At 61.9% G+C, this 41,142-nt stretch carries 33 protein-coding genes and 1 tRNA gene (1 of these 34 cut by a window edge); 12 read left to right on the top strand and 22 right to left on the bottom strand.

Features of this window, described 5'->3' with window-relative positions:
- Window positions 1–34: 34 nt before the first annotated feature.
- The 10 genes from purN to VF629_RS10395 all read right to left on the bottom strand — a co-directional run bounded on the left by purN (window position 35) and on the right by VF629_RS10395 (window position 12,075).
- Window positions 35–742, bottom strand: a complete 708-nt coding sequence (purN, locus tag VF629_RS10440; protein ID WP_331058422.1) for a phosphoribosylglycinamide formyltransferase — start codon at window positions 740–742, stop codon at window positions 35–37.
- Window positions 743–752: 10 nt separating this feature from the next.
- Window positions 753–2,021: a phosphoribosylamine--glycine ligase gene (gene purD, locus VF629_RS10435; protein WP_331058421.1), complete on the bottom strand. Its 1,269-nt coding sequence runs from the start codon at window positions 2,019–2,021 to the stop codon at window positions 753–755.
- A 42-nt stretch (window positions 2,022–2,063) separates the two neighbouring features.
- Complete coding sequence (locus VF629_RS10430) at window positions 2,064–2,465, bottom strand: nuclear transport factor 2 family protein (RefSeq protein WP_331058420.1); 402 nt, start codon at window positions 2,463–2,465, stop codon at window positions 2,064–2,066.
- A 15-nt stretch (window positions 2,466–2,480) separates the two neighbouring features.
- Entirely contained in the window at window positions 2,481–3,899 is a 1,419-nt protein-coding gene (locus tag VF629_RS10425) for a phosphoribosylaminoimidazolesuccinocarboxamide synthase (RefSeq protein ID WP_331058419.1), read from the bottom strand.
- A 43-nt stretch (window positions 3,900–3,942) separates the two neighbouring features.
- Window positions 3,943–4,878, bottom strand: coding sequence for a phosphoribosylformylglycinamidine synthase subunit PurQ (locus tag VF629_RS10420; RefSeq protein WP_331058418.1), 936 nt, complete (start codon window positions 4,876–4,878; stop codon window positions 3,943–3,945).
- Between the two features lie 41 nt (window positions 4,879–4,919).
- Window positions 4,920–7,976: a phosphoribosylformylglycinamidine synthase subunit PurL gene (locus tag VF629_RS10415; RefSeq protein ID WP_331058417.1), complete on the bottom strand. Its 3,057-nt coding sequence runs from the start codon at window positions 7,974–7,976 to the stop codon at window positions 4,920–4,922.
- Between the two features lie 169 nt (window positions 7,977–8,145).
- Entirely contained in the window at window positions 8,146–8,775 is a 630-nt protein-coding gene (gene pyrE / locus VF629_RS10410) for an orotate phosphoribosyltransferase (protein ID WP_331058416.1), read from the bottom strand.
- Window positions 8,776–8,826: 51 nt separating this feature from the next.
- Window positions 8,827–9,606 carry an orotidine-5'-phosphate decarboxylase gene (pyrF, locus tag VF629_RS10405; protein ID WP_331058415.1) on the bottom strand — a complete coding sequence of 260 codons (780 nt, stop codon included), beginning with the start codon at window positions 9,604–9,606 and terminating at the stop codon, window positions 8,827–8,829.
- Window positions 9,607–9,655: 49 nt separating this feature from the next.
- The gene (locus VF629_RS10400; RefSeq protein WP_331058414.1) at window positions 9,656–10,471 is read right to left on the bottom strand and encodes a hypothetical protein; all 816 of its coding nucleotides are present in this window, start codon (window positions 10,469–10,471) and stop codon (window positions 9,656–9,658) included.
- A 722-nt stretch (window positions 10,472–11,193) separates the two neighbouring features.
- The gene (locus tag VF629_RS10395) at window positions 11,194–12,075 is read right to left on the bottom strand and encodes a DNA/RNA non-specific endonuclease (protein WP_331058413.1); all 882 of its coding nucleotides are present in this window, start codon (window positions 12,073–12,075) and stop codon (window positions 11,194–11,196) included.
- A 275-nt stretch (window positions 12,076–12,350) separates the two neighbouring features.
- On the opposite strand from VF629_RS10395, the gene VF629_RS10390 reads away from it, so the two are divergent.
- Window positions 12,351–13,958 (top strand): hypothetical protein, encoded by a 1,608-nt coding sequence (locus VF629_RS10390; RefSeq protein WP_331058412.1) that lies wholly within the window; start codon window positions 12,351–12,353, stop codon window positions 13,956–13,958.
- Window positions 13,959–14,052: 94 nt separating this feature from the next.
- Here VF629_RS10390 and VF629_RS10385 read toward each other — a convergent pair whose 3' ends face one another.
- Window positions 14,053–16,059, bottom strand: coding sequence for a T9SS type A sorting domain-containing protein (locus VF629_RS10385; RefSeq protein WP_331058411.1), 2,007 nt, complete (start codon window positions 16,057–16,059; stop codon window positions 14,053–14,055).
- Between the two features lie 632 nt (window positions 16,060–16,691).
- Between VF629_RS10385 and VF629_RS10380 the strand changes: the two genes are divergently transcribed.
- The 3 genes from VF629_RS10380 (at window position 16,692) to VF629_RS10370 (ending at window position 22,080) form a co-directional block, all read left to right on the top strand.
- Entirely contained in the window at window positions 16,692–18,050 is a 1,359-nt protein-coding gene (locus tag VF629_RS10380) for a sigma-54 dependent transcriptional regulator (protein ID WP_331058410.1), read from the top strand.
- Window positions 18,051–18,124: 74 nt separating this feature from the next.
- On the top strand, window positions 18,125–20,995 hold the full coding sequence (locus tag VF629_RS10375; RefSeq protein WP_331058409.1) for a PAS domain S-box protein: 2,871 nt from the start codon (window positions 18,125–18,127) through the stop codon (window positions 20,993–20,995).
- A gap of 11 nt (window positions 20,996–21,006) precedes the next feature.
- Window positions 21,007–22,080 carry an NAD(P)/FAD-dependent oxidoreductase gene (locus tag VF629_RS10370; protein ID WP_331058408.1) on the top strand — a complete coding sequence of 358 codons (1,074 nt, stop codon included), beginning with the start codon at window positions 21,007–21,009 and terminating at the stop codon, window positions 22,078–22,080.
- Window positions 22,081–22,359: 279 nt separating this feature from the next.
- On the opposite strand, the gene VF629_RS10365 is transcribed toward VF629_RS10370, so the two are convergent.
- Window positions 22,360–22,746: a T9SS type A sorting domain-containing protein gene (locus VF629_RS10365; RefSeq protein ID WP_331058407.1), complete on the bottom strand. Its 387-nt coding sequence runs from the start codon at window positions 22,744–22,746 to the stop codon at window positions 22,360–22,362.
- Between the two features lie 174 nt (window positions 22,747–22,920).
- On the opposite strand from VF629_RS10365, the gene VF629_RS10360 reads away from it, so the two are divergent.
- The 3 genes from VF629_RS10360 (at window position 22,921) to VF629_RS10350 (ending at window position 26,163) form a co-directional block, all read left to right on the top strand.
- On the top strand, window positions 22,921–24,039 hold the full coding sequence (locus VF629_RS10360) for an NAD(P)/FAD-dependent oxidoreductase (protein WP_331058406.1): 1,119 nt from the start codon (window positions 22,921–22,923) through the stop codon (window positions 24,037–24,039).
- 236 nt (window positions 24,040–24,275) lie between these two features.
- Window positions 24,276–25,445 carry a type III polyketide synthase gene (locus VF629_RS10355; RefSeq protein ID WP_331058405.1) on the top strand — a complete coding sequence of 390 codons (1,170 nt, stop codon included), beginning with the start codon at window positions 24,276–24,278 and terminating at the stop codon, window positions 25,443–25,445.
- A gap of 10 nt (window positions 25,446–25,455) precedes the next feature.
- Complete coding sequence (locus VF629_RS10350) at window positions 25,456–26,163, top strand: methyltransferase domain-containing protein (protein WP_331058404.1); 708 nt, start codon at window positions 25,456–25,458, stop codon at window positions 26,161–26,163.
- Here VF629_RS10350 and VF629_RS10345 read toward each other — a convergent pair.
- Complete coding sequence (locus tag VF629_RS10345; protein WP_331058423.1) at window positions 26,160–27,065, bottom strand: histone deacetylase; 906 nt, start codon at window positions 27,063–27,065, stop codon at window positions 26,160–26,162. The two genes, VF629_RS10350 and VF629_RS10345, sit on opposite strands and share 4 nt — an antisense overlap.
- A 668-nt stretch (window positions 27,066–27,733) precedes the next feature.
- Here VF629_RS10345 and VF629_RS10340 point away from each other — a divergent pair.
- Window positions 27,734–28,999, top strand: coding sequence for an MFS transporter (locus VF629_RS10340; protein WP_331058403.1), 1,266 nt, complete (start codon window positions 27,734–27,736; stop codon window positions 28,997–28,999).
- Window positions 29,000–29,124: 125 nt separating this feature from the next.
- Here VF629_RS10340 and VF629_RS10335 read toward each other — a convergent pair.
- Window positions 29,125–29,199, bottom strand: a tRNA-Val gene (locus VF629_RS10335).
- Window positions 29,200–29,388: 189 nt separating this feature from the next.
- Here VF629_RS10335 and VF629_RS10330 point away from each other — a divergent pair.
- From VF629_RS10330 to VF629_RS10315, 4 genes are all read left to right on the top strand, one after another.
- Entirely contained in the window at window positions 29,389–30,087 is a 699-nt protein-coding gene (locus VF629_RS10330; protein ID WP_331058402.1) for a porin family protein, read from the top strand.
- Window positions 30,088–30,282: 195 nt separating this feature from the next.
- Window positions 30,283–30,996, top strand: coding sequence for a porin family protein (locus VF629_RS10325; RefSeq protein ID WP_331058401.1), 714 nt, complete (start codon window positions 30,283–30,285; stop codon window positions 30,994–30,996).
- A 22-nt stretch (window positions 30,997–31,018) separates the two neighbouring features.
- On the top strand, window positions 31,019–31,528 hold the full coding sequence (locus tag VF629_RS10320) for a DUF6992 family protein (RefSeq protein WP_331058400.1): 510 nt from the start codon (window positions 31,019–31,021) through the stop codon (window positions 31,526–31,528).
- Between the two features lie 217 nt (window positions 31,529–31,745).
- Window positions 31,746–32,906 (top strand): alpha/beta hydrolase, encoded by a 1,161-nt coding sequence (locus VF629_RS10315; protein WP_331058399.1) that lies wholly within the window; start codon window positions 31,746–31,748, stop codon window positions 32,904–32,906.
- A gap of 261 nt (window positions 32,907–33,167) precedes the next feature.
- Here the strand turns inward: VF629_RS10315 and VF629_RS10310 are convergent, their stop codons facing one another.
- The 8 genes from VF629_RS10310 to VF629_RS10275 form a co-directional block, all read right to left on the bottom strand.
- On the bottom strand, window positions 33,168–33,746 hold the full coding sequence (locus tag VF629_RS10310) for a type 1 glutamine amidotransferase domain-containing protein (protein WP_331058398.1): 579 nt from the start codon (window positions 33,744–33,746) through the stop codon (window positions 33,168–33,170).
- Window positions 33,747–33,832: 86 nt separating this feature from the next.
- Window positions 33,833–35,698 carry a PAS domain-containing sensor histidine kinase gene (locus VF629_RS10305; RefSeq protein WP_331058397.1) on the bottom strand — a complete coding sequence of 622 codons (1,866 nt, stop codon included), beginning with the start codon at window positions 35,696–35,698 and terminating at the stop codon, window positions 33,833–33,835.
- An 89-nt stretch (window positions 35,699–35,787) separates the two neighbouring features.
- On the bottom strand, window positions 35,788–36,240 hold the full coding sequence (locus tag VF629_RS10300) for a BLUF domain-containing protein (protein WP_331058396.1): 453 nt from the start codon (window positions 36,238–36,240) through the stop codon (window positions 35,788–35,790).
- A gap of 260 nt (window positions 36,241–36,500) precedes the next feature.
- Window positions 36,501–37,451, bottom strand: a complete 951-nt coding sequence (locus VF629_RS10295; RefSeq protein WP_331058395.1) for a DUF6792 domain-containing protein — start codon at window positions 37,449–37,451, stop codon at window positions 36,501–36,503.
- 166 nt (window positions 37,452–37,617) lie between these two features.
- Complete coding sequence (locus VF629_RS10290; RefSeq protein ID WP_331058394.1) at window positions 37,618–38,253, bottom strand: hypothetical protein; 636 nt, start codon at window positions 38,251–38,253, stop codon at window positions 37,618–37,620.
- On the bottom strand, window positions 38,246–39,316 hold the full coding sequence (locus VF629_RS10285; protein ID WP_331058393.1) for a DUF262 domain-containing protein: 1,071 nt from the start codon (window positions 39,314–39,316) through the stop codon (window positions 38,246–38,248). The genes VF629_RS10290 and VF629_RS10285 overlap by 8 nt, the downstream gene beginning before the upstream one ends.
- Before the next feature lie 42 nt (window positions 39,317–39,358).
- Window positions 39,359–40,288, bottom strand: coding sequence for a carboxypeptidase-like regulatory domain-containing protein (locus tag VF629_RS10280; protein WP_331058392.1), 930 nt, complete (start codon window positions 40,286–40,288; stop codon window positions 39,359–39,361).
- 745 nt (window positions 40,289–41,033) lie between these two features.
- Window positions 41,034–41,142: the 3' end of a mechanosensitive ion channel domain-containing protein gene (locus VF629_RS10275; RefSeq protein WP_331058391.1), read on the bottom strand. Its footprint extends 2,303 nt past the window's final position; only the last 109 of its 2,412 coding nucleotides appear in the window; the start codon falls outside the window, past its right edge — the gene reads right to left on this strand; it ends in the stop codon at window positions 41,034–41,036.

The raw sequence follows: 41,142 nt of genomic DNA, 5'->3' as shown, positions 1-41,142 counted from the left end.
GAGACATCTCGCTCGCGTCGATGTAACGATTGCTTTACTTCGGCACGCGAGATGTCTCGGCTGCGCTCGACATGACGTTTTGCTTATTTTTAATTAGTTCTGCCAAGGTTTGGGCATAAAGGCGGTGCTCCACGGCCAGGCCGCGGCGTTCGACTTCGGCCAAGGTGCCGGCCCCGCGCAAATCCACGGGTTCCTGGGCCAGGATGGGCCCAGTGTCGAGACCTTCGTCAACCACATGCACGGTGATTTTGGTTTCAGCCAACTGATTATCAAAGGCCCATTCGTAGGCGTGCAGGCCCTGGTGCTGGTGCGTATCGGCGGGGTGAATGTTGAGAATACGGCCCGCAAACGGATGGATGAAGGCCGGCGACAGGATGCGCATGTACCCCGCCAACACCACAAAATCGGGCTGATACTGCTGCAACAGGGTGGCAGCTTCGGCATCAAACGCTTCCCGCTTGCGGCCTTGGCTGGGCAGAGAAGCTATTGGACACCCGTGCGCGGCGGCAAGTTCCAGGCCGGGCGCATCGGGCTTGTTACTGAACACCACCGCTACTTCGGCGAGGTCCTGCAGCACGCCGGTTTTGGTGGCCTGCACCAGCGACAGCATGTTGGAGCCGCGGCCCGATAGCAAAATGGCCAGGCGCGCTTTGCGGGGCCCATCGCCGGGCGCCCCCGCGCTCGCGCCTCCCAAGGGCTGGGAGGCCGGACGAAGCTGCTCTGCGGAAGTGGGGCTGCTCATGGTTGAGTTTTCAATTTACGGCGCTCGCGGCTAATACCGGTGCCGGGCGCTGGGCAATGTCGGTGCGGAAATAGGCATCCTGAAACGTGACCTTGGCGCAGGCTTCGTAGGCGCGGGCCGTGGCTTCTTCCAAATCATTGCCGTGGGCCGTGAGCACCAGCACCCGGCCACCGTTGGTGACGAGCTCGCCGGCCTCGTTGCGCTTGGTGGCGCCGTGGTAGGCGCGGGTATGCATGGGCAGCGTGTCCAGGCCGGTGATGGGGAAGCCCGTCGGGAACTTGGGTGCTGGGTAGCCGCCCGAGGCCAGCACCACGCCCACAAATGCCCCTGGGCGTTGCTTCACGCCTTGTTGTGCCAGCGTGCCGTTCAGGGTAGCTTCAATCAGTTTCAGCAAGCTGCTGTCTAGCGCGGGCAGCAGGACTTCGGCTTCGGGGTCGCCGAGGCGCACGTTGTACTCCAGCAGCTTAGGACCGCTGGGCGTGAGCATAATGCCGAAATATAGAAAGCCGTGAAAGGCGAATTGCTCGTTTTGCAGGCCGCGCAGCGTGGGGTCCACAATGTCGCGGCGGATGGCGGCCAGCACGTTGTCGTTGGCGAAAGGCACGGGGCAATAGGCGCCCATGCCGCCGGTGTTGGGGCCTTGGTCGCCGGCCAGCAGTTGCTTGTGGTCCTGCGAAGTCGCCAGCATCTTGATTTCGCGGCCGTCGGTGAGGCCAATGATGCTGATTTCGGGCCCGGTCAGCTTCTCTTCCAGCAGGAAGGAAAACCAGCCGGTATAGCTAGTCTGCAAGTCGTCAAAAGCCGCTTCGGCCTCTTCTACCGACGAGCACACGTACACGCCTTTGCCGGCGGCCAGGCCGTCGTACTTCACCACCACGTGCCCGCCTAGCTCCGCCGCTTTGGCGCGAGCCGCCGCAAAGTTGTCGCTGCGAAATGGCCAGGCCTTGGCCGTGGCCACGCCGTGGCGGCGCATGAAATCCTTGCTCCACACCTTGGAGCTTTCCAGCCGCGCCGCCGAGCGAGTAGGGCCAAAAACCTTGATATCTGAACCGGCAAAGAAGTCGGAAATGCCAGCGGCCAAGGGCGCCTCGGGGCCCACCACAATCAGCTTGGAATCGTGCGCTTGCGCGTAAGCTTTCACGGCCTCAAAATCCAGCGGGTTGAAGCCCAATTGGCTATTGGGAATGCCCGCGTTGCCGGGCAGCACGTGCACCGTGGCCCCGTCGCGGGTCAGCTTTTCGGCCAGGGCGTGCTCGCGGGCGCCGGAACCGAGGAGCAAAACGTTTTGGGAGTTGGTCAAAATTGGGAAGCCCGTAGCGGCTTAACTGATGTCTTGGATGGAAATAATTTGGCCGTCGGCAAAGCGAAACACCGACTTGCCTTGCAGGCGCAAGGTGTCGCCGGGCTTCAACCCATTCGGAAATGGGATGGCCGCCACGCCGGTGTAATCAATGGCTACTTCTACTTGGCCATCGGTCACCTGCCAATCGGTTACGCGCTGTTCCCGCTGGGAAAAAAATGGCAGAACCTGCTCGGCCTGCTGCCGAAAGCTCTCCTTCCCGTTGGTGGTCAGGTTCACGGCGCCGTCGGCAATATTGGCGCCGTCGGCAATATTCTGGAATACCACCTCGTCGTGCAGCGGCACGAGCATGCCTGCTACATCAAAGCGGTTGTACGCTTCGATGTAGGCTTCGACTAGCTGCTTCGGCTCGGTGGAATTCATCAGAATTATGGTTGCTTAGAGCACCCGGAGTTCTTCGTCGGCGGCTTTCAGCTGGGCTTTGGTGGCGATGATGTCCTTGCTCAGGCGCTCACGTAAGCGAGGAATATTCAGGGCGCGCAGAGCGGCTTGGGCGGCGTTGTCGGGGCGCACAACGGTGAGGTTGGGCGTGCCGCTGGGCGTGATGGCCGACGAGTTTAGGTTCATGGCCAACTCCGCATAATCGTTATAGGGCAGGCACGAAATCACGGGCACGTTCACATTGGATGCCAACGCGCCGCCTAGGCCGTTGCCCAAGCTGGTCACAGCAATGATGACGCCTGGCTCTAGGCTGTTGTTCCAGGTTTCGGCCATGTCGGCAATGGCTTCGCCGTTTGTGTGGGCCGAGGTCACGCGCAGTTGCGTGAAAATGTCGTAGCCTTCAAACTGCTGACGAATTTTCTCACCGTGTTCCTTATCGGCCGGCGAGCCCAGTACGATGTTCACCCAAGCATCTTTCACCAAGCCGGCCTGCACGAGGTTGGCCAGCAAGCGGGCGCGCGCATCGTGTCGCCCCGAGCCGGGGGTACCGGCCGCGGCGGTGTCAGCGGTGGGCAGGGCCTCGCCGGTGATGCGCTGGTAGATGTCGAGGTAGCGGCGGCTGGCTTCCTGGGCCACTTCCGGCGTAAGGGCGCGGGGGTACTGGCCGTCCTTTTTGTTGGCGATGAGCCACTGGCGCACGTACTCCTTGTCCATCTGCTCGACGGTCTCGGGGTTCTTGGCGAAGTCCTCGGCCGCCCAGAAACGGGAAGAATCAGGAGTGTGCATCTCGTCAATGAGAATGAGCTTGCCGTTCAGCAGGCCAAATTCATACTTGGTATCAACCAGAATAATGTCCTTTTCGGCCAGCAGCTGCGAGCCCACGGCAAACAGCATCTGGCTTTTCACGACCATCTGTTCGTACAACTCTTTCGTCACCCAGCCTTCGCTCACCAGGTTTTCGGGGGTGATTTCACGGTCCGATTCCTCTTTGGTGGTCGGCGTCACGATGGCCTGGGGGAAGGACTCGTGCTTGGTCATGCCATCCGGCACCGTCACGCCCGAGAAGGTGCGCTGGCCGGTCTGGTAGCCGCGCCACATTGAGCCAGTCAGGTACTGCCGCACCACCATCTCCACCTTGATGGGCTGGGCTTCCTTCACCAACATGGCATTGGCATCCACGAGCTTGAGGACGTGGTTGGGGATGATGTGGGCCGTCTTATCGAACCAAAAATTGGCCAAGCCGTTCAGCACCGCGCCTTTGTGCGGGATGGCCGTTTCAAGCACCGAATCAAACGCCGAGAGGCGGTCCGTCACAATGATGAGGCGGTCGCCGCTGGGCGCGCGTAAGCTGTCGCGCACTTTGCCGCGATGCAGCAATGGAAGTTGGGGAGAAGCGAAGTGGGTGAGGGTGTTCATTTAACTACGTTTCTGAAAGGCTGGCTTTGGTGGTAAATGAATACTAATTCTGAGTGGCTAGCTCTGCGGCGGGGGCTGCGGCAGCACGCGAGTGGGCGATGTGCTCCACGATATTCTTGAAAATCTTAAGCCCATCTCCTTCCTCAGAAGCGGAAGGATTCTGGCGACGGCGACGGGCCCAGTCTGGGTGGTTGTAGGCCGACAAAAACGCCTCGGGGTGCGGCATGAGGCCGAACACCTGGCCGGTAGGGTCAGTGAGGCCGGCGCAGTTCAGGGCCGCGCCGTTGGGGTTGAAGGGGTACACGTTGGTGCCGTCGCCGCTGGCGTCGAGGTAGCTCAGGCAGTTGAGGCCGCCGGCTTCGATGCGCTGCTGAATGGCGGCATCCGGAATCACGAGGCGGCCTTCGCCGTGGCGCACGGGCACTTCCAGCGTGTCGATGCCTTTGAGAAAGGGCGTGCTGGCTTTGGGGTTCACGCGGAGCGTCACCCACCGGTCTTCGTAGCGGCCGCTGGCGTTGTGGGTCAGGGTCACTTCGGGCGTCACTTCGCCGCTGAGGTTGGGCAGCAAACCCAGCTTCACCAGCACCTGGAAGCCGTTGCAGATGCCGAGCACAAACTTGCCGTCGGCAATGAATTGCTTGATGTCGTCGAGCAGCGTGCGGCCGCCCTGGCCGGTCTGGCGGTAGCGCAGCTTGTTGGCCAGCACCACGCCCGAGCCCAGGTCGTCGCCGAAGGAAAAGCCGCCGGGGAAGTTCAGGGTATCGAAATCGTGGATGCTCACCTGCCCGTGTAGCACCTGGTTGAGGTGCACGATGGTGGGCTCGGCGCCGGCCATGCGGTAGGCGGCCGCGAATTCTTCTTCGCAGTTGATACCAAAGCCCGTCAGAATCAGCGCGCGCACCGTGCCAGCCGGAGCCAACACCTGAGTTTGTGCCTCCGATTGAACTTTATGTGCTGCCTGGATGGCTTCTTGTACCATTTCAAAAGTCTTTTGGGCCAATAGAATTGAATCTTGTGCTTTTACAGTGAATTGGAGTGGCTGAGGCTTTCCTTTGACACCACGCCAAGCAGCTTATTTACAGGACCGTTGGTCCACAAACTCCGCAGTACATCCGTATCAGCCGAAATCACCTCGCGGCCGCCGTGGCGCACCACCAAGCGCACCTCCTTCGTCACGATACCAAGGCGCGTGGCGCGGCTGCCGAGCAGCTGCTCAAAGGCCATCACATCTTCCGGCGCCACCGTGGCCAAAAAACGCGAGTGCGACTCCGAAAACAGTTGCGTCGGCAGCGGCAAGCCCGTTTCGGGCAGGTCGATGCTCGCGCCGCAGTTGTAGCCAAACGTAGCCTCAGCCAGCGCCACGGCGAGGCCGCCGTCGCTCAAGTCGTGGCAGGACTGAATCAGGTTTTGGTCGTTGGCCTGACCCACGAGGGTATACAGCGCCTTGGCTTTTTCGAAATCGACTTTGGGTACGTTGGCGCCCAGTTGGCCGTGCAGGGCGTAGTATTCGGAGCCGCCCAATTCGTCGTGGGTTTCGCCGAGGAGGTACACCACGTCGTCGGCCTGCTTGAAATCGGAGGTGATGGCGCGGCGCACGTCTTCCATTTTGGCCGTCATCGAGTAGAGCACGGTGGGTGGCACCGAAATCTTCACGCCATCGGCCTTGAAGTCGTTTTTCATCGAGTCCTTCCCACTGGTGAGCGGAATGCAGTAGGCGGCCGTGGCGTCGCGTAGGGCTTCGCACATGCGCACCAGCTTGGCCAGCTTCTGCTTGCCATCGGGGTTCGTGGCGGGGTCATACACCGAATCAGGCACGCAAAAATTGTCGTTCACCGACCAGAAAATGCCGTCGCCGGGCGTCAGGTTCGGGAGCTTCCCTCCTACTGCAATAATCTGCCGCACCGCCTCATCAAACGCGCCTGCTGACATGTGGTAGGCGTCCAAATCGCCGTAGCGCGGCAGGATGCCGTTGCTCACGGCCACGCCTTCCCAGCTCTCAAAATTGAAACGCACCACGGCCGCGTCCTGCGGCGCCTGGCCCGTCGCGCCCATCAGCGGCTTCACAATGGTGCGCCCCTTCACCTCGTGGTCGTACTGCCGAATAATCGACTCGCGCGAGCAGATGTTAAGCGAGCCCAGCAGCTGGCCCAGCGTGGCGGTGTAGTCCGCAGCTGCCGGAATTTCTGGCTCAGCCGCGGCCGGTTTGGTCCACTCTGCTTCCAGGATTTTGCGCGGCACGCCTTCGTGCAGAAAGTGCATATTCAGCCGCGCCACTGGCGCACCATCGAAGCGTACGTCCAGGAAACCATCCAAAGTGAAGTGACCGATGTCAGTCAGCTCCACTTCCATTTCCTGGCCCAGCGCCAGCAGGTCAGCCATTTTGCCGGGCTCCACCACCAGTGTAAACCGCTCCTGCGATTCGCTCACAAAAATCTCCCAGGGCCGCAGACCGGGGTACTTCAGTGGCACGCGCTCCAGCTCCACCACGGCACCGCCGCTGATGCCCGCCAGCTCACCCACGGACGACGAGAGGCCGCCCGCGCCGTTGTCGGTGCTGCACTTCAGCAGGCCGCGGCGCGAGGCCAGCATCAGGAAATCCATCGCCAGCTTTTGGGTGATGGGCGAGCCGATTTGCACGGCCGTGGCGGGTGCTGTTTCGTCTAGTTCGATTGAAGAGAACGTGGCACCGTGGATGCCGTCCTTGCCCACTCGGCCACCGGCCATGATGATGCGGTCGCCGGCATCGATGATTTTCTCCCACGAATCCTTGCCTGCGAATTGCATGGGCATCACCGCGCCGGTGCCGCAGTACACCAGCGGCTTGCCCGCGTACCGGTCATCGAACACAATGGCGCCGTTCACCGTCGGCACGCCCGACTTATTGCCGCCGTCCTCAATGCCCTTGCGCACGCCTTCCAGAATGCGGCGCGGGTGCAGTTGCCCGGTCAGCAGCGGCCCATCATACTCGGGGTTGCCAAAGCAGAGCACGTTGGTATTGAACAGCAGTTGCGCGCCGCCTATACCAGTGGCCAACGGGTCGCGGTTATTGCCCAAAATGCCCGTGATGGCCCCACCATAGGGGTCGATGGCGCTAGGCGAGTTGTGCGTCTCCACCTTCCACACAAACAGCGAATCGGGGTTGATGCGCACCGCGCCGGCGTTGTCGGAAAACACCTTTACCAGCCAGTCGTTGCCATTGGCGCGCAACTGGCGGTCCACTTCGGAAGTGGCGTTTTTAATGTAGGTTTTGAAGAGCGAATCAACCTGCTTCTCCTCGCCCGTTTCCAGGTCTTTGTAGTTGATGAGGGCCGAAAACTCCTTGTGCTTACAGTGCTCCGACCACGTCTGGGCAATAATTTCAAGCTCACAATCCGTGGGGTCAACGGGCAAGCCAGCGGCCTTACGCTCCGCCTGCGTTTCAGGGGCGGCGAAATAGTCGCGCACGGCCCGCATTTCCTCCAGGTTCAGCGCGTAGATGTTGTCTTTCGACAGCTGCACTAGCTCAGCGTCGCTGCGGTCAGTCAGCTTGATGATTTCGGTGATGGCTTCGGCGCCGCCGCCGGGGCGCGGCGTGTAGTCACGGATGCCATCGACCACGCGGCCTACTTCCAGCCAGTTGATGAGCTTGTTGCCGAGCAGCTCTTCCGCGATGCGGCGCAGGTCGTCGGCGGGCAAGTCGTTTTCGAGCAGGTAGAGGCGCTTGCTGAAAATGTGCTGGGTGTGGGTGTCCAGCGGCTCATTCAGGATGTCGGCGAGGGCATTTTGGGCCGAGGTGCCTTCGTCGTCGGTCACGCCGGGGCGGCGGGCTACGAGGATATAGGTAGCGAATCCTTCGGCGGCGGTCAGCTCGTTCAGGCGCACGTCGTGCAGCACCGGGTCGGCAAGGCAGCGGGTGGCGAAGTCATTCAGCTGCGTTTCACTGAGCGGGTAGCGCACCGTGTAGAGGGCGGCGCTGCGCACGCGGCCGGTGGTCAGGCCCAGGTGGCGGGCGGCGGCTTCGGCCACGCGCTGGCCGTCGCCGTCATGCTGGCCGGGTTTCAGCGTAAGCTGGATGGTGTGGGTGGTGTTATCTGACATCTATAATATCGGAACGCCGAGAGAGAAACGTCATGCTGAGCGGAGCGTAGTCGAAGCATCTCTACCGCTTCGTTGATTCGATTGGATTACTGCTGCGGTAGAGATGCTTCGGCTTCGCTCAGCATGACGACCTTTTTTCCTTTTTTAAACAGTCTCAAACACACAAAACTTAAAACGCTTTTTCCGGCCGGCTGCCGGGCTTCACCACCGGCACGCCGGCGGCGCACAGGGGGCAGCTCTCTGGTGCAAAGGTCGCCGCTTGCACCGAAAGGAGCGCAAAATGCGGGAAGTCCAGGCCACCTTTTCCGCCGGTGCGGTCAATCAGCGACGCCACGGCCAGCACCTCGGCGCCCATTTCGCGCAGCACGCGAGCCACTTCCAGCGTGCTTTTGCCGGTGGTTACTACGTCTTCGGCAATGATAATTCTTTCGCCCGGCGTTACCGTGAAACCGCGCCGCAGGGTCATCTGCCCGTCCGCGTCGCGCTCCGTGAAAATGCCGGGCACGCCCAGCTGCCGGGCCAGCTCGTAGCCAATCACCACGCCGCCCATGGCCGGGCCCACCACGGTGTCCGGCTGCAAGCCGGCCGCCTGGATTTGTCCCGCCAACGCAGCCGCAGCCGGCGCGGCTAAATCGGGCCGGCGCAGGAAGCGGGCGCACTGCACGTAGGTATCGGAGTGCAGGCCCGACGACAGGCGGAAGTGCCCGCGCAACAGGGCTTCTTCCTGCCGCAGCTGCTGCTCCAGCAGCTCGGCGTCGAGGGCAATGGGGGAAAGGGTGGTTGAGGGAGTTGAGGTCATTGGTTGCAGAGAATCTAAAACGCAAAAAGCCGCGGTGAAGCGGCTTTTTCGTCAGGCATGTTGCGGGCTCGTCACGGCCCGGTATTGGTTGATTTCTTCTTTCAATTCGCGCGCCGCAGCGCCCGCGTCTTTCGCCTGCCAGATGCCCCGCGAGGAATTTATCAGCAGGCCGCTGCCGTCAGCGCGGAGGCCGGCGCGGAGCGTGGACGACAAGTCGCCGCCCTGCGCGCCGATGCCCGGCACCAGGAACCATTGTTCCGGGCAGGCGGCGCGGAGCTTGGCCACGGTGGCCGGCTCGGTAGCGCCCACCACGAGGCCCACGGTGGATTCGGTCAGTTCCTCATCCATCAGGCGGGCCAGGCGGGCGGCCCAGTCGCTGATAGAGCCCCCGCGGGTCATGGCCGCGTCTTGCAGGCCGTGCTGGGGCTTGTTGGAGGTCTTGGCGAGGGAGAAAACCACCTTGCCGGGCCGCGCGAACGGCCGGATGGTGTCGTCGCCCATGTAGGGGTTCACGGTCACGCCGTCGGCACCCACGATGTCGTAGGCGAAGCGGGCGTACTGCTCGGCGGTGTTGGCGATGTCGCCGAATTTGCCGTCCAGAATAACGGGAATGTCTTTCGGGATGCTGCGCACTGTTTGTTGGAGCAGGGCCACTCCGTTTTCACGACTCAGAAAGAACGCCAAGTTGGGTTTGAAGGCCGCGGCGTGGGCGGCGGTTTCGGTAATTACTTCTTGGATGCGCTGGGCCACGGCGGCATCGTCGCCCGTGGGGTCCAAGCCCACGCACAGCAGGGAATTGACGGTTTGAACACGGGTGATGAGCTTTTGCATAGCAGCAGGGCCGTTTGTGGGAATTTTGCGAGGGAAGCGTGAAGGGCAGTTATCGAGTAGCCGGGGCGGTGTGGGCCACCTCGGCCGCCAGCCGCGCCGTGAGGCCCGGCGACAGCCATTCGCCACTGGCCACTTGCACGGCCTGGGCGCCTACGCGCAGGTAGTCCTGCACGTCGCGGAGGGTGAAAATACCGCCCGTTCCAAAGATGGGAAGCTGCAGTTTTTCATCGTTGGCTAACTCCCACACGCAGCGCAGCGCCAGCGGCCGGAGCGCCTCGCCGGAAAGGCCACCCACCAGCGGCGCATCATTTGGGTTGGCCGGCAGGTGCAGCACTTTAAGCGTATTGGTGGCCGCCAAAGCAGTAGCGCCGCCTTCCTGCGCGCCCAGGGCCAGTCCCCGGATGTGGTCAGGCCACGGCGGCAGCTTCACAATCACGGCGGCATCGTCGCGCATTTCGTTGCGCACGGCCTCGGTGGCTTCGCGCACATAGCGGGCCGTTATGTCCGGGCCTGCCCCCGAATGCGGCGCGGTGATGTAGACTTCCACGCCGGCCAGTTGCTCGCCGGCCTCGCGCTGCAGGTAGCGCGCAATCTTGCGGAAGCCCGGCACGCCCGGCGCAGTGATGCTCACAAACACCGGCACGCCGAAGCGGCGCAGGCGCGGCAGGTGCTCCTGCACCAGCAGTTCGGCCCCTTCAATGCGGAGGTCGGTGCGGTTGAGCAGGGTTTGGTCGGCTACTTGCAGGATGCCCTCGTCGCCGGGCAGGCCCGGGCGGGGCTCCATGGTCACGGTTTTGGTGAAAATCGCGCCCAGGTGCTCGTAGCCTTCCCCGGCAAGGTCCCAGGGAGCGGTTGCTAAGCACACGGAATTTTGTAACGTAATGGCGCCGAGTTTCATAGCTTTTTCTTTGGTAACAAAAACGAATTATCACCCGCACCTAACCGGGGTCAGATGCGGGTGATATTCGGCTGGCGCACCAGCTTTTGGTTTCTTTAAATTACGTTTTCGCGGTTAATCAAGAACGACACGCAGTCGTGAATGCCGGTCTTGCCGAGGATGAATTGGGCTTCTCTTGTGGAGGCTAAAATGGAGTTAACACTAACTGAGGCAACTGAACCGAATGGACATAAAAAAACCGTTTCGAATCACGAAACGGCGCCGGGGCAACAACCAGAAAAAACGAACTGAAAACCGGAAAAACCCACGTAGAACAAGACCTTCTGGTCTCGCTGCGGGGCGTTGTTCGGCGTCCCGCACTTCATCAATTGGTTATTGGGGTGAAGCACGGTGCAAAATTACGGAATCATTTCGCCGAGCAAATTCCCGGTAATGTTAAGTTTTTATTGAGCTCTTTTTCGAAGAATTTTTCAAGCTGTTTTTTGTGCGATTGGAAATAGATAGCCGGGATTTTGGCCTCGTATGCACTTGGAAATCTTTTTTCAACAGAATTTTGCGCTTGCGCTACACCTGGGTAAGTCAGTAACTTTGACTCTTTGCTCCGCTCCCGAAGCACTCACTTCCAGTGGACATGAAAAAGCCCGTGATACTCGCTTGAGTACCACGGGCTTTTTTACTGAATTGCCATGCTAGTTGGTCGGGCCATTGTCGACGCGCGCCTCGATGGTGGCTTGCACCGTGCTGTTCACGGCCGAGAGGATGTTGTAGCCCGTAGCGGCCTCGATGGCGTCTACCGAAGTGCGGTAGCTGCCCCAGGTGCTGGCCAGGGTCTGGTTGTTGGGCGTGTTGATGGCGATGACGCGGGTGGCCGTGGTTACGCGGCTGGCGTCGGAGCTGCCTTCAGGCAGCACCACTACCACTTTCCAGCAGTTGCTGGGCACCGTGATTTTGCCGCCGGCAATGGTGGTGGCGTAGCCGTTCAGGCCGGTGCCGCCGCTGCCGTAGCTACCGCAGATGACGTAGAGCTCGTTGCCTTGGTTAACCAGCGTGCGGCAGTAGTTCTCCAGGCCGGCCCAGGTGCGCTGGTTGTTGTTGGCCGATTGGGGCATCATGTTCGTCATGAGAAACGTGGCCGAGTTGTCGGCCACCGAGCCGGTGCGGTCGGCGCTGGGGCAGTTGTGGCCGCGGTCAAAACCCGAGCCGGTGTAGCTGCTGCTCGTGGCCCGGAACCAGCCGCTGGGCAAGGCTCCGTCGGCGGCGAAGTTATCTTGGCGGGGCGTGCTGCCCAGCCAGGCGCTGCTCAGGTGCCAGCTCACCCAGTTGGGCTTGCCCTTGTCGCGGTGGTAGGAAAGCGCAAACTGCGACTTGCTCAGGAGGTAGTTGGTGTAGTTGGTGCTGCTGCTGGTAGCGCCGCTGGGGTTGCCCATGGCCAAATGGCTGTCGCGGGTGGCGTCCTGGTTCACCACGGCGGCGGTCGGCACGGTCGGGGCGTTTTGCTCGTCTTTCGAACAGGAAACAGCCAAGGCCGTGAGCAGCACCAAGCTGCTAATTCGGGAAAAAGTAAGCTTCATAAGCGGGTGAAAAAGGTTGGATAATGAACGTGAACAGTCGGGGCAAAAGTCGCGCAATGGAATTGCCCCGCTGCTACTGGAAGGTTACGCTACTATTACCACTTCACCTGGCAGGAAATAAATATTTTCTTGGATGTGATACTTCCTTTCGGAATGATATTTGAATGTGTATATATTCAAATATTCAAGCAGTTACCTGGCCTTCCGCCCGCGTCAATTTTGAGATGGGCGCCACTCGTTTTGTTGCCATTTTTCACTTATCCCTTTCTTCTCTTATGCCCCGACTTCTACGTTTTTCACTTCTGTTGGCCGCGGTTGGGCTGGTCTTTGCCGGACCTGCTGCGGCCACCCATTTGCAGGGCGGCGACCTTACCTATGCTTCGCTGGGCAACAACCGTTACCGGGTGACCCTGCACTTGTACCGCGACTGCTCGGGCATCGTGCCTGGCACGTTTACTTTAGAAGGCCGTAATGGCAGTTGCAACAGCGCGCCTTCCGTCTCGGCGGTGCTTACGCTGGTAGGCACCCCGGTGGCGGCGCGTCAGTACTGCGCCACCTTGTCGGGGGCTTGCAACAGCGGCCTGACCAACAGCGAAATGTATACTTATGCGGCCGACATAACGCTGCCGCCAGCCGCGCGGTGGGTGCTGAGCACGTCACAAAACGCCCGGCCAAACACCACCAATTTGGCCACTTCGGGCGATTTGTACCTCGAGGCCACCCTCAATAATCTTGTGCCGGCTGCGGGCACCACGGGCCAAGTGTTGGTCAACACCTCGCCCGTGGTCAGCGCTTTGCCAGCCTTTTTTGTGCCAGTGCACCAAATGACTACGCTGAGTAACAGCGGCTATGACGCCGACGGCGACTCGCTGTCCTATTCTCTGGAGACGCCTTTGCTGGCCTGCAATATGCCCGTTTCCTACACCGCCTATCCTCAGACCAACCCCACGGTCATCACGACCAACCCGTTGTGCGTTTTCCAGGGGCCCACTTATTCGGCGTACAGCACCGCACTACCCATTATTGTAGACCACGATACCCTGGGCGCTTGCCCGGCCAGAACCGCGGGCACTCCGCGCTTCAGTTTCGACACCCGCACCGGCGCCCTCACCATGCAGCCGGGCCGCTACCTGCCCACTAACACAACCTTGGGCGACAATAAATACGCCGCAGCGGTAAAAATCAGCGAATACCGCCGCCTCAATGGCAGCTACGTGCTGGTGGGTACGATGCGCCGCGAACTGTACTTTATGGTGTACGATTGCGGCACCAACCTGATGCCGCGCTTCGCCCCAGCAGCCACGGTGGAAGTGGGCACGCGCAGCACCGTGCAGCCCACGGGCCAAATCATCACGACGCTGCCCGGTGAGCCGGTGTCGGTGGTGGTGACTGCTACCGATGCCAACGCCACGCAGGTGCCAATCTTCACCTTGGATTACAGCTCCGGCACGGCCACCACGCTGCTGAACCTGGGCGCCGGGCGGGCGCGGGTTACGTTCACCCCATCCCTCACCATGCCTGACGGCCTCTACCGCGTGGCCGTGACCGCCGAAGACGACGCCTGCCCCATCAAAGGGCTCGACTCGCAGGTACTGACGTTCCGGGTGCGGCGCACGGCGCTGGCGGCGCGGCCCAGCACCGCGCTACGGGTCGCGGCCTTCCCCAATCCTTTCACCGACCACGTCCGGTTTCAGCTGGCAGCCGCGGGCGTGCAAACGCTGACCATCTGCGACTACCTGGGCCGGACCGTGGCCACCGTGCGCAGCCAAGCCGATGGTTCGGTGCGCTGGCTGCCCGCCGCTGGGCTACCCACTGGCCTCTACTTGGCCCGCGGGGCCCAGGGCACGCAGCCCGTGCGCCTGTTGCGTCAAGCCGCCCGCTAATGCCAGTGGCACTTGCAGATTGCCAATCATAGAAAAGCCCCGCTGGCAATGCCAGCGGGGCTTTTGTTAACGCTTTGCAGAATGGAAAGGTGAATTAGCGGTTTCCAATCACCAAGCGCTGGGTAGCTAGTTGCTGGCCAGCCGCGTCGCGCAGCACCATGTGGTAGAGGCCCGAGGCCAGGGTGGGCAACTGCAAGCCAGCAGCAGCGGCCGTCACCGGCTGGCGGCTCACCAGCTGGCCCAGCTGCGAGAAGGTTTCCACCACGCCGCCGGTAGCGGGCAGGTTGAGGCAGCGCACTTTCACGATTTGGGCATCGGGGGCGGGGTTGGGATACACTTCCATTTCGGGAGCTACCACGGCCAGCTTGCCCACGGCCACGGAAATCATGGGCGAGAAAACGGTGGTGCCGTCCACGTCCACTTGGCGCAAGCGGTAGTAGAGCACGCTTACGCCTTGGGCCGCGGCTTCGGCGTCGCGCAGCTTGTAAGCGAGGGCAGCGGAGCTGTTGCCGGCGGCGTTCACGCGGCCCACGACCTGGAAAGCGGCATCACGGCCGATGGAACGCTCGACAACGAAGTGGCTGCTGTTCTTCTCCGAAGAAGTAGCCCAGGTCAGGTCGGTACCGCCGTTGGCCCACTTGCCGCCGAAGGCCGAAAGCGTAACGGGCAGGGGCACAATGCGGGTGGGCAAGCTGCCGCTGCGGTCGTCGGCGAAAGCGTAGTGAATGGGGAAGCTGGAGAGGAGCGACAAGCCCGAGGCAACCGTCAGCTCAACCTTGGCGAAGGGGCGGGTGGTGAGGAAGGAGATTTCCTGCTGGCCATTGGGCAGTAAGGTCAAGGAGAGCAAGGAGGCACCCGAAGCGCTTTCTATCACATTGCCGGCGGCGTCGCGGGTGGTGATGGTCATTTGGCTGAGCACGGCCAGGTCGAGCAGGCCCGTGCCGCTGCCAATGACCATGCCTGCGCGGTTGCCGGGCACGCCGGGGGCGTTGAGGTCCAGGGTAAGGGAGGTGGTCGCAAACGCGACCGTGGGCAGGTTCATGGTGGCCGTGGTGTTGGGGTTGTTGTCGGCGGCCCCGGCGGGGTTGGTCACGCCGCAGTCCCGGCCGAGTACGGGCACGCAAATGCCGGTTTGCTCCGTCTTGTAAGTACCGGTGGCCGGGGTTGCGCCAAAGTCCGACAGGGCGCGGGTGGTGCCTTGGAAAGCCTTGGGCTCTACGCCAAAGCCGTAGTACAGCTCCAGGTTGTCGAGAGCGCTGAGGAGGCCCACGCGCTCAATACGCACTTCGTCGAAAGGCAGCGTGGTGGGGAAGCTTACCTGCGACTTGCCATCGGGCAGGGCCCGTAGTTCGAGGATGCCCGCGCCGGTGGCCGACTCGCCAGTAGCCACGCCGTTGCGGTAAGTGCTCACGCGCAGGCCCGACAGCAGGCTCGCGTCGAGCAGGCCGTCGTTGCCAATCACGAAACCGGCGTAGTAACCGCCGGGAGCGGGCAGGCCCGTGGCCAGCTTCACCGACAAAGCCGAGGGGCACGACACTGTGGCCAAGCTGTTGAACTGGGCAAAGTTGCCAAGGTTGCCATCTACCGCGTTCTGGGGGTCGGTCACCCCGGCATTGGCGCACACGCTCACCACGCCAGCGTGCGAAGTGCCCGAGCCGTAGTAGGGGGCCAAGTCATTGCCGGTTGCGGCAAACTGCGAGAGCACGCCCTTGGCTTGGGTCTGAATCAGCGAAGGCACGGCGTAGGCGTAGTGCACGTTCAACTTGTAAGAGACAGCCGCCACGCCCCCAATTTCCAGCTGAATAGCCGTGAAAGGCAGGTTGGCCACAAACTCCAGTTGGGTGGGCCGCCCGTCGCTCTCCAGCAAGGCCTTTGCCACGGCCGCCGATACCGTTTCGGTTTCCTGTTTGGTGCTACCGTTGTACGTAACGAGCCGAATGATGCCGAGGCCATTCAGGTTCACCACGTTTTTGTTGCTGGCCACGTTACTCACCACCACACCGGCCCGGTCGCCTTTTATGCCCGCGCCCGCCAAGGCCATCCGAATGGTTTCCACCGAAAGCAGCCCAATGGCCGAGTTCATCGTAGCATAGTCGTCCAAGCTGGCACTGCCCGCATTGCCCGGATTCAACACCCCGTTTTCGCCATCCTGAACTTGAACCTTAATGCCAAGCGGAGTTGTGATTTCGATGTATCTAGGTGAATAAGGAGTATAATTGGTAACCGCTGCTGGGCCGCCGTTGGAATAGTGCGGAGTACCAACGACCGCATTGGCGTTTAGGGATAGTAAAATAGCGGCTATCAGCCCCACCCAAAACCGAGCGTATGAAATGGAAGTATTAATAAGAGTAAAGACTTGCATGGCGAGCGAGGAAAAAAATAATTGGGGAGTTGGCACAGTGCCACCTTTTTAAGTGCAATTCCGCGGCCAAGTGCTTGCCAAATCACTCACTCTTTCATAATCAATTACATAGCTTTTGATGGAAGTCAAATTCGAGTTTCATTTTGGGAATTTATTCCTAAAGAGGGAATTATAAAATTTCTTCACGTCAATCCAACCTCAAATTCTTTTCGTATGTGCCTCATTTTGGCAGCTTTTTTACATTAATCCACCCATCGCAACGTATTTTTGTAATATAATTTTTCTAATAGGAAAAGACTGACCATTGCCCAGTTTACTCCCAAGCCCGCTGACTTGGCTTGTTTGGGGTATTTCACCCGACTACCTGCCCTATGACACCTGCTCTACCTTTTAAAATTTTTGTGGTTGAGGACAACGAGTGGTACGGCGAACTGCTGGTGCACCGCCTGGGCCAGAACCCCGACCACAGCGTGCAGCGCTTTGCCACGGCCAAGGCCTGCGTCGACAACTTGAGCGAGAAACCGGATTTTATTACCCTCGATTACTCCCTGCCCGACGCCAAGGGCGAGCTAGTACTACGCCAGATTAAAGAGCGCCTGGCGGGCACCGAAGTAGTCGTGATTTCGGGCCAGGAGGACGTGAGCACCGCCGTGAGCATGCTGCGCCAGGGCGCCTACGACTACTTGGTGAAAGACGAGAACACGCTGGACCGCCTCTGGAACATTGTGGGCAAAGTGGAGCAGCAAGTGCGCCTGCGCCGCGAAAACAGCCAGCTGCGGCAGCAAATCGGGGCGCGCTACGGCCCGGGCCAGGCCATTTTGGGCGAGCACGCCTCCATTCAATTAGTCCATACCCTCATTGCCAAAGCCGCGCGCACCACCATCACGGTGAGCGTGAGCGGCGAAACCGGCACCGGCAAAGAGCTGGTGGCCAAAGCCATTCACTTCCAGTCGAGCCGGGCGGCGCAGCCGTTTGTGGCCGTCAACATGGCCGCCATTCCGCGCGAGCTGGTGGAGAGCGAATTGTTCGGCCACGAGAAGGGAGCCTTCACGGGCGCGGTGGCGCGCCGCGTGGGCCGGCTGGAAGAAGCCAACGGCGGCACGCTTTTCCTGGATGAAATTGCCGACCTCGACCTCAGCCTGCAAGCCAAGCTCCTGCGCGTGCTCCAGGAACGGGAAGTGACCCGGGTGGGCGGCAGCCAGCGCGTGCCGTTCGACGTGCGCCTGATTGTGGCCACGCACCGCGACCTGCTGGCCGAGGTGCAGGGCGGCCGCTTCCGCGAAGACCTCTACTATCGGCTGCTGGGCTTGCCCATTGCGCTGCCGCCGCTGCGCCAGCGCGGGGCCGACGTGCTGCTGCTGGCCGAGGTGTTTGTGCGGGAGTTTTGCCAGCTGAACAACTTGCCGGCCCGCCAGCTCTCCGACGCCGCGCGCCAACGGCTGCGCGAGCACTCGTTTCCCGGCAACGTGCGCGAGCTCAAAGCCGTGGTTGAACTGGCCACCGTGCTGGCCGACGGCGACGTAATCGACGCCGACGATTTGCCCTTGCGCACGGGCCGCACCGGGCCGGCGGCCAGCAGTCAGCTTTCGCTGCGCGACCAAACCACGGCCATCGTGCAAAACTGCCTCGACGAAATGGGCGGCGACGTGCTGGCCGTGGCGGCCCGGCTGCGCATCGGCAAGTCCACCATCTACCGCATGATACAGCAGCAGGAGCTACACGTTGGGTAACCGACCGTCGCGCTACGTTATATTGGCTGCTCCTGTCGCGCTTACCAACCGCCGTTCTTCCTCGTCTGCTCCCGATGATGCGCCGTTTTTGCTCTCCCCGTTTTGCCCGTAAGGCGGCTGTGCCAGCCGCGCAGCGGGCAACGCACGCTAGCACAAGTACTCCGCTGCTGGCCGGGAAACCCGCGTCGCCGTTTGAAGCCGGGCTGGTTGATAAGGTGCCGCTCATCCTGTTTAGCTACACCCTGCAACAGCGCAAGCTGCTGCACTGCAACCGGCACTGCCAAACCGTGCTGGGCTACACCAGCCAGGAGTTGGTGGACTTGGGGCCGGCGCTCGGCCTAAAAATCCTTCACCCCGATTCGTTGGCGCAGCTGCAAGCGGGCAACGTCCCGGCGCGGCTGCGCGAAAATCAGTCCCTGACCTGGGACTGCCGCCTGCGCCATCGCGACGGCAACTGGCGGTGGCTGCGCATTCGCATGCGCGCCAGTTCCCTTGGCCCCCACGGCCAGGTGCGCGAAATCACGGGCAGCGCCGAAGACGTGACCCGCCACCGCGCCGCGGTAGACGAATTGCGGCATCAACGGCACCTGCTGCGCCAGGTAGTGGACCTGGTGCCCAACCTTATTTACATCTACGACCTGTGCGACGAGCGCAACACGTATTCGAATCCCCGCGTTGAGGCGCTGCTGGGGTACACCTGCGAGGAGTTGCGGGCCTTTCCCAAGGGGTCGCTGCTGCCCCACGTAGTGCCCGAGCGACTGCGGGAGCTGCAGGCCCATCTTGCCGAGGTAGCGTTGCTGCCCGACAACAAATCGTTGGCCACGGAATTCGTCGTGCACCACCGCGACGGCTCGCTGCGCTGGCTGCGCGCCTCCCACAGCCCGTTTGCCCGCGGCGCCAACGGCCAAGTGACCAGCGTGATTGGCGTGGCCGAAGACGTGACCGAGCGGCGGCTGGCCGACGAGCACGGCCGGGCCGCCACGGCGCGGCTGTCGGAACAGCACCGCTTGTTTCGGCAGGTCATCGACGCCCTGCCCCACCCGGTGTACCTAAAAGACGGCAACGGCAACTACCTGCTGGCCAACCGGGCCATGGCGGCCCTTTTTGGGATGACGCCCGACGAATTGGTGAGCTACGGCGTGGCCAACGTTTCGCCCACCGCCACCGGCGACACCGCCCGCTACGTCAGCCAAGACCAGCAGGTGCTGGCCACCGGGCAGGACCTCACCCTGGAGGAATCGTACACCTACCCCGACGGCAAGGTATCGTGGTTCAGCAGCGCCAAGCGCCTGTTTGTGCGCGCCGACGGCACCCCACAGGTACTGGGCGTGGACAGCAACATCACCGAGCTGAAGCTGACTCAGCAAGCCTTGGAGGAAGCCATTGGCGAAGCCGAAGTGGATGCCCAAGCCAAGCAGGACTTCCTGGCCAACATGAGCCACGAAATCCGCACGCCGTTGCACGGCATTCTGGGCCTGACCGGGGTGCTGTCGAAAACCACCCTCAGCCGCAGTCAGCACGACTACCTGCGTTTGTTGGGCGAGTCGGCCGAGCACTTGCTCAACGTGCTGAACGACGTGCTAACCACGGCGCGCCTCGGCGCGGGCAAGCTGCGGCCCGAGGCGTCCCCCTTCAGCCCCGACGAATTGCTGATGGGCTGCGCGGCGTTGCTGCGGCCCCGCGCCCGCGAAAAAGGCCTGCGCCTGCGCGTAGACAAGCCCGTGGACTTGCCCGCCGTGCTCGGCGACGCCCACCGGCTGCGGCAGGTGCTGCTCAACCTGGTGAGCAACGCCATCAAGTTCACCGAGACGGGCCAGGTGCGGCTGCGCTGCCGGGTCATCGCGCCGCCTCCCAAGAGCGCGGCCGATGCCGTGTGCCTGCAGTTTATGGTGAGCGACACGGGCGTGGGCATTGCCGCCGAAACCCTGGACAAGGTATTCGAGCCTTTCACCCAAGCCGCCGCCAGCACCGACCGGCAATACGGCGGCTCGGGCCTGGGACTGAGCATTTCGAAAGGCCTGGTTGAGCTGCTGGGCGGCACGCTGCGCGTGAGCAGTGAAGTAGGCCGGGGCAGCACCTTTGCCTTCACCCTCCCCTTCCGGGCTGTGCCCGAAGCGGCGCCGGCGCCCCCAGCATCCCCCAGCCCGGCAACCTTGGCCCCCGAAGCGGGGCGCATTTTGCTGGTGGAAGACAACTTGGTGAACAGCCTACTGGCCGAAACCGTATTGCGCAACTGGGGCTGGCAAGTGACCACCGCCGCCAGCGGGCTAGCCGCCATCCAGCTGTTCGAGCACCGCCGATTCGACCTGGTGTTGATGGACATTCAAATGCCGGGCATGGACGGCGAAACGGCCGCGCAAGCCCTGCGCGAACACCCCGACCCCATCCGGTCCAGCACGCCCATCATTGCCCTCACCGCCCGCGCCCAGGCCGGCGAGTCCGAACGGCTCCAAGCGGCGGGTTTTGCGGGCTACCTCGCCAAGCCTTACCGCGAAGAGCAACTCCTCGAAATCATGCACACGGTGCTGGCCACTCACAACCAACTACACGCCGAAGCCACCCCGTCTCACTTCTCTGCTCTTACTATGTCTTCTGCAAAACCCATCTACGACCTCAGCAACGTGCGCCAGTTGGTGCGCCAGGATGAAACCATTGTGCGGCGCCTGGCGTGGGCGTTCATCGAAACCACGCCCGCCATCCTCACCGCGCTGGACGAGGCCCTCACCCGCGCCGACTGGGAGGCCGTGGGCGACGCCGCGCACCACCTCAAAAGCTCGCTCGACGGCCTCGGGGTCGAGAGCCTGCGGCACGTCATCCGAGAAATAGAGGCGTACGGCAGCAACCCGCCAACGCCGGAGCACGCGGCCCAGCAGGTCACGCGGGTGCGCACCACCACCGAGCAGGTGATGGCTGACCTGCGCCTTGAGTTTCCGGAGCAGCACTAGTCCCTGGTTGCATGAGCCCCACCCTTGCCCCTTCCGTCATTCGCACCAACACGGTGGTAGTGGGCGCGGGGCAGGCGGGGCTGGCCGCGGCGTACTACCTGCAGCAGCGCGGGGTTGATTTTCGGCTGCTGGACGCAGCGGCGGCTGGCGCGGCGTGGGCGGGCCGCTACGAGTCGCTGCGGCTGTTTTCGCCTGCCTGGGTGAGCGGGTTGCCGGGGCGGCCCTGGCCCGGCAACCCGCTGCACTACCCTACCCGCGACGAAACCACGGCCTACCTGCGGGATTACGCCGCCCATTTCGGCTTTCCGCTCGACCTCCACCAGCGCGTGACGCGGGTAGGGGCTGCGCCGGAGCAGGCGGGCTATGAAATAAGCACCGACTCCGGCCGCACGTACTTGGCCCGGCGAGTCATTATTGCAACGGGGCCTTACACCGCTCCCCGCGTGCCCGCCTGGGCCGGGCGCCTGCCCGCCGCCACGGCCCAACTGCACAGCCGCGACTACCGCCGGCCCAGTCAGGTGCCGGGCTCGGGGCCGGTGGGCGTGGTGGGCAGCGGCAATTCGGCCCTGCAAGTAGCGGCCGACCTTGCGGCCACTGGCCGGCCGGTGGTGGTGGCCTTCGATGAAAAAACCGCGGCCCTGCCCAACAACCAGTTGATGTGGCTTTTTTTGGTGCTCACCGGGCTTTTGCGAGTTCCGCGCCACACCGCGCTGGGGCGCCGGCTCAGTCGCCGCCCCGACCCCGTGGTGAGCGGCGACTTGGCCAAGCTGCGGCAGTTCTCCAACGTCACGTTCATTGGCCGGGCCGAAGCGGCGTTGCCGTCCGGAGCCATTCAGGGGCAGAAAGGCGTTTCGCCACCGCTGGAGGGCGTGGTGTGGGCCACCGGCTACCAGCCCGATTACGGCTGGGTTGACCTGCCGGTATTTGAGCCAAATGGGGCGCCGCGTCACCGCCGCGGGCTTACCGAAGTGCCCGGCATTGCCTTCCTGGGCCTGAATTGGTTGGATACCCGGCGCTCGGCGCTGCTGCACGGAGCTGGCCCCGACGCGAAGCGGGTAGTGGGTGAATTGCTAAAAATGCCTTAATCTTGTTGAAACCCGCCGGAGACTTTCGGGGTTGAGTATAGCAGAGGCAGCTCCCGGAACGGACCTGTTTGTCATCCACTAGAATTCCCTTAGCCTTATGTTTATCTTCATGCTTGGCCTGCTAGTGGCCACCGCCCTCCTCGCGCTCAACACGGTTTCCAACGTTAAAGAGATGCTGGTTCCCGTGCCGGTACGGGTGAAGTAGCCAACCCCCGGTTGGTCATAAAAAAAGCAGCCCCCGGGCTGCTTTTTTGTTTTCAGGCAAGTGCGCAATCTGCGTTAGCGGATGACCAGCTTGGTCATTTGGCTGGTGTTATCGGCGTCGAGGCGCACGTAATACAGGCCGTTGGCAAATTTGCTCAGGTCGAGCATTTTGGTATACCGGTCGTTCATTTCCGTGAGTGTTTCGCGGTACATCACCGAGCCGATGACGTTCGAAATGCTCAGTTCCACCTTCTTTCCTTGCAGGTTGTTGATGGTGAGGTGCACAATGCCGGTGCTGGGGTTCGGATAAACGAGCAGGGTCTTATCGTCGCCGGGCTTGGTTTGCTGGCCAAGCCGGGGCGTGGGCGCAGCCGAAGCGGCGGGCATCGGGCGCAGCAACGGCCCCGCGCAGACGCTGAGGCCAACGCACAGGAGCAGCGGTAAGAGTAAGCGTTGCATCATAGTAATAATTAGTGGGCAGCAGAACAAGCGCGGGGCGCTAAGACTTAACGGTGGGAATTTGATTTAGTTGGCAAAGATACGGCACTCAACCCAGTAGGCCTACTGGAATATACAGAAACCTCGATGGATTACGGTATTTTAGCTGCCATGGTTCTCGTTTTACCGACCAATTAAGTGGATATTTTATTGATTGGCGGTGGCTTAGCCGGACTGGCGGCGGCCCTGGACCTAGCCGGCCGCGGCTACCAGGTGACGGTGGTGGAGCGCAAGCACTATCCTTTTCACAAAGTGTGCGGCGAGTACGTGAGCAACGAGGTGCTGCCCTACCTGCGCCGCCTGCAGGCCGACCCCGCCCAACTGGCGCCGGCGGCCATCACGCAGTTCCTGCTTTCGTCGCCGGGCGGCCGCACCCTCGCCTCGCCCCTCGACTTGGGCGGCTTCGGGGTGAGCCGCTACGCGCTGGACGATTTTCTCTACCAGCAGGCAGTGGCGCGCGGCGTGGTGTTTCATCTGAAAAGCACGGTGACGGACGTGGCCTTTGAGCCGAGAGCCAACCAGCACCGGGTTACGCTGGCCGATGGCCGCACGCTGAGCGCCCGCGTGGTGCTGGGCACCTACGGCAAGCGCGCCAACCTCGACCGGCAGCTGCAACGGGGCTTTTTCGCCCGGCGCTCGCCCTACCTGGGGGTAAAATACCACCTGCGCCTGCCCGGCTTTCCGCGCGACGTCATTGCCCTGCACAACTTTGCCGACGGCTACGCAGGCATCTCGGCCATTGAGGGCGACAAGCTGTGTTTTTGCTACCTCACCACCCGCGACAACCTGCGCCAGCACGGCACCATTGCGGCCATGGAGCACGCGGTCCTGATGCAGAACCCGCACCTGCGGGAGATTCTGGACGCGGCGGAAGTGCTCTACCCCCAGCCCGAAGTCATCAACGAGATATCGTTTGCGCCCAAGCAGCCGGTGGAACAGCACATTCTGATGTGCGGCGATGCCGCCGGGCTCATCACGCCGCTGTGCGGCAACGGCATGGCCATGGCCCTGCACGGCGCCGCGCTGGCGGCCGAGGCCACGCACGGGTTTCTGAGCGACAAAAACTCGCGGGCGACGATGGAGAGCGCCTATTCCCGGAATTGGAATGCCCAGTTTGGCGCCCGGCTGCGGGTGGGGCGGGCAGTGCAGCGCCTCTTCGGCGGGCCGGTGCTGAGCGAAGCCGTGGTGGCAACGCTGCGCCACTGGCCGGGTGCAGTTCGCACCTTGATGCGCCAGACGCACGGCCAGCCATTCTGATAATGCGAGGCCTGGCAAGTGCCGGCTGGGCTGCTTGGTCGGCGCTCAGAAGGTTGGCTACGGTTGGGGTTTGGCCGGAAACGCCAGAATCTTGTTGCCCTTATTTTATCTAAGCAAAGCGCAAAACCGTTTGTTGTACCGTAAGTAAAGCGGCCCATGTGCGGGCCATCCTGTACATTCAGCGGCCCAGCCACCATTTCATCGCCCCTTTTCAACCCCCGAAACGCCTTCCCGGAATGCCGAGTTATTTAGGTGCCATCGGCACTGCCAACCCCGTTCATCGCATTGCCCAGCCGCAAATTGCCGACTTCATGGCCCAGGCCTTGGCATTTGGTGACAGCGACACGCGCAAGCTGCGGGCCCTCTACCGGGTCTCGGGGATTGACCACCGTTATTCCGTGCTTGCTGATTATGGCCGGGCCAACGGCGACTACACCTTCTTCCCGAACACGCCCGATTTGGAGCCTTTCCCCAGCGTGGGGCAGCGCATGGCCGCGTACCGGCGCGAGGCCCTGCCGCTGGCCACCGAAGCCGTGCACAACTGCCTGCGCCAGGTACCGGACGTGGCGCCCGCCAGCATTACGCACCTCATCACGGTGAGCTGCACGGGCATGTACGCGCCGGGGCTGGACATTGAGCTGGTGCAGGCCCTGGGCCTGCGGGCCGACGTGCGCCGCACCTGCGTGAACTTCATGGGCTGCTACGCCGCCGTGAACGCCGTGAAGCTGGCCGACGCCTTCTGCCTGGCCGATGCCCACGCCCGCGTGCTGATTGTGAGCGTGGAACTGTGCACGCTGCATTTCCAGAAAAGCCGCGAGGAAGACCACCTCGTGAGCAACGCGCTGTTTGGCGATGGCGCGGCGGCATGCCTGGTGCAGGCCGAGCCGCTGCCCAACGGCGCGCCCAGCCTGGCCCTGCAAGCGTTTCACTGCGGACTGGAGCCCGACGGGCACGACGACATGGCGTGGCACATCAACGACTTTGGGTTTGAAATGACCTTGTCGAGCTACGTGCCGAAGCTGATTCAGCGGGGCATTCGCAAGCTCACCGATGGGCTGCTGGACAGCCTGCCCGTGCAGTTGGCCGACATCCGGCATTTTGCCATCCACCCCGGAGGCCGCAAGATTCTGGAAACCATTGAAGCCGAACTGGGTCTGACCCGCGCCGACAACCGCCACGCCTACCGCGTGCTGCGCGAGTACGGCAACATGTCGTCGGCCACGGTGCTGTTTGTGCTGCGCGACGTGCTGGCCCACGCCACCGCGGCCGACCACGGCGCGCCGGTGCTCAGCTTCGCCTTCGGGCCGGGCCTTACCATGGAAGCCATGCTGCTGGAAGTGGTGCACGCAGCCGGAGCACCGGCCGTGGCCGCCACGGCCGACCAAGAGTCGGAAGTTCTCGCCTAATTTCCTGCATGTGGACTTCACCGAGCGCGCTTCCGGCCCTGAGTTGATGGACGACCTGACGCTGGCCACCGACGCCCTGCGCCAGAACCTCGACGAGCTGGAAACCATCAACACCTGGCTGGGGGGCTACCAGCCGGTGCTTGATGCCCTGCGCCGGTTGCGGCCGCGGTTTCCGCAGGGGCGCCCGTTGCGCCTCGCCGATTTGGGCAGCGGCGGCGGCGACACCCTGCGCCACGTGGCCAGCTGGGCCCGCCGGCACCAAGTGGCCGTGGCATTGACGGGCATCGACGCCAACCAGTTCATGCTGGACTACGCCACCGTCAAAAGCCAGAACTACCCGGAAATAGCCTACCGAAAATTCGACATTTTCTCCCCCGAATTTCAAGCGGAGCCCTACGACGTGCTCACGTGCAGCCTGTTCTGCCACCATTTCACCGACGACGAATTGGTAACGCTGCTGCAGCAATGGCACCAACAAGCGCGCGTGGCGGTGGTCATCAACGACTTGCATCGGCACTGGCTGGCCTACCACAGCATTAAGTGGCTGACGCGGCTGCTGGGCGGCTCTTACTTGGTGAAACACGACGCGCCTCTATCAGTAGCACGGGCCTTTCGGCGAGCCGACTGGGTGGCGCTGCTGGCCCGGGCGGGCATCGAGCGCTACGAGCTGCGCTGGCGCTGGGCCTTCCGCTGGCAGGTGATTATTACCGCTAGCTAGCTGAATAGTTTGGCTGCTGTCCGGAAGGTGTTGGCGTGGGCTTCCACGATGTCGGCGATGCGCTCGGAGTAGCCGCCGCCCATGCACACCACCACGGGCAAGCGATGGCGCTGGCACAGGCCCAGCACCAGCTCGTCGCGCTGCCGGCAGCCTTCGCGCGTGAGGGCGAGGTGACCGAGCTTGTCGGTGGCCAGCACGTCGACGCCGGCCAGGTAGAACACGAAATCGGGTTGCACGTCGTCGAGCAGGCGGGGCAGGGTTTCGGCCAGCAGCTTCAGGTAGGTTGCGTCGTCGGTGCCATCGGGCAGGGGCAGGTCGAGGTCGGAGGCTTCTTTGCGGGCGGGGTAGTTGCGGGCCCCGTGCATGGAAAACGTGAACACCCGCGGCTCGTGCTGAAAAATGGCGGCCGTGCCATTGCCCTGGTGCACGTCGAGGTCGACGATGAGCACCTTGGCAACCCCCGGGGCGTGCGCCAGCAGCCACGCCGCCGCCGCGGCCTGGTCGTTGAGCAGGCAAAACCCTTCGCCCCGCGCCCGAAACGCGTGGTGCGTGCCCCCGGCAATGTTAAATGCCACGCCGTGCTGCAGCGCCAGCCGGGCGGCTTCGATGGTGCCGCCCAGGATGGTGATTTCGCGCTCGAACAATGCCTGCGACCACGGGAAGCCCGTGGCCCGCTCCTCTTGCCGCGTGAGCTGGCCCAGCCGCAGCCGCTCGTAGTAGTCGGCGTCGTGCACCAGCAAAACATCGGCAACGGGGGGTGGCGCGGCCACAAAAAAATCGGCGGCGGTGGCCGTGCCTTCGCGGAGTAGCTGCTCGGGCAACAGCTCGTACTTCAGCATCGGGAAGCGGTGGCCGTCGGGCAGCGGGTGGGCGTAGGAAGGCGCAAAGGCAATGGGCAGCATCATGCGACAACAAAGTAACGGCGCAGCAGGGCGGCTGCCTGCCGAGTCAGTGCCCATGTTCCACCCGGTGAATTGCCCGGTGTGGTATTATTTAATTAATTTTTATACACCGTGGAGCTTGACATTGTGAGTGCCGTGTTGCTTCTTGCCAAGGAGAGTTCGAACACCAGCTGCTGGCAAAGCTGAGGAAACCCCAGAGACATCAAAAAAAGCCCCTGCCTTACACGGTCGGGGCTTTTTTCACCAAGGACGTCAGCGGGGATTGAGGGCATGCACGCGGCGAACCCTCCAATCCCCGGCTCCGGGGCTACGTCCGGGCTTGTGGCTGGCTCCTGCGCCCCGGGTGGTCATTGGCGCCCTGTACGGCATTTTTGAGAAAGGCTGCCGCTCGCTGGAGTTTTCTGTCTTAAGCCAACAAGCTTCTGGCAGTTCCACGCGGGCCCATGTGTGGTCAAGCTGGCAACACAACCACCGTGTTTCTCGCCTTGTGGCCCTCGTTCGCCGTTGAGCGGGCTCAGCGGTGGTAGATTTAGGGCAATAACGGCCCCTTTCCCGGCCATCGTTCATCCCGGTTTACCTGCTAGTGCGGCCCAGTGCCCGGCAGCCACCACTTCCTTGGCCGAGTGTCGGCCCGACTCACCTCGGCTGCCTCGGCTGGGCCGCTTGCCATGAAAAACGAGAAACTATTGCTGGCCTTGCTGGCCGCCGTGCAGTTCACCAACGTGCTCGACTTCGTGATTATGATGCCGCTGGGGCCGCAGCTCATGCCGGCCCTGGGCATCGTACCGCGGCAGTTTGGGCTGGTGATTTCGGCCTACACCTTCAGCGCCGGGGCCACGGGGCTGGCCGCGGCCTTTTTCCTGGACCGGTTCAATCGCAAAACGGCGCTGCTGGCGCTGTACCTGGGCTTTGGGCTGGGCACCGTGGCCTGCGCCCTGGCGCCCACGTACCCGTGGCTGGTGGCCGCCCGGGTGCTGACCGGGGCCTTCGGCGGGGTGCTGGGCTCCCTGGTGCTGGCCATTGTGGGCGACGCCGTGCCCGAAAGCCGGCGGGGCCAAGCCATTGGCATCGTGATGGGCGCGTTTTCGGTGGCCTCGGTGCTGGGCATTCCTTTTGGGCTGTTCCTGGCCAGCCGCTTTTCCTGGCACCTGCCCTTTCTCGTGCTCGGCGGCCTCAGCCTGGTGGTGTGGGCCGTCATCTACTTCGTAATGCCCAGCATGACCGGGCACATCGGGCCGCGGGCCTTATCGTTGAGCGAACGGGCGTCCGACGTGCTGGGGTTGTTTCGCCGCGCCTCGGTGCGCTACGCCCTGCTGCTCACGGCCCTGCTGGTGCTGGGGCAGTTCACCGTCATTTCGTTTCTGAGCCCCTCGCTGGTGGGCAACGTGGGCTTCAGCATCAACCAGCTCAGCTACGTGTACCTGGTGGGCGGGGCCCTCACGTTCTTCACCTCCCCGCTGGTGGGCCGCCTGGCCGACCGCTACGGCAAGGTACCCGTCTTCACCCTGGCCACCCTGGCCACCATTCCCGTGCTGCTGGTCCTCACCCGGCTTGGTCCCACGCCGCTGCCGCTGGTGCTCACCCTCACGGCCGCCACGTTTGCCGTGATGGGCGGGCGCTACGTGCCCGCCACGGCCCTGGCCACCACCGTGGTGCCGCCCCGGCAGCGGGGCTCGTTCATGAGCTTGAACACCTCGGTGCAACAGCTGGCGGCCGGGGCCGCCGCGTATCTGGCCGGCCTCATTGTGCTGCAAACCAGCACCGGACGGCTGCTGCACTACGAAGTGGTGGGCTACGTGGCGGCGGCCGCCAACCTCGTGAGCCTGCTGGTTATTCGCCGCGTTCAGCCAGCACCCGCCGCGGCAATGCCTGCCGCCGGCTCTGCCCCGGAGGCGGTGGTGAATACGCCGCTGAGCGAGCAGATAACAGAATAAGGCGCTACGGCCGCCCCATTCGGCACGAGCCTCCCTTCACCCTCGACACGCTGCTTTGCCCAGACACCATAATCTGGGGGCACCCAATAAAAAACCCTCATTGCGTGCTGCAATGAGGGTTTTCGTGAGGCGTATTGGGCTCGAACCAACGACCTCCACCGTGTCAGGGTGGCGCTCTGAACCAACTGAGCTAACACCCCTGCTATGGCCAGCTCCTACCGGGTGGCTGGGTCAAAGGTAATGCGGCGAAGCAATTGCTAGGGTGGGGTCGCACTTTTTTTGGGCCTACTGTGCGGCCAGGCAACTTTCTGGGGCGGGTAAAGTATAGGTGCAAACGGTAATTAAGAATCTTTTACGACTTACCTCATATTCCTCATCTTCTTTCACCAATGAAAAAGACTCTCCTGTTTTTATTGCTGGCGGTGGCTTCCGGGCCCGCAGCTTTCGCCCAGGCAGCTCCGGGCGGCTCGCAATCCTCTAAAGACTACACTGGCGGCGCAATCGCCGAATCTGGCAACACGGGCTTCGGTATCAAGGGCGGCTATAACTTCAATACCTTGCGCGGCGACGACGTCTCGGGCATCGAGCGCGAATCACGCAACGACTTCCACGCCGGCGTGTACGGCCAGTTTGGGTTCAACGATTTTTCCTCGTTGCAAGCCGAACTGCTCTACTCCCGGCAGGGCTTTGAAGCCAACACGGGCTTTGCGGCCGGTGGAACCGCCACTACGGCGCGCCAACGCTACCGCATGGACTACCTCCAGCTGCCCATCATGTATGTGGGCAACTTCACTGAAAACCTGAGCTTTCACGTGGGTCCCCAGGTGTCACTGCTCACCAACATTCGGCGCGATGAAAATACCCTCGACATTGACGCAAATGGCTTTAACTCGCTCGACTACGGCGCGGTAGGTGGCCTTGAGGCGCGGGTGGGTCCGGCCCGCCTCGGCGCCCGCTACAACCTGAGCCTGGGCAAAATATTCGAAGACGGAAACAGCCAAACCAACACCATCAACCCGGCCTTTTCCGACAGCAAAATCTACAACAGCTTGGTGCAAGTGTACGTGGGCATCGGCTTCACCCAATAAACGGGTCGCCGACCATTACCCGAAAAAAAAGGAAGCCCGTGGGGCTTCCTTTTTTTGTGCCCGCCGCATTCTTCCCCGAGCAAAGGCCAAGGGGCTAAACCCTGATGGCTAGCTTGGGGTATTAACCCTGCTGCAAGACGGTGGGGGCACCGCGGCGGCGCTTGGCTTTCCTTGGCTCCTATTTCCATCTTACCCATGAAAAAGCACCTTCTCATTCTCTTACTGGCCGTGGCGGCGGCTCCGGCGGCCTGGGCGCAGGGCGGCGCCCTGTCATCGAAGGAATACGGCGACGGCAGCGCAGGCACCGAGTCGCGCAACACCGGCTTCGGCATCAAAGGCGGCTACAACGTGTCGGAGCTGAAAGGCAGCGGCTCCAATTTGTTTCCCAACAGCAACTCCCTCAGCTCGTTCAACGCGGGAGTGTACGGGCAGGTGGGGTTCAACAATTTTGCCTCGATGCAGGTCGAGCTGCTGTACATCCGCAAGGGCTTCCGCACCGACGAAACCACCGTCACGACGGGCGGCGTCGCCACCACCTACGCGGCCCGCGACAACCGCCTCGACTACCTGGAGCTGCCCGTGCTGTTCGTGGGCAACATCACCGAAACCCTGAGCTTCCACATTGGGCCGCAGGTGTCGCTGCTCACCAAGGTGAAAAGCGGCAGCGAAGACCTCGACCTGAACGACAACGGCTACAACAGCATCGACTACGGCGCCATTGGCGGCGTGGAGGCGCGGCTGGGCCCCGCCCGCCTGGGCGTGCGTTACGACCTGAGCCTGGGCAAAATCTACGAAAACGGCACCGTGGTGCGGTACAACAACACCGCCATTTCGGCCAACCCCATCTCCGACGATGACATCCGAAACCAATCGTTTCAGGTGTACCTCGGACTGGGCTTCGGCAAGTAGTCGGCCCGTGCCTGCCTTTCTCGTGCTACCTGCGCTTTCGGCCCCGGACATTGCCACGCTGTACCAGGCGCGCGAACTGCTACTGGGCCGCGGCCTGGCCGTGCTTTCGGCGTGGGCGCTGCTCAACCTCGTGGTGAGCGGCTACCTCGTATCGCGCGCCGACCGCCGCTACGAGTCCTATTACTTCCACGGCATGAACGTGGGCTGGGGCTTGGTGAACGCCGGGCTGGCCTGCTGGGGCGTCCTCCATCTGCACTTCACGGTGCCCGCCGGGGTGCACCTGGCCGACCTATTTTGGGAACAACGCTTCAACGAGAACCTGTTTTTACTGAACACCGGGCTGGACGCAGCCTATGTCATGACCGGCTTCTACCTGCGGGCCCAAAGCCTTGCCACGCCGTTGCGCCCCGAGCGTCTCATGGGTTTTGGCCGTTCGCTGTGGGTTCAAGGGGGTTTCTTATTGGCCTTCGATGCAGTGATGTGGGGTTTATTTCACCAGCAAGGCAATCTGCTTATTGGTCTGTTGTCGTAGCTGCGGGCTGAAATCCAAATCATTCCCGATATGAGACTCAGACCCATTTTGAGAAAGCAGCCATTCCATTCACCTTGTAATTTATGCTGCAAGCCGACTAAATTCCGCGGTTCGGCTTATAAATCAGAAACGCCCAGAGCAGCAGATGAATTTTGAGCATCGGTTCCAGCCGTACCCAACGGAAAGCAACTTTTCGTCCCCGTCGTTCAACTTCATCATGCGCCACCTCTTCTCTGCACTCGCCTTTTTCTGCATCCTCGGTTCTTTCACGGCGGCGGCCAAACCGCTCGACCGCGTGGAAGCCGTCGCCGTTACTTCGCCCGCCGGCGGGGTGCGCCTCAACGGCACCTTGCGCCTGCCCGTCGGCCCCGGCCCGTTTCCGGCCGCCGTGCTGCTGCCCGAGCGTGGCACCGATTCCCGCAATTCCGCCTCGGCTGATTACCAGTTGCTCAGCACCTTGGCCGACTACTTGGTGAGCCAGGGCGTGGCCGTGCTGCGCCTCAACAACCGGGGCCAAGGCGGCTCCGAAGGTTCGGCCAACACCGCAACCTTGGCCGAACGCTCGGCTGACGCCATTGCGGCCCTCAATTACCTGCGCACCCGGCCGCAGCTGGACGCCACTCGCCTCGGGCTCATCGGCCACGGCGAAGGCGGCAACGTGGCGCTGCTGGCCGGTTCCCAGCCGCTGGCCCCCAACTTCGTGGTGGCATTGGCAGCAGCCGGCCTTTCGGGCAAGGAGCTGCTGGCCAGCCAGCCGGCCATGTACGGCAAGGTGCTCGGCCAGGACTCGACCGATGCCCAACGCCAGCGCAAATACCGCCTCGACCTGCTGGCCGCTGAGCAGGAAGCCGCCAAAATGCGCACCCGCGGCTCCAACGCCGCCCAGGTGCAGACCTACCTCGACCAGCAGCGCCTGCGCCAAAAAGCCGCCATGCGCCGCGACGAAGAAAACCTCGTGAAGCACCAGCGCGCCATGCTCGAAATCGTGCGTCAGACGCCCGACAACAGCCAGGCCCAAGCCATTCTGGGCAACATGCTGCGTCAGCGCTACCCCAGCATCGCCCCGGCCGACTTGCAGGCCAGCGTGACCCTGCTCACCTCGCCCGCCTACCGCAGCTACCTGGCTTTCGACCCGCAGGCCAGCCTGCCCCAGGTGCAGTGCCCCGTGCTGCTACTGCAAGGCGAAGACGACGCCGAAATGGATGCCGTCCAAAACCTGAACCTGTTGAAAAAGGGCCTGCGCAACAACCCCAAAGTGTCGGAGCTGCGCTTGCCGGGCCTTACCCACGCCCTCCAGCTGTCAAAGGCCGAAGCCCCCGCACCTTACTCACCCGACGCCCAAGCCGACATCCGCGCCTGGATTATGAACCAGAATTAATATTATACTCGCAAGAAAAGGCCGAGCTGTCATTGCGAGCGCAGCGACGCAATCCGTCCTCTCCGTGCGACCAGCCAATGAAATGTGGCACACTTAATAATAAAAGCCCCGACTCAGAACAGAGTCGGGGCTTTTTTCAACAATAGCTGACCTAGAAAATTTAATTGGTCACATCTAAAAGCTTGTCGCACGGAGAGGACGGATTGCGTCGCTGCGCTCGCAATGACAGACAAGCTCGGCCGGGCGCCTTGTTATCAACCTCTAGCTGTTGCCGCCGTGCTGGGGCTCTAGCATTTCTTCCACGATTTTCTTGTTGAAGGCGGGAATGTCGTCGGGCTTGCGGCTGGTGATGAGGCCGTGGTCGGTTACCACCTCGGAGTCTTCCCAGTGGGCGCCGGCGTTGCGCAGGTCGGTTTGCAGGCTGGGCCAGCTGGTTACGCGTTTGCCGCGGGCCACGCCCGACTCCACCAGCAGCCAGGGGCCGTGGCAGATGGCGGCCACCACCTTGCCGCTGGCGGCAAACTCCCGCACGAACGTCACCACGTCCTGGTCCATGCGCAGGATATCGGGGTTCATTTGGCCGCCGGGCAGCACCAGGGCATCGTAGTCGGCGGGCTTTACTTCGGTGATGACTTTGTCGACGTTGACCTTGCTGCCCCAGTCTTTGGCCGGACCGTCCCAGCCCTTAATGGAGCCGCTTTTCAGCGAGATGACGTGCGTTTCGGCGCTCTCGCCCTCCAGGTATTTTTTGGGTTCGTCGAGTTCGGCTTGTTCGAAGCCGTCGGTGGCAATGATGGCAATTTTCTTGCCCTTGAGTTTGTCGCTGCTGAAAATGCTCATCGGTAGTGCGGTAAAGGAAAGGGCCGGATGTATTTCCGGCCCTTTCCTTTACGCCCCGTGGCGCAGTTAGTTAATAAAACATCCCCTTAGGCCTCGAACCAGTTCACGGTAAACGTGGTGCCTTCGCCCACCTTGCTGTCCACTTCCAAATGGCCGCCGCGGCTGGTGATGATGCGCTGCACCAGGTACATGCCCACGCCGGCGCCGGGAATTTCCGGGTGCTGGCGCGCAAAGGGCTGGAAAGGCTGCGCGGGCCCGTCTGCCAGGTTCATGCCCAGGCCGTTGTCCTGCACCGTGAGCACGGGCTTGTCGGGCCCGGCCAAGGTGCTGCGCATCACCACGTGCGGCGGCCGGTCGGGATGCGCAAACTTGAGGGCGTTGCTGAGCAGGTTGTGCAGAATGGAGCGCAGGTTGGCCCGGCCGTAGGTGAGCGTGGGCGCGGCGGTAAAGTCCAGCTCTACGGTGGCTTCCGACTCCTGCACCTGCGAACGCAGGCCCAGCAGCACCTCGTCGGCCACGCTGCGCAAATCCAGCGACTCGTTCGGCGCCGACAGGCCCCGCTGGTCTTGCACAGTGGCGGCCAGGTCTTGCAGCGTGAGGTCGAGCTGGCGCAGGGCCTCGTCTACCATCTTCACAATCTGTCCTTCCTGCGGGTCGCTGAAGGAAGCGGTGCGCCGCAGCTCGTCAAACAGGCCGCGCAGGTTGAGCAGGGGCTGCTTGAGGTCGTGCGAAGCCGTGTACACGAAGGTGTCGAGGTCGCGGTTGGTGCGGGCCAGCTCGTCGTACTGGGTTTGCAGCACTTCGCGCAGGCGGTGCTGGTCGTCGACGTCGGTGCAGGCGCCAAACCAGCGGGGGCCGCGCGCATCGGCCAGCTGCCGCGCCCGGATGATGTGCCAGCGGTAGCGCCCGTCGTGCCGGCGCATCCGGAACAGGCCTTCGTAGGGCGCGCCGGTGGCAATGCTTTGCACCCAGCGGCGGGCCGCGCCGGCTTGCTCGCTGGGGTCGAGCAGGGCAATCCAGCCGGTGGGGCCCAACTCTTCCGTGGTCAGGCCGGTGTAGTCGCCGGTGTACTGGTTGTAGTAGTCGATGAAGCCCTCGGCCGTGGCCGTCCAGATAAGCTCGGGAATGCTGTCGGCCAGGAAACGCAACTCCGCCTCGCCCCGGCGCAGGGCTTCGGCCAGCTCGCGCTGGTCGTGAATTTCGGTAAGGGCACCGTGCCAAAACACCGGCTTGTTGGGCGCGTGCAGCTCGGGCAGGGCGCGGCTCAGCATCCAGCGGTACTGGCCGTCGTGGCGGCGCAGGCGGTACTCGTAGTTCCAGCCGATGCCGGCCGTGCGGGCCGTTTCGGATTGGTACAGCACGCGCAGCCGGTCGTCGGGGTGAATGAGCAGGGGCCAAATGGCGGCGAGGTCGGCCGTGGGCGGCTGGCCCGTGAAGTAGTACCACTGCGGGCTCACGTACTCGTGCTTGCCTTCGGCGTCGATGGTGAAGGTGATTTGGGGCACCGTTTCGGTCAGCACCCGCAGGCGCGTGTCGAGGCGTCGGGTTTCGATGGCCAGCTCGTGGGCGCGCTGCCGGGCCTCTTCCTGCATGGTCACGTCCACGGCAAAAAGCAGCAGGCCGCTCACCGGGCCGCCGCCTTCGCGCACGGGCTCCAGGGCAATGTCGAAGTAATGCGGCGTGGGCGCTTCTTGGCCGGCCACAAGCAACGGCAGGCGGTAGGCTTTGGCCACGTAGGGCCGCCCCGACTCGTACACCTGCCCCATCACCTCCAGCAAATCGGTGGGAATGGCGCCCGGGTTTTCGGCCACGGTCTGTCCTTCCGTGGCTCCGTTTCCCAAAACGGCACGCATGGGCTCGTTCACGAAGCCGATGCGCAGCTCGGGGCCTTGCAACGTGGCCACGCCGGCGGGCATGTGCCGCAAAATGTCCTGAAGGTGCTCCTCACGCATGATTGCTCCCGAAAAAAAGGTGGGCGCCGCAGCTCCTGCACCCTCTGTGCCGCCCCAACGCGTTGGTTGCCCCGTTTGTGCCATGTGTGCTACGCATGAGCGGGTTCGGGCGCCGCAGGAGTTGCGCCGGGGCCAAACACGGCCAGCCGCACCAGGTCCACTAACGTAGCGTCGGCAATGCTCATGGTGCTGGGCGTTTCGGGCAGGTGGTCGGGCCGCAGAAACCCTTCCAAGGTTTCAAAACCGGCCGCTTCCAGCGGGTGAAAGGCCATGGACCATTCCGCAAAGCTGCGGGTCGCAATGGGTTTGTCGATGAGCTTGACCACGTTGGAGTGGCGGCCATCGCGGGATATCACCTCAAACAACGGTTCCAGAATGTGGGCTTCGCCCTCGATGAGCTGGGCAATTTTGCCGTGGCTATAAAACAGCACCCCCGTCACGTGGCGCTCAGCGTTGTCGCGGCGGCATTGGTCCAGCAGCGCCTGCAGGTCCTTGTCGGAGAGGGGATGCACGGCGCGGCTCATGTAAACAATGTGAATCATACACAAAATAACGGCGCGACCGATAGTCTCGCCAAGTGGTGCAGTCTTGCACCGCAAGCTGCACGCTAGTACGGGCAAAAAGCGCGCAGGTTATCCACGCCAAATGCCCCTCGCCGTCACTCCAAAACGCAGCGGGCAGTGCCTTCCCTTAAAAAATAAACCGAGCCGCTAATTGGCCAAAAACCCGCCACCAGCGCCGCCTGCGCCGCCGCAGGTTCTTCTTTTGCCGCGGCGGCCACACCGGGCCTTCCCCACGCCCCCTACTGCCTGCCCCGCAGCCCCGCCACCAGCCGCTGCATCTCGTGCTGCCGAAACGGCGAGGGCGAATCCAGCCCAGTGGTGAAATTGTAGCGCACCACAATAATGTCCACGTCCTTGGCAAAGCGGTTGAGGTAAACCGGCACGTAGCGAAACAGCGTCAGCGCCTCGTAGCTCTCGTACACCAGGTAGGTGCGGCGCAGGCTGCCGTGGTGCAGCCGGTCCTTTTTGGCCACGTCGAAGTAGCCCGTCAGCGGCGAGGAGTTGAAGGCAAACACCTTTTCGATGCGCGGGCTGGTGTAGCCCGCGTGCTGCGCTAGCCCGCCGCCCAGCGAGTGCCCCGCCGCGAAAATGCGCAGCCGGGGCCCGTAGGCCGAATCCAGCTTGGCCACCAGCACCGGCGTGAGCGTCCGGGCCTGCTCGTACTGGTCCCACAGCCCCGGCCGGTTGGTGAGGGGCCGCGTGTTGGCCACCCAGTCGGCAAACTCCTGGTAGTTGGTCCCCCGGAACACCAGCACCGCCAGCGGCCGGGCGCCGGGCAGGGCCTGCACCCACGCATCGTACACCAGGCCGCCCGCCATGCGCTGGCCCGGCGCCGGCACCAGCGGGTAGCGAAAGACGAAAGGCCGCCAGCCGCGCCGGGCCAGCTCGCGCCGCTCCACCGCGTACTTCGCCGTATCCTGCCGGTAGTCGGGCCGGTTGCCCGGCGCTTTCACCCCCGAATACACCACCGCGCTGAGCATGGCCATGTCGGGCACCACGATGTAGTCGTCGTCGCGCATGCGCGGCGCCAGCTCCCCCTGCGCCACCTGCACCAGCGTGCGGTGCAGCTCCCGCCCCCGGAAGCCCACCACCACGTCATCCGGCTTTTGGCAGGCGGTGAGGAGCACCAGTAACAACCCAAAAGCCAACCCCCAACCCCGCCCCTGCTCAAATGAAACCAGCTTCCGCATAAGTCCCCGCAAGGTAGCGGCATTTCCCCCAGCCCACTCCCAGATTCACCCCACCAGCACCTCCCCCGTCCCCAGCCGCCCCGTCCTCCTGTAACCGAAGCAACTAGAGACACAAAAGCCCCGCTTAGGTGACTAGGCGGGGCTTTCCATTATGCCACTCTTTATTCTACGCGGCTAGTTTGTGAGCAATTTGTGCCAATTGAGCTAAATAAACCGAAAATCTGGTTTGCGTAGGTGTAACTCTAATAATTGCGCTTAAATAACCACTTGGAGTCCTTTCTCTAGGTGGGTACCTATTATCACCTAAAACCTTTCTCTCAAATAACTTGAGGCTATGCCGGCTTTTGTGGGCTATTGCATTTCTTATAATATGACACTTCTCCAAATGCTTCTTTTCAATTACTGTAAGCTCATCGAATGGCATGCCGTTTCTGAAATATATTTTAGCTATTTCAATTGTCTTATCATAAGGAATCCAATCTATGTACCGCTTACCAGCACCGGTAACCATTTCACGGGCAATTTGTGCAGAACGAATAAGTACTCTTGGTTTAATATTATACACATCAGAGACTAAGCATTTTGCACTTGCCTTGTCAATGAGATGACCTAGAAATAATTGTTCAATAAATCCTTCTATTGCAACATGGGCACTCAAAAAAAGTGACTCATACATCAACTGGGCTGCCCGCTGTGTGACTAGGCGCCTTCTAGTAAGGTCTTCAATGCCCTTTTGTGTTGATTCAAGAGTTCTATAACGACTTCTTAACTGTATAGACAGTTGCTTGCTTTTCTTAGGCATCGGCGTATTTACTCTGAAAAAAGACAAGCCTAGTGGTTCTGCTTTGATTACTGGTTGTATCACTCCGTAAAACTTTTGCAATTTCCTCGTCAAGAACATTTTCTTGGACAATTGCAGTTGCAACTTCTAAAACAGCTACTGCTGCTTTTTTGGGAAACGGCTTCGCAGCAGCCTTGTCTAAACCGCTATTTAGTCCGAATAGCAAATCGTAGTAAAAGCTAAACAGAGTATGAAATACCGGCCTTCTTGATAGGGCAGTAGAATATATTTTATCTCCAATAGTATCACTTATAGTGTCCATAGTTATATAAAATCTTCTAGCTATTTCCTCTGAATCCGCAAACTCATTATCATATTTTTGATAAGTATTATCAAGTCCACTTTGCGTTTTACCTCTCACACCTGAGAGCATTGTCATTATCAAATCACTAGTTTCTTCGACTTCACTCATACGAGCAATTTCTCCCTCAGAAAAAATCTTCCACTCACGCCAACGGCTCAATTGGCTGTAAGCAAGGTTATAGACTAGCGTTTTAAAAACACCAAAGAACTTGGCATTTCTTAATTCTTGATTATTTAATTTTATACCAGTGGCATTCATCCTTGCAAAAATTTGCAGCACTTCCCTATCCTCAGTTTCAGGAGGCAGTACATGAACGCTAAATTCGTAGGACAAAATTTTACGCTTTATGTCATTTGGCAGCTGACTAAAAGCCTTATTCGCCAGGGTTTCGTTGTGATTTTTTTTAATTGTAAAAAAATCCGTTATCTCATTATAGTCTTTGAGATGCTCTGGAGCAATATATGTAAGCAAGGTTCGAAGCCTTTGTTGACCATCTACAACCTCACGATAAGGCTCTAATGTGTCCAAATTGGTCTGCTCTCGCAGAAAAATAATTGGCATTGGCAAACCTTGAAGGACAGTATCAAGCAAGAATGATTTAGCTGCGGCCGGCCAAACAGCACGCCTTTGAAAGCTTGGGCTTAGAACCAATGATTTAGAGCGCTGCCAGGACAAAAAGTCGCTTACTTTATAAACGGTACGTGTGATTACTAAATCCATTACGGCTTTGTATTATTTGCAATTTGAGGAAAGGTAGCCCTCTTATATACTTTTCCCCATCACCCCATCCACCCGCTTCTTCACCCCCGCCTCCACCGTCACCGCTAGCTCCTGCCGCACGTACCCGGCCCCGCTAAACGCCACCGCGTAGTCCCCCGCCGACACCGCCAGCGCAAACCGCCCGTCCGCGTCGCTCACCGTCGCCCCCGGTTTCGGCCCCGTCACCTCCACCGTCACCCCCGCCGCCGGCGCCCCATCGGCCAGCGTCAGCGTCCCGCGCACCCCCGCCTGCCCCGCGCCCCGCACAATGCTCAGCAAGTACTCCGTCTGAAACAGCCGCGCCACCTCCGGCTGCCGCAGGAAAATGCGCTGCCCGTCGCGCCCCATCTTCACAAACTCCTCGTAGCAATCCAGCAGCGCCGTGCCCCGCGCGCCCGTGCCCTGCTGCGCCGCCGCCCGCTCCTGGTTAAACCGCCCAATCAGCAGCTGCACATCGGCCCCTTCCGCCGCCAGCCGCGCCGCAAACGCCGGGGGCATCTCGCCCGCCCCCTCCAGCTCCGCCTTTTGCGCCGCCACAAAGCCCACCGCCGAGTTCACCAGCGCCGTCATCGCCGGCCAGTCGCGGTTCGCCGCCCGCTCGTAGCTGCCGTAGCCCGCCGCCTCGCGCATCGCCTTGTAGCCCGTCGGCGTCGGAAACGCCCCCTCAATGTAGCCCTCCAGCTGCTGCCACACCTCCAGAAACTCGCGCCCCTGCTCCACCAGCTCGCCCCGCGTCATTTCCGCCGCCGCGTCGCGCGCCGCCTCGTCGGGCAGCGCCTCCGCCGCCTTCAGCCGCGCCAGGGCCGCCGCCGCCAGGGCCGCCGTGTAGCTCGTCTTGTATTCCCCAAACGTGGGCTGGTTATCGAGGTAGTTCTGCCAGGCCAAAGGCAATAGCAGCGCCAGGTCGCTCTGCGACATCGGGAGGGTTTTCATACCGTTCAGGGGTAGACTGTTGTGATTAGGTTGGCCCAAATGTAGGCCGATAAACTCATCCATATTCCTACATCTTCCCGGCACCTCCCCGATAGAAGAAAAGTGCAAAACCAAGCCCTCCCCAGCCCCCCACTTTCACCCCCGCCGCCCCCGTGCTCGCTCCCGCCCCGGCCACCCGCGCCCCAGGCCGCCCTTCCGCCATTTCCGCCCCCTCCACCTCGCCTCCGGCCCCCCAATAAGCCATTCCCGCTCCCTCCTCGCCCATTTCGGCCCGCCCCTCGCCCCCGCAGTCCGGCTCCTATTCCGTTCCACGCGGCGCATACGCCGCTCCGCGCCGCCCATATTCCGTTCCGCAACCGGCATATTTTGTTCCTCGGCGGTACCCGAAACATCTCATTTCCAACACCAGCCCACCCCCTCACTCCTCCTCATCCCCACAGCGCCACCAGCCCGTCCCGCGCCACCAGCCCGTCACACACCACCAGCCCGTCATGCAGAGCCCAGCCCGTCACGCACCACCAGCCCGCCCTGCACTATCAGCCCGCCCTGCACTATCAGCCCGTCATGCAGAGCGCAGCGAAGCATCTCGCGTGCCACCAGTAATTCTTTTCGACGATTGGTTTACTACCACACGCGAGATGCTTCGCTACGCTCTGCATGACGTTCCACGCAAGATGCTTCGCTGCACGCTGCATGACGTTCCATGCAAGATGCGGCGCGCTGCCCGACGGTCTAGTAAGAAGTCCTACCCCAGCTGCAAGCCCTTGGCCTGAAACCGCCGGTAAATCCCCGCCAGCAGCTCGCTTTTCGTCAGCTGCTCCTGCCGGATGTTGGTAATCCAGAACAGCACCTTC

The organism is Hymenobacter sp., assembly GCF_036388155.1.
Lineage (GTDB): Bacteria > Bacteroidota > Bacteroidia > Cytophagales > Hymenobacteraceae > Hymenobacter.
The sequence above is the reverse complement of the archived record's forward strand: the minus strand, read 5'-3'. Positions and strand labels throughout refer to the sequence as shown.

What these genes read in the sequence shown, in the direction of transcription:
- purN (WP_331058422.1), bottom strand. Translation starts at nt 742, where the DNA reads ATGAGCAGCCCCACTTCCGCAGAGCAGCTTCGTCCGGCCTCCCAGCCC.
- VF629_RS10430 (WP_331058420.1), bottom strand. Translation starts at nt 2,465, where the DNA reads ATGAATTCCACCGAGCCGAAGCAGCTAGTCGAAGCCTACATCGAAGCG.
- VF629_RS10425 (WP_331058419.1), bottom strand. Translation starts at nt 3,899, where the DNA reads ATGAACACCCTCACCCACTTCGCTTCTCCCCAACTTCCATTGCTGCAT.
- VF629_RS10420 (WP_331058418.1), bottom strand. Translation starts at nt 4,878, where the DNA reads ATGGTACAAGAAGCCATCCAGGCAGCACATAAAGTTCAATCGGAGGCA.
- VF629_RS10415 (WP_331058417.1), bottom strand. Translation starts at nt 7,976, where the DNA reads ATGTCAGATAACACCACCCACACCATCCAGCTTACGCTGAAACCCGGC.
- pyrE (WP_331058416.1), bottom strand. Translation starts at nt 8,775, where the DNA reads ATGACCTCAACTCCCTCAACCACCCTTTCCCCCATTGCCCTCGACGCC.
- pyrF (WP_331058415.1), bottom strand. Translation starts at nt 9,606, where the DNA reads ATGCAAAAGCTCATCACCCGTGTTCAAACCGTCAATTCCCTGCTGTGC.
- VF629_RS10395 (WP_331058413.1), bottom strand. Translation starts at nt 12,075, where the DNA reads ATGAAGCTTACTTTTTCCCGAATTAGCAGCTTGGTGCTGCTCACGGCC.
- VF629_RS10390 (WP_331058412.1), top strand. Translation starts at nt 12,351, where the DNA reads ATGCCCCGACTTCTACGTTTTTCACTTCTGTTGGCCGCGGTTGGGCTG.
- VF629_RS10380 (WP_331058410.1), top strand. Translation starts at nt 16,692, where the DNA reads ATGACACCTGCTCTACCTTTTAAAATTTTTGTGGTTGAGGACAACGAG.
- VF629_RS10375 (WP_331058409.1), top strand. Translation starts at nt 18,125, where the DNA reads ATGATGCGCCGTTTTTGCTCTCCCCGTTTTGCCCGTAAGGCGGCTGTG.
- VF629_RS10370 (WP_331058408.1), top strand. Translation starts at nt 21,007, where the DNA reads ATGAGCCCCACCCTTGCCCCTTCCGTCATTCGCACCAACACGGTGGTA.
- VF629_RS10365 (WP_331058407.1), bottom strand. Translation starts at nt 22,746, where the DNA reads ATGATGCAACGCTTACTCTTACCGCTGCTCCTGTGCGTTGGCCTCAGC.
- VF629_RS10355 (WP_331058405.1), top strand. Translation starts at nt 24,276, where the DNA reads ATGCCGAGTTATTTAGGTGCCATCGGCACTGCCAACCCCGTTCATCGC.
- VF629_RS10345 (WP_331058423.1), bottom strand. Translation starts at nt 27,065, where the DNA reads ATGCTGCCCATTGCCTTTGCGCCTTCCTACGCCCACCCGCTGCCCGAC.
- VF629_RS10340 (WP_331058403.1), top strand. Translation starts at nt 27,734, where the DNA reads ATGAAAAACGAGAAACTATTGCTGGCCTTGCTGGCCGCCGTGCAGTTC.
- VF629_RS10330 (WP_331058402.1), top strand. Translation starts at nt 29,389, where the DNA reads ATGAAAAAGACTCTCCTGTTTTTATTGCTGGCGGTGGCTTCCGGGCCC.
- VF629_RS10325 (WP_331058401.1), top strand. Translation starts at nt 30,283, where the DNA reads ATGAAAAAGCACCTTCTCATTCTCTTACTGGCCGTGGCGGCGGCTCCG.
- VF629_RS10315 (WP_331058399.1), top strand. Translation starts at nt 31,746, where the DNA reads ATGCGCCACCTCTTCTCTGCACTCGCCTTTTTCTGCATCCTCGGTTCT.
- VF629_RS10310 (WP_331058398.1), bottom strand. Translation starts at nt 33,746, where the DNA reads ATGAGCATTTTCAGCAGCGACAAACTCAAGGGCAAGAAAATTGCCATC.
- VF629_RS10305 (WP_331058397.1), bottom strand. Translation starts at nt 35,698, where the DNA reads ATGCGTGAGGAGCACCTTCAGGACATTTTGCGGCACATGCCCGCCGGC.
- VF629_RS10300 (WP_331058396.1), bottom strand. Translation starts at nt 36,240, where the DNA reads ATGATTCACATTGTTTACATGAGCCGCGCCGTGCATCCCCTCTCCGAC.
- VF629_RS10295 (WP_331058395.1), bottom strand. Translation starts at nt 37,451, where the DNA reads ATGCGGAAGCTGGTTTCATTTGAGCAGGGGCGGGGTTGGGGGTTGGCT.
- VF629_RS10290 (WP_331058394.1), bottom strand. Translation starts at nt 38,253, where the DNA reads ATGCCTAAGAAAAGCAAGCAACTGTCTATACAGTTAAGAAGTCGTTAT.
- VF629_RS10285 (WP_331058393.1), bottom strand. Translation starts at nt 39,316, where the DNA reads ATGGATTTAGTAATCACACGTACCGTTTATAAAGTAAGCGACTTTTTG.
- VF629_RS10280 (WP_331058392.1), bottom strand. Translation starts at nt 40,288, where the DNA reads ATGAAAACCCTCCCGATGTCGCAGAGCGACCTGGCGCTGCTATTGCCT.